At 32.5% G+C, this 57671-nt stretch carries 51 protein-coding genes (2 of these 51 cut by a window edge); 13 read left to right on the top strand and 38 right to left on the bottom strand.

Annotated features, from left to right (window positions below; genetic code table 11):
• From hisC to QLQ95_RS20730, 5 genes are all read right to left on the bottom strand, one after another.
• Positions 1–291, bottom strand: the 5' portion of a protein-coding gene (hisC, locus tag QLQ95_RS20750; protein WP_482501490.1) for a histidinol-phosphate transaminase. Its footprint begins 756 nt before the window's first position; only the first 291 of its 1047 coding nucleotides appear in the window; its start codon is at positions 289–291; its stop codon lies off the left edge, out of view.
• Between the two features lie 98 nt (positions 292–389).
• Entirely contained in the window at positions 390–1670 is a 1281-nt protein-coding gene (hisD, locus tag QLQ95_RS20745) for a histidinol dehydrogenase (RefSeq protein ID WP_482501489.1), read from the bottom strand.
• A 106-nt stretch (positions 1671–1776) separates the two neighbouring features.
• On the bottom strand, positions 1777–2634 hold the full coding sequence (hisG, locus tag QLQ95_RS20740; protein WP_095929293.1) for an ATP phosphoribosyltransferase: 858 nt from the start codon (positions 2632–2634) through the stop codon (positions 1777–1779).
• 311 nt (positions 2635–2945) lie between these two features.
• Entirely contained in the window at positions 2946–4346 is a 1401-nt protein-coding gene (locus QLQ95_RS20735) for a sensor histidine kinase (RefSeq protein WP_482501487.1), read from the bottom strand.
• Between the two features lie 4 nt (positions 4347–4350).
• A complete protein-coding gene (locus QLQ95_RS20730) occupies positions 4351–5013 on the bottom strand; it encodes a response regulator transcription factor (protein ID WP_320493576.1) in 663 nt (220 codons plus the stop codon).
• Between the two features lie 200 nt (positions 5014–5213).
• Here QLQ95_RS20730 and QLQ95_RS20725 point away from each other — a divergent pair, with 200 nt between their 5' ends.
• Positions 5214–7349 (top strand): LTA synthase family protein, encoded by a 2136-nt coding sequence (locus QLQ95_RS20725; protein WP_482501485.1) that lies wholly within the window; start codon positions 5214–5216, stop codon positions 7347–7349.
• 84 nt (positions 7350–7433) lie between these two features.
• Here the strand turns inward: QLQ95_RS20725 and QLQ95_RS20720 are convergent, their stop codons facing one another.
• Positions 7434–8432 carry a zinc dependent phospholipase C family protein gene (locus tag QLQ95_RS20720; RefSeq protein WP_428239100.1) on the bottom strand — a complete coding sequence of 333 codons (999 nt, stop codon included), beginning with the start codon at positions 8430–8432 and terminating at the stop codon, positions 7434–7436.
• Positions 8433–8606: 174 nt separating this feature from the next.
• Between QLQ95_RS20720 and QLQ95_RS20715 the strand changes: the two genes are divergently transcribed.
• Positions 8607–9557, top strand: coding sequence for a hypothetical protein (locus QLQ95_RS20715; protein ID WP_428239101.1), 951 nt, complete (start codon positions 8607–8609; stop codon positions 9555–9557).
• Positions 9558–9714: 157 nt separating this feature from the next.
• On the opposite strand, the gene QLQ95_RS20710 is transcribed toward QLQ95_RS20715, so the two are convergent.
• The 22 genes from QLQ95_RS20710 to QLQ95_RS20605 all read right to left on the bottom strand — a co-directional run bounded on the left by QLQ95_RS20710 (position 9715) and on the right by QLQ95_RS20605 (position 36769).
• Positions 9715–10680 carry a YeiH family protein gene (locus QLQ95_RS20710; protein ID WP_428239102.1) on the bottom strand — a complete coding sequence of 322 codons (966 nt, stop codon included), beginning with the start codon at positions 10678–10680 and terminating at the stop codon, positions 9715–9717.
• Positions 10681–10755: 75 nt separating this feature from the next.
• Positions 10756–11652 (bottom strand): LysR family transcriptional regulator, encoded by an 897-nt coding sequence (locus QLQ95_RS20705; RefSeq protein ID WP_095929287.1) that lies wholly within the window; start codon positions 11650–11652, stop codon positions 10756–10758.
• Positions 11653–11676: 24 nt separating this feature from the next.
• A complete protein-coding gene (locus QLQ95_RS20700; protein ID WP_095929286.1) occupies positions 11677–12018 on the bottom strand; it encodes a hypothetical protein in 342 nt (113 codons plus the stop codon).
• A gap of 11 nt (positions 12019–12029) precedes the next feature.
• Complete coding sequence (locus QLQ95_RS20695) at positions 12030–14057, bottom strand: hypothetical protein (RefSeq protein WP_482501482.1); 2028 nt, start codon at positions 14055–14057, stop codon at positions 12030–12032.
• A gap of 79 nt (positions 14058–14136) precedes the next feature.
• Positions 14137–14883: a 3-oxoacyl-[acyl-carrier-protein] reductase gene (gene fabG / locus QLQ95_RS20690; RefSeq protein ID WP_482501481.1), complete on the bottom strand. Its 747-nt coding sequence runs from the start codon at positions 14881–14883 to the stop codon at positions 14137–14139.
• Positions 14884–15128: 245 nt separating this feature from the next.
• A complete protein-coding gene (locus tag QLQ95_RS20685) occupies positions 15129–15317 on the bottom strand; it encodes a hypothetical protein (protein WP_141248133.1) in 189 nt (62 codons plus the stop codon).
• A 555-nt stretch (positions 15318–15872) separates the two neighbouring features.
• A complete protein-coding gene (locus tag QLQ95_RS20680) occupies positions 15873–17213 on the bottom strand; it encodes a DUF4302 domain-containing protein (RefSeq protein WP_320493582.1) in 1341 nt (446 codons plus the stop codon).
• Positions 17214–17229: 16 nt separating this feature from the next.
• A complete protein-coding gene (locus QLQ95_RS20675) occupies positions 17230–18087 on the bottom strand; it encodes a substrate import-associated zinc metallohydrolase lipoprotein (protein ID WP_482501478.1) in 858 nt (285 codons plus the stop codon).
• Between the two features lie 17 nt (positions 18088–18104).
• Positions 18105–19580, bottom strand: coding sequence for a RagB/SusD family nutrient uptake outer membrane protein (locus tag QLQ95_RS20670; protein WP_482501476.1), 1476 nt, complete (start codon positions 19578–19580; stop codon positions 18105–18107).
• 11 nt (positions 19581–19591) lie between these two features.
• Positions 19592–23317, bottom strand: coding sequence for a SusC/RagA family TonB-linked outer membrane protein (locus QLQ95_RS20665; protein ID WP_482501474.1), 3726 nt, complete (start codon positions 23315–23317; stop codon positions 19592–19594).
• 230 nt (positions 23318–23547) lie between these two features.
• Positions 23548–24663 (bottom strand): FecR family protein, encoded by a 1116-nt coding sequence (locus QLQ95_RS20660; RefSeq protein ID WP_095929279.1) that lies wholly within the window; start codon positions 24661–24663, stop codon positions 23548–23550.
• Positions 24664–24753: 90 nt separating this feature from the next.
• On the bottom strand, positions 24754–25359 hold the full coding sequence (locus QLQ95_RS20655; RefSeq protein ID WP_482501472.1) for an RNA polymerase sigma factor: 606 nt from the start codon (positions 25357–25359) through the stop codon (positions 24754–24756).
• Positions 25360–25795: 436 nt separating this feature from the next.
• Positions 25796–28456: a DUF7619 domain-containing protein gene (locus QLQ95_RS20650; protein WP_482501470.1), complete on the bottom strand. Its 2661-nt coding sequence runs from the start codon at positions 28454–28456 to the stop codon at positions 25796–25798.
• Positions 28457–28575: 119 nt separating this feature from the next.
• Positions 28576–29004, bottom strand: coding sequence for a hypothetical protein (locus tag QLQ95_RS20645; RefSeq protein ID WP_482501468.1), 429 nt, complete (start codon positions 29002–29004; stop codon positions 28576–28578).
• Between the two features lie 144 nt (positions 29005–29148).
• Entirely contained in the window at positions 29149–30021 is an 873-nt protein-coding gene (gene sucD, locus QLQ95_RS20640) for a succinate--CoA ligase subunit alpha (protein ID WP_057118027.1), read from the bottom strand.
• Positions 30022–30107: 86 nt separating this feature from the next.
• On the bottom strand, positions 30108–30470 hold the full coding sequence (locus QLQ95_RS20635) for a nuclear transport factor 2 family protein (protein WP_095929276.1): 363 nt from the start codon (positions 30468–30470) through the stop codon (positions 30108–30110).
• Between the two features lie 2 nt (positions 30471–30472).
• Positions 30473–31402 (bottom strand): UDP-3-O-(3-hydroxymyristoyl)glucosamine N-acyltransferase, encoded by a 930-nt coding sequence (locus tag QLQ95_RS20630; RefSeq protein WP_095929275.1) that lies wholly within the window; start codon positions 31400–31402, stop codon positions 30473–30475.
• 121 nt (positions 31403–31523) lie between these two features.
• Entirely contained in the window at positions 31524–32090 is a 567-nt protein-coding gene (gene efp, locus QLQ95_RS20625) for an elongation factor P (RefSeq protein ID WP_095929274.1), read from the bottom strand.
• A 125-nt stretch (positions 32091–32215) separates the two neighbouring features.
• The gene (gene lpxA, locus QLQ95_RS20620; protein WP_091497682.1) at positions 32216–33001 is read right to left on the bottom strand and encodes an acyl-ACP--UDP-N-acetylglucosamine O-acyltransferase; all 786 of its coding nucleotides are present in this window, start codon (positions 32999–33001) and stop codon (positions 32216–32218) included.
• 74 nt (positions 33002–33075) lie between these two features.
• On the bottom strand, positions 33076–34464 hold the full coding sequence (locus QLQ95_RS20615) for a bifunctional UDP-3-O-[3-hydroxymyristoyl] N-acetylglucosamine deacetylase/3-hydroxyacyl-ACP dehydratase (RefSeq protein WP_095929337.1): 1389 nt from the start codon (positions 34462–34464) through the stop codon (positions 33076–33078).
• On the bottom strand, positions 34457–35500 hold the full coding sequence (gene lpxD / locus QLQ95_RS20610) for a UDP-3-O-(3-hydroxymyristoyl)glucosamine N-acyltransferase (protein WP_482501465.1): 1044 nt from the start codon (positions 35498–35500) through the stop codon (positions 34457–34459). The genes QLQ95_RS20615 and lpxD overlap by 8 nt, the downstream gene beginning before the upstream one ends.
• A 39-nt stretch (positions 35501–35539) precedes the next feature.
• Positions 35540–36769: an HD domain-containing protein gene (locus QLQ95_RS20605; protein WP_095929272.1), complete on the bottom strand. Its 1230-nt coding sequence runs from the start codon at positions 36767–36769 to the stop codon at positions 35540–35542.
• 223 nt (positions 36770–36992) lie between these two features.
• Here QLQ95_RS20605 and porX point away from each other — a divergent pair, with 223 nt between their 5' ends.
• The 4 genes from porX (at position 36993) to QLQ95_RS20585 (ending at position 40753) form a co-directional block, all read left to right on the top strand.
• Positions 36993–38546 (top strand): T9SS response regulator signal transducer PorX, encoded by a 1554-nt coding sequence (gene porX / locus QLQ95_RS20600; protein ID WP_095929271.1) that lies wholly within the window; start codon positions 36993–36995, stop codon positions 38544–38546.
• 104 nt (positions 38547–38650) lie between these two features.
• Positions 38651–39058, top strand: coding sequence for a tRNA (adenosine(37)-N6)-threonylcarbamoyltransferase complex ATPase subunit type 1 TsaE (gene tsaE, locus QLQ95_RS20595; RefSeq protein ID WP_095929270.1), 408 nt, complete (start codon positions 38651–38653; stop codon positions 39056–39058).
• 84 nt (positions 39059–39142) lie between these two features.
• Entirely contained in the window at positions 39143–40342 is a 1200-nt protein-coding gene (locus QLQ95_RS20590) for an alanine dehydrogenase (RefSeq protein WP_095929269.1), read from the top strand.
• 36 nt (positions 40343–40378) lie between these two features.
• Positions 40379–40753, top strand: a complete 375-nt coding sequence (locus QLQ95_RS20585) for a DUF4258 domain-containing protein (RefSeq protein WP_095929268.1) — start codon at positions 40379–40381, stop codon at positions 40751–40753.
• Between the two features lie 143 nt (positions 40754–40896).
• Here QLQ95_RS20585 and QLQ95_RS20580 read toward each other — a convergent pair whose 3' ends face one another.
• Positions 40897–41562 carry a uracil-DNA glycosylase gene (locus QLQ95_RS20580; RefSeq protein ID WP_095929267.1) on the bottom strand — a complete coding sequence of 222 codons (666 nt, stop codon included), beginning with the start codon at positions 41560–41562 and terminating at the stop codon, positions 40897–40899.
• A gap of 163 nt (positions 41563–41725) precedes the next feature.
• Between QLQ95_RS20580 and QLQ95_RS20575 the strand changes: the two genes are divergently transcribed.
• Positions 41726–43891, top strand: coding sequence for an endonuclease MutS2 (locus tag QLQ95_RS20575; RefSeq protein WP_095929266.1), 2166 nt, complete (start codon positions 41726–41728; stop codon positions 43889–43891).
• Positions 43892–44174: 283 nt separating this feature from the next.
• Complete coding sequence (locus tag QLQ95_RS20570; RefSeq protein ID WP_095929265.1) at positions 44175–44588, top strand: thiol-disulfide oxidoreductase DCC family protein; 414 nt, start codon at positions 44175–44177, stop codon at positions 44586–44588.
• Between the two features lie 142 nt (positions 44589–44730).
• On the opposite strand, the gene ettA is transcribed toward QLQ95_RS20570, so the two are convergent.
• From ettA to holA, 3 genes are all read right to left on the bottom strand, one after another.
• The gene (ettA, locus tag QLQ95_RS20565; RefSeq protein WP_095929264.1) at positions 44731–46422 is read right to left on the bottom strand and encodes an energy-dependent translational throttle protein EttA; all 1692 of its coding nucleotides are present in this window, start codon (positions 46420–46422) and stop codon (positions 44731–44733) included.
• A gap of 49 nt (positions 46423–46471) precedes the next feature.
• Complete coding sequence (locus QLQ95_RS20560) at positions 46472–46654, bottom strand: CAL67264 family membrane protein (protein ID WP_095929263.1); 183 nt, start codon at positions 46652–46654, stop codon at positions 46472–46474.
• Positions 46655–46718: 64 nt separating this feature from the next.
• A complete protein-coding gene (gene holA / locus QLQ95_RS20555) occupies positions 46719–47723 on the bottom strand; it encodes a DNA polymerase III subunit delta (protein ID WP_095929262.1) in 1005 nt (334 codons plus the stop codon).
• Between the two features lie 93 nt (positions 47724–47816).
• On the opposite strand from holA, the gene QLQ95_RS20550 reads away from it, so the two are divergent.
• From QLQ95_RS20550 to QLQ95_RS20540, 3 genes are read left to right on the top strand one after another with little or no spacing between them, the layout of a single operon-like run.
• Entirely contained in the window at positions 47817–48269 is a 453-nt protein-coding gene (locus QLQ95_RS20550) for a type I restriction enzyme HsdR N-terminal domain-containing protein (protein ID WP_095929261.1), read from the top strand.
• Between the two features lie 23 nt (positions 48270–48292).
• A complete protein-coding gene (locus QLQ95_RS20545) occupies positions 48293–49312 on the top strand; it encodes a glycosyltransferase family 2 protein (RefSeq protein ID WP_095929260.1) in 1020 nt (339 codons plus the stop codon).
• 32 nt (positions 49313–49344) lie between these two features.
• The gene (locus QLQ95_RS20540) at positions 49345–50178 is read left to right on the top strand and encodes an OmpA/MotB family protein (protein WP_095929259.1); all 834 of its coding nucleotides are present in this window, start codon (positions 49345–49347) and stop codon (positions 50176–50178) included.
• Between the two features lie 187 nt (positions 50179–50365).
• On the opposite strand, the gene QLQ95_RS20535 is transcribed toward QLQ95_RS20540, so the two are convergent.
• Together QLQ95_RS20535 and QLQ95_RS20530 are read right to left on the bottom strand one after the other, a co-directional pair.
• Complete coding sequence (locus QLQ95_RS20535; RefSeq protein WP_095929258.1) at positions 50366–50986, bottom strand: L-threonylcarbamoyladenylate synthase; 621 nt, start codon at positions 50984–50986, stop codon at positions 50366–50368.
• 102 nt (positions 50987–51088) lie between these two features.
• On the bottom strand, positions 51089–53425 hold the full coding sequence (locus QLQ95_RS20530; RefSeq protein WP_095929257.1) for an ATP-dependent helicase: 2337 nt from the start codon (positions 53423–53425) through the stop codon (positions 51089–51091).
• Positions 53426–53707: 282 nt separating this feature from the next.
• Between QLQ95_RS20530 and QLQ95_RS20525 the strand changes: the two genes are divergently transcribed.
• On the top strand, positions 53708–53995 hold the full coding sequence (locus QLQ95_RS20525) for a type II toxin-antitoxin system RelE/ParE family toxin (RefSeq protein WP_095929256.1): 288 nt from the start codon (positions 53708–53710) through the stop codon (positions 53993–53995).
• On the opposite strand, the gene QLQ95_RS20520 is transcribed toward QLQ95_RS20525, so the two are convergent.
• Both QLQ95_RS20520 and QLQ95_RS20515 read right to left on the bottom strand, forming a co-directional pair.
• Positions 53972–54271, bottom strand: coding sequence for a hypothetical protein (locus tag QLQ95_RS20520; protein WP_095929255.1), 300 nt, complete (start codon positions 54269–54271; stop codon positions 53972–53974). The two genes, QLQ95_RS20525 and QLQ95_RS20520, sit on opposite strands and share 24 nt — an antisense overlap.
• A gap of 134 nt (positions 54272–54405) precedes the next feature.
• Positions 54406–55173 carry a sulfite exporter TauE/SafE family protein gene (locus tag QLQ95_RS20515; RefSeq protein ID WP_428237135.1) on the bottom strand — a complete coding sequence of 256 codons (768 nt, stop codon included), beginning with the start codon at positions 55171–55173 and terminating at the stop codon, positions 54406–54408.
• A gap of 124 nt (positions 55174–55297) precedes the next feature.
• Here QLQ95_RS20515 and QLQ95_RS20510 point away from each other — a divergent pair, with 124 nt between their 5' ends.
• Positions 55298–55822 (top strand): DUF7935 family protein, encoded by a 525-nt coding sequence (locus QLQ95_RS20510; protein ID WP_095929253.1) that lies wholly within the window; start codon positions 55298–55300, stop codon positions 55820–55822.
• A 67-nt stretch (positions 55823–55889) separates the two neighbouring features.
• Here the strand turns inward: QLQ95_RS20510 and QLQ95_RS20505 are convergent, their stop codons facing one another.
• Together QLQ95_RS20505 and QLQ95_RS20500 are read right to left on the bottom strand one after the other, a co-directional pair.
• Positions 55890–56798 (bottom strand): patatin-like phospholipase family protein, encoded by a 909-nt coding sequence (locus QLQ95_RS20505; RefSeq protein WP_095929252.1) that lies wholly within the window; start codon positions 56796–56798, stop codon positions 55890–55892.
• Positions 56799–56907: 109 nt separating this feature from the next.
• On the bottom strand, positions 56908–57671 hold the end of the coding sequence (locus tag QLQ95_RS20500; RefSeq protein WP_482501459.1) for a M1 family aminopeptidase. 1300 nt of this gene lie beyond the right edge of the window; 764 of the gene's 2064 nt are visible here — the last part of the coding sequence; the start codon falls outside the window, past its right edge — the gene reads right to left on this strand; it ends in the stop codon at positions 56908–56910.

The raw sequence follows: 57671 nt of genomic DNA, 5'->3' as shown, positions 1-57671 counted from the left end.
GTCTTTACTAGGTTCACAGAAAGCTCTAAAAAGCAAGTCTAAAACTTCGTCACTCCCATTTCCTAATAAAATCTGATTTTGCTTTACCAAATTATTTTTAGCTAAAATAGCCTTAACCGAATTCTGCTGCGGATCTGGATAGCGGTTTACTCCATTTTGAAACGGATTCTCGTTAGCATCCAAGAAAATCATTTCGGCTGTATCAAAATCTTCAAACTCATCTCTCGCAGACGAATATGGTTTCAAGGATTTTACGTTTTCACGTGTAATTGTATTTATATCGAATTTCATTTTTATTTATTTTTTAGAATATAGAATAAAGACGATAGACTCTCCTCTGATTTGCAGTTTTTTTTACTCTTTGTTCTATATTCTATACTCTTTTCTCTTTATAAACTCTTCAATCTTAATGTTACAGCATTTTTATGCGCTTGTAAACCTTCAGCTTCAGCCATAGTTTCGATGGCGCTTCCTATATTCAGAATTCCTTCTTTAGTAATTTTCTGAAAAGTCATCGATTTCATAAAACTGTCTAGATTTACACCGCTGTAATTCTTTGCATAACCATTTGTTGGCAAAGTATGATTCGTTCCTGAAGCGTAATCTCCGGCACTTTCAGGCGTGTAATTTCCAATAAAAACAGAACCTGCATTTACGATTCCGTTACAGTAGAAATCATCATATTCAGAACAGATTATAAAGTGCTCTGGCCCATATTCATTGATTAAATCTAAAGCAATCTGATCGTTATCGACATAAATCAATTTCGAATTTTCGATCGCTTTCTCTGCAATTGCTTTTCTGGGAAGTGCTTCTAACTGAGATTGTACTTCTTTTTCCACTTCTCCAATTAGTTTTTTTGAAGTCGAAACTAGAATCACTTGGCTATCTGTTCCGTGTTCTGCTTGAGATAATAAATCTGAAGCCACAAAAGCTGGAACCGCTGTATCATCAGCCACAATTAATAATTCTGAAGGCCCTGCAGGCATGTCAATTGCAACTCCAAATTGCGTTGCCAATTGTTTTGCTACCGTTACAAATTGATTTCCTGGTCCGAAAATTTTATATACTTTCGGAATGGACTGTGTTCCAAAAGTCATTCCTGCAATTGCCTGAATTCCTCCAACTTTTAGAATTTTAGTTACGCCACATAAATTCGCCGCATATAAAATTGCTGGATTAATTTTGCCTCTTTTATCTGGTGGCGAACACAATACAATTTCTTTACAACCCGCAATTTCAGCAGGAACCGCCAACATTAAAACAGTAGAAAACAAAGGCGCTGTCCCTCCAGGAATGTATAAACCAATTTTTTGAATTGGTCTTTTCTCTTGCCAGCAATTTACTCCTTCAATTGTTTCCACTTCGACTCTTTCTGTTTTCTGAGCGTTGTGGAATTTATAAATATTTTCTTTTGCTAATTCAATAGCTTCTTTTAATTCATTAGGAATCAAACTAATCGCCTCAGTTATTTCTTCTTCTGAAACTTCATAATTGTCTTGTGAAATTCCATCAAAAATCGAAGTATATTTTGCTACAGCTTCATCTCCTTTTCTTTGTACTTCTTTGAAGATTTCTTTTACTGTAACTTCAATATCATCAACGGTTTGAGTTGGCCTTTTTAATATTTCTGACCAGATCTCTGGTTTTGGATTATCTATTTTATTCATTATTTTTTTCGCTTTAAGCTTTAAGCTATACGCTATAAGCTAATTAACTTTGTGTATTTTTTTCCGGCCTTAAGCTTAAGGCTTACTGCCTAAAGCGGGCAAAGCCCTACAGAACCATTTTCTCAATTGGGCAAACTAGAATTCCTTCTGCTCCTACTTCTTTTAGCTGGTCAATTACATCCCAGAAAGTATCTTTGTCGATTACAGAGTGAACACTACTCCAACCTTCTTGAGCCAGAGGAAGAACCGTTAAACTTCTCAAAACGGGAAGGATTTTTCCAACCGCTTCGATTTTATCGTTTGGAACGTTCATTAGGATATATTTCGAATTTCTAGCTCTTAGAACCGCTTGAATTCTGAATTTTAAAGTATCAATGTGTTTTTGAATTTCTGGAGAAACTTTTGGAGAAACTGCCAAAACCGCTTCGCTTTTTAAGATTACTTCAACTTCTTTTAAGTTGTTTTTAAAAAGTGTGCTTCCGCTTGAAACGATATCTACAATTGCATCTGCAAGTCCAATATTTGGCGCAATTTCCACTGAACCAGAAATTTGGTGAATATCTACCTTTATACCAAATTTACTGAAATATTCGTTAACCGTGTTTGGATAAGAAGTTGCAATACGAAGATTGGCTAAATCTTGAACCGAATTGTATTCGAAAGTTTTAGGAACCGCTACCGAAACTTTGCATTTTGAGAAACCTAGTTTCTGAACGACTTCGATTCCTTTTCCTTTTTCTACCAAAAGATTGTCGCCAACGATTGCTAAATCTACTACTCCATCAATTAAATACTGTGGAATGTCTGAATTTCGAAGATATAAAACTTCAAGAGGAAAGTTTGAAGCTTCTGCTTTTAACTGATCGATTCCGTTGTTGATTGAAATACCGCAGTCTTTTAGAATTTGAATGCTGTCTTCGTTTAAACGACCCGATTTTTGAATTGCAATTTTTAAAGTACTCATTTTTTTAGTTGTTTGTTGGATTAATAGTTTGAGTACAAAGAGAGTTAGAATTAAAAAACCCGTTTGATGTACTCAAACGGGTTTTAAATATGATGATTTACATGCATACCATTAACACATCGCTTGAGAGCAATAATGTAAATGATGATGATGTAATTGAATTGAAATCATGATTAGTTTTGTTTTTTACTTCTTTGATTCGGTTGCAAATATACTACATAAAATAATTAAAAAGCAATTTTTAATTTAACTTAACGATAGTTTATTGTTAAAAATCGTTTTCAACTGCATTTTACTTGATGAATTTAAAATTATTTTAACGAATTATTATATTCTTCAAAAACCAATAATACCTTGGTTCCTTTCCCAATTTCGCTTTCAATTTTAAATTTAATCTGAAGCAGATCTGTCATTCGTTTTACGATGAACAAACCAAGTCCTGTTCCTTTTATTTCAGAATGGTTTAAGGAATCTGATCTAAAAAAAGGATTCAGAATAGACTCTAAATCTTTTTTCGCAATTCCAATTCCTTGATCTGAAATACTGCACAAAATTTTATGATTTTCTCTTGACAATGAAATGCGAACTTCACTATTAGGTTTAGAATATTTTACAGCATTTGAAATGATATTTCGAAGAATCGTCACAACTAAATAATTATCAGAATAAATATAAAATTCTTCTTGAGCATCCAAAATCACATTTATTTGCCCGGACTTTATTTTCTCTGTATTTAAGGTAAGTACATCCAAAACAACTGCATTCAGATAAACATTTTCTTTTAGAATATTCTGTTTTTGATTCTCAAAACGAGCCATCATAAGCAACTGATCTACAAGCGAATTTAAATGATCAACTTCATTAATACAGTAGTTAATTTTTTCTTCGTATTCCTTGCTGTCACGAGGTTTACGAATAAGTACTTCAAGTGTTCCTTTAATTACAGTTAAAGGCGTTCTCAATTCGTGTGAGGCATCAGATGTGAACTGTTTTTCGCGTTCAATCGCATCTTCAATTCGATTCAATAAATTATTAATGGTCTTTGAAAGTGTAAACAATTCATCCCTGGTTTTTGGCAACGGTATTCTTGCTTTCAGATTGTCTTTAGTAATAATTTTCGAAGTTTGAATAATATTATTTATTGGTTTAATACTTCGTCCTGCATAAAATCTTGCTAGAAAGAATAAAATAAAAAGGATGATTGGAAAAGCAATTAGTAAAGTATCCATTAGATTGTCCAACACTTTTGAAGAATCAGAAAGCGACATTGCAATAATCAAATAACCAACTTTTTTAGATTGCACATGAAGCGGCACTTGTATCTGGCGAATTGTACTCCCTAGTAATTTCGTATCAAAAGGATGAAAATGCTCTTTCTTATTATGAAAAACGAGTTTCTCATTTTTTAAATTAGGCGATTTTTCGATAATTTTTTTGTTCAAATCCAAAAACTGAACAAAAATAGGATTTACATCTACAGAATTATGTTCTCTTTCCTCCCATTCTTCGGCATCCATAAAAATTACAGCGCCTTTTTCTATTCTTAGTTCTTTAAAATGGTCCTGAACTTCTATATTTAAATTCTCGTCGATATGATTGTAAACGGTGAGTTTTACAATAAAATATATAGCCGAAAAGACTGCTAAAACCAGCAATCCGGTTCCTACAATATAATTTAATGCAATTCTATTTCTAAAGGATAATGAAGTCATTTTATTAATCATTGGCGATATATCCAATGCCACGGATAGTTTTTATATAATCTTCTTCAATTTTAAGATTGAGTTTTTTTCTAATTGCATTCATAAAAACATCAATAACCCCCGTGTCGTATTCAAAGTTGATTTCCCAGACATCTCTTAAAATCTGATTTCTTGTGCAGACTTTTCCTTTATGCTGAATTAAATAGGCCAACAATTCAAACTCTCGCTGTGTTAGCGAAATTTCTTCCTCACCTTTTAGAACAATATGTCTCGCCAAATCCATCGTAATGTTTCCGAGTGTCAAGGTTTCAGCTTGCTGTTTATTTCTAAAGTGAACTTTAATTCGCTCAACCAATTCCTCGAAGCTAAATGGCTTTTTGATATAATCGTTTGCTCCAGCTTTTAATCCTTCTATAGTTTCCTGAACCGTATCTTTTGCAGTCAAAAAAATGATTGGCGTAGTCTGATCTTTGATTCTGATTGCCTTACAAAGATCTAAACCATTGATTTTTGGCAGCATCCAATCTAAAAGAATCAAGTCAAATTTTTGTTCCTGAACCAATTCAAAACCTTTAGAACCATCGGCTGCGGTCGTAATTTGATAACCTTCTTCTTGCAAACCTTGTTTTAGAAATTGGACAATTCCTACTTCGTCTTCAACTATTAAAATATGCATTTATCGTATCTGATTAAAATTTGAATTTCATTTTTTCAATTCAAAGATAGAAAATTTAGAACTGGGAAATAATTGAATATCCCAATAAATAAAGAAAATCAGCATCTTAAGCAAACTTTAAGTTAACGTTAAGTAAGGTAAAAGTGGAACTTAATCTGGCATTAATCATTCGAAAGTAATTTTGTAAAAAAATAAAACATATGGATTTTTATAAAAAACTTTCACCTTTTTACAATCTTACAGTATTCTATTTTATTGTGAGTTTCATACTTAGAATAGTTTTACTGTTTCATCCAATTACACAAAGTTCGTTTACTTTTGCCGAAAGCTTGAAAATCTTTTCATTAGGTTTAGTGTCAGACTTTTTTGTTTTTATTTTAGCTTCAGGTTTCTTGTGGCTGTATCTTATTTTTATTTCAAATTCTAAATACAACAAACCTTACGGATATATTATACTTGGAGGTTTTGTGGCGCTTTTAATTTATATCGCTTCCGGAAAAAGCATTTTTGATGAATACGGTGGCGCTTTGCCTAGAATCATTTTGATTTTTGTTTCGATAAAAACACTTCTTTTTGCGCTTTTTCTTTTCTTGCCCCAACAGAGAGATAAGATCCGATTTTGGCTTTTTGCTTTTGTAATTTTTCTTTACGTTTTACTGATTTTACAAAACGCAATAAGTGAGTTTTTCTTTTGGAATGAATTTGGTGTTAAATATAATTTCATCGCTGTCAATTACTTGATTTACACCAATGAAGTAATTGGAAACATTATGCAGTCTTATCCTGTAATTCCTATTTTCTCTGCATTATTTATTATCACTGGAATTATTACGTTTTTTATCATAAAAAAATCAAGAAACTATATTGACAAGATTCCTAGCTTCAATGAAAAATTAAAAATTACAGCCATTTACGGCGTTTTATTTGTTTTTTCTTTATTGGCGATTCCTAGCTTAACTAAAACAGAAAACTCTAAAAACATATTTGTTAATGAGCTGCAATCGAATGGTATTTATAAGTTCTATTTGGCTTTTCAGAACAACAAATTAGATTATTTTAAATTCTACAAAACAATTCCAAACGAAAAAGCTTTTGCAATTCTAAAGCAAGAAATGCCCACTATTTCAGGGAAAAATACTTTACATGAAATAAAAGAGGATTCGCTCGAACAACGTAAAAATGTAGTTTTAATTACGATTGAAAGTTTAAGTGCCGATTTCATGAAAATGTATGGGAACGAACAAAATATTACACCTTTTCTAGATAGTCTTGCTCAAAAAAGCTTGTTGTTTACAAATGTATATGCAGCTGGAAACAGAACTGTACGCGGTCTAGAAGCCGTAACTTTATGTCTTCCTCCAACGGCTGGAGAAAGCGTTGTAAAAAGAGAGGATAATAAAAACAAATTTTCGACTGGATCTGTCTTTCTTCAAAAAGGTTACAATGTAAAATTCATGTACGGTGGAGATGCATTTTTTGATAATATGCAGGATTTCTATACTGGAAATGGTTACCAAATTATTGACAAATCTAGTTTTGCCGAAAACGAAGTGACTTTTTCTAACGTTTGGGGAGTTTGTGATGAAGATATGTATAGCAAAGCGATTAAAGTGATGAATACTGAAGCGAAGCAGAATAAGCCTTTTTTCAATCATATTATGACAGTAAGCAATCATAGGCCTTTTACTTATCCTAATAATAAAATTGACATTCCTGGAAATATCAAATCGCGTGATGGCGGTGTAAAATATACCGATTATGCTTTAAGCCAATTCTTTAAGCAAGCTCAAAAACAGTCTTGGTTTAAAAATACAGTTTTTGTTATTGTGGCCGATCATTGTGCTTCGAGCGCAGGAAAAACAGAACTTCCGTTAGATAAATACCGAATTCCAGCTTTTATATATACCCCAGATATGAAGCCTGAAAAATGCACTAAATTAATGTCTCAAATAGATGTGATGCCAACATTGTTTGGATTGCTGAATTTTGATTATCAAAGTAAATTCTTTGGATGTGATGTTTTCCAACCAGATTATCAGCCAAGAGCTTTTATAGCTACTTATCAGGACTTGGGTTTAATCAAAGACAATGTTTTAACGATACTTTCTCCAAAGCAGGAGACAAAACAATTTCAATTAAAGCTTAATAGTCAAGCAGGTATTTCTCCCGAATTTCAAATTCGTTATGATGAAATACCATTGAAAACTGAAAACAAGAATCTAATCAACGAAACTATTTCTTATTATCAATCCGCTTCTTATGTACTAAAAGAGAAAGAATATCAGTTTAAAGATTTAGCTAGCAAGAATAAAAAATTATACGCAAAAGTTCGTTAACATAAGCAATTAAAAAAGCCTCAGATCATAAGGAATCTGAGGCTTTTTAAATTCTATTTCAATTATGAAACTTGAAATAAAAACTTAATCATTTTGATTTTTCATTCCAAACAAATCTCCTTTTTGGAACATTTTCAAATCATCCTGTAAAAATTGATAGTTTCTTTGAGTCACAGCTGGCGCATCTAAATCGCTCAAATCTGGTTTTCCAGCATTAATCCAAGCCGTATACCAGAAACTTGCAGTTGCTGCGATGGCTTTCTTCATTTGGCTTTCAACCATTCCGTTCAATTGTTCGTGCAGTTTTTTAGCATAGTCATCAGAGAAAACAGCTGTATTGTATTTAGTTTTCAGTACATTTCCTTCAGCATCCATTTTAAACACTTTGTCTTGCGGAGTTGCGACTCTTAATTTTTTGTCGATATCCAATAAAGGCTGTGCTAAACTGTGCGTATCGTTGATCAAGGCCCAAATTGCTTTGTGAACATCTGGATAATATTGCGCCTCAGGAACATTTAATTTGTAATTTTTAACAAACAACTCTGGCAATCTGCTTTCCCAAAGTGAATGAATTCCTTTTTGGTCTGTCAATTGTCCGTCGTGATTTGCAGAAGTATGCAATGGCATGTGTGCATCACCAACATAATGACCTAAATCTGCCGCTAGGAACAAGATTTCAGCTTTATTTTTTTCTTTAAAAGCTTTAGTCAATTTTGTCATCATTTCTTCCAAATACCATGGCAAGATTCCGTTATCCGATAAGAATTTAGCATCGTATTTTTGTTTCGCTTCTTCTAATGTTTTTGGATAAGTGTCAGCAGGACCAAAGTTTTCCATATCAAAATAGTGTCTCTGACCTTCTTCTTTATAATTTAAAGCATACTTACGGATATCTGGAACCGAAGCTTCTTGTGTAATAAAATCAATGTGATTGTAGAAAAATATTTGTAATTGTTTTGGTAAAGCCATTACAGCAGCTTTGTTAATACGCTCATGGCCAACATTTCCCCATGACAGCATAATAAAGCCAATAATTAATGCACCGAAAGCGATTAATTTTGGTCTCATTTGGATTTTTTTCATTTGTTTTTTTATTAGAGGGAGCAAATTTAGCTTTAATTAAAGAATACGCAAAAAATACTATCAATAAGATTCTACAATTTTATTTTTTTGAGATTTTAAGCTTTAAAAGCAGTATAAGCATATATTAACACTAATTTTCTTTATACATTTGCTTTACTAACAAAATTTAATTTTATGCGCCAGATTACCTTAAATTTATTTCTATTAATTTCTACTTTTTGCTTTGCACAAGAAACTGATTTACAGCTAAAAAATATTAGCGACACCCTATTAAACCCAAAAAGAATCCTTAAAGTTTCTGATCCTTTAAACGGTGAAAAAACAATGCAAAAACTGTTTCCTGGCAATTTATATCATCTTTCTGATAAAAACACTTTTATAAGCTGGAAATGCAAATCTTGTAAACCTTCTCCTTTTCTTGATGTAAATGGCGTAGAAGGTGATCAGATGTTTCCTTATACAGAAGGCGTTGCCACAAGACTTATCGCTAATATTGACTATAGCGATTCAAAAGGAAATCAGTTTAAAATTTTAGCTTTTAACCATTCTGTTCATGACGAAGACGGACTTCAAACAGGGCGTTTTTCTGGCGGATTGTTAGGCGTGGCTAAGTTTGCAAAGAATGATAATGTTTGGGAAATGAGATCTTTTCAACCTGCAGTAGCTGCGTTTGGGGCTTTTGCGCGATGTCCTACTCCTAAATTAGTTGAAATTGGAGAAGATCAATATGCTTTTACTTTGATTCATGCAAACGGTGGTGCTGGCGGCGCTTACGAAGGCTATCTTTATCTCATTGCTGGTTTTGGCGGAAAATATCAGCCTATTCTGGAAGTCAATAATTATCAGTTGACTAACTCTTCTTTTATCGCTTGGAGCGGATCTTATAAAGTAGTCAATGACAATTCTAAAAAACATTTTAGAGATATTATTATTACCACAAAAGGAACTTATAATATAAAAGCAAGAGGTGAAGATGAATTTGACGTTGAATTTCCTGAAGAAATTGCAACAATGGCCAGAACCAAAAAAGCATTTGATTTTGAGATTGAAAGACGCTATTCATTCAAAGGAAAATTTTACAAAATGATGGACAAACCAATTGTAAAATTCTCCAATGTAAAATAATAGTTTGAAAACAACTTTGAGTATAGTTTTACCGCAAAGAACGCAAAGTTTATTTTATTCCTATTTTTTCAAGAAGTGAAAAGTTCGCAAAGCTAGATGCATAAAAACTTTGTGTGCCTTAGCGCAAAACCTTGCGCTCTTTGCGGTTAAAAAAATATTAGTTCAAATAAAGAATTGATACTAAAGCTAAAACAGCAATAAAAATCCAAAGAAAAACACCTTGAAGCAATGGCTTTACTCCTACCGCTTTTAAAGTGGCAAAGTTTAAAGTTGCTCCAATTAGGAACAAGGTTATGGTTAGACCAATTTTTGCAATGCCTACAAGATGTCCTGTAAAAATGGCTGTTGACGGAACATACGTATTCACTAGCATTGCTATAACAAACAAACCGATAAAATAAGGAATTTTAATTCTTGAATTCTTGCTTTTAAAAAGAAAAGCGGTCAAGATTGAAATTGGAATAATCCATAAAGCTCTGGCTAATTTTACTGTCGTAGCAACTTGTAATGCTTCTGCGCCGTATTTATTGGCAGCACCAACTACAGAACTTGTATCGTGAATGGCAATGGCACACCAAAGACCAAAATCTTTTTGTGACAAATCTAATTGATGCCCAATAAACGGAAAAACGAATAAAGCAATTGAATTTAGTATAAAAATAACTCCCAAGGCAATTGAAGTCTGATTTTCGTTTGATTTGATAACTGGCGAAATAGCTGCGATTGCACTTCCTCCGCAAATTGCTGTTCCGCAAGAAATTAAATGAGACGTTTTTTTCTCTGTTTTAAGCCATTTACCTAACAATAATCCAAAAAGTAAAGTACTGAAGATTGAAAAAACCGTTAGAACAAATCCTTCTTTACCAGCTGAAACAGCGCTATGGGCATTCATCCCGAATCCTAAACCAACAACGGAAAACTGCAACAAAAATGTAATGGCTTTGTGATTGAATTCTACAAATGGATTCCCGAAAAGATTCACAATTAAAACGCCAAATAGAAGAGCTATTGGCGGAGAAATAATCGAAAATAAACATAATAGAATTACGGCAAGAAAAAGGACTTGCTGTAAGGACTGATTAATTTCAAATAATTGTGTTGTTGTTTGTTCTTTTGTTTTCAAAATAAATGGTTATTGATATTATGTAGCAAAGTTCCGCCGTTTATATTGAAAACGCCAATCGTAAATTGCAATTGGCTATAACTTCAAGTTATAATGAGATGCTAAATTTTGAATAAACAGTTCTGATAATGAATCTGATTTTCCTTGTAAGGTAGCCACATAAAAATATCTTTCTATTGACAGCTTCTCTACATCCAAAACAATCAATTCTTTATTTTTCAGCTCTTTGCTCACAGCATGAATAGACATAAAAGCAAAACAATCTGAGTTTAGCAAATAGGACTTTATGCTTTCTGTACTTCCTAACTGCATTTCTATCTGTAAATCGGTTAGTTTTAAATTTACTTTTTTCAATGCAAATTCTATAACTTCAAGTGTTCCAGATCCGCGTTCGCGAGTTAGAAATTTCATTGATTTCAAATCGTTTACCGAAATTTCATTTTGTTTTACAAAAGGATTATGACTGTTGCAAACCAAAACCAATTCGTCTTTTAAAAACGGAATGTATTTTATAGATTGATTTTTAGATTGTCCTTCTACAATTCCGATTTCAATTTCTTTATTGATTAAGGCATTTTCGATTTGTTCTGTATTTCCATTCAGCAAATTGACTTTTATATCTTTTTGCTTTTGATGAAAACGCGCCAAAACTGGTGAAATAATATATTGTGAAATGGTTGTACTAGCTCCTAGCCTAAGCAAACCTTGACGTTCTTTATTAAAAGAACTCATTTCAAAGTCTATTTCGCGATAGATATCAAAAATACTTTTAGTATATTTTAGAAGGATTTTTCCAGCTGGAGTTAAAGCGATTTTAGAACCGTTTCGTTCAAAAAGTTTGGTTTTATAGGTTTCCTCTAATTCTTGGATATGTTTAGAAACTGCTGGCTGAGTAATATACAGTTCTGTTGCCGCTTTAGTAAAATTAAGGCGGAGCGCAACGGTGTAGAAAACTTTTAGCCTGAAATCCATTTCAAAAAAATTAAAGATAAATAATTATTGCCAATCTATTGGAAATGTTCCAGATTCGTTTAATAATAAAACTAAATTATATTTACCTATTTTTTTATCTTTTCTATAAATATAAACTTTTTTTGAAAATGCTTTTTTAACTAAACTATCGTCTTTTTGAATATCGATCTTATAAGAATTAAAATTAGCAAAATTGAATTTCTTTTCCACACCATCCACAGTAATGTTACCTTTTGCATTTTCATTAATTTTAGTGATCACAAATTGATAGTCATTTCTATTTTCTTTTCTAGCGTTTATGTAAATCCAAAAAAAAATAGCACAAAAAAACAGACTAAAGAAAATGAAAACTTTTTTAAAAGACATAACACTTCATTTTAAAGCAACCCATTATACTTTCTAACAAACCATTCAATTGTTAGTAAAGTAGCAATCAAAATCAATAACCAAACCCAGTCAATAATTGGCGTTTTACTTGAGATATTTTTTTCAATTGATTTGTATTCTTTGTTTTCTAAAAGTGTATTAATCAATTGATCGGCTTGATCTTCGAAGAAAGCTTTTCCTCCTGTTTGCTGAGCCAATTGCTGTAATTTAACCACATCCGGATTTACGAATTGCTTTTCGATATCAAAATCTAAAATTTCAAAATGACTTGCGTATGAAGTATTCGAGTTTAATTCTTTTACTGTAAAGTTATATTTTCCTGCTGGAAGTCCTTCTAAATTAGCCGAGAAAGAATTGCTTCCCTTCAGTAAATCGTAGTTTTTAGTTTGTTTCGTCGCAGCATTTACAACAGTAATGGTAAGTTTGGCTTTTTCATCAAACTCATAATTTTTATTGAAATATTGAGCGTTAATAATGATTTCTTCGCCAGAATTATAAAAACTTTCGTGAGATACTACTAATGATTTCTTTGAAGTCGATGATGCTAAATATTGAATAATCTTATCCATAAAAACATCATATTTCTCAAATGACTGATTATCGACATGACTTTGCAAACGCCATTTCCAGCTATTTTCTCCTAAAAGAAAAGCGGTTCTTTTTCCTTGATTTTCGGCGAAAGCCAATAAAGGTGCATTGGTAGAAACGTTTCTAATTTTTGAAGAAAGCAATACAGACACATTTCCGTTAGTGCTTATATTTCCAAACGGATTTTGCAAAGGCGGGAAATTTTCAAAACCAATATTATCTATTGCAAACAGGTTGAAGGCTGATTGGAATTCACATAAAAAATCTTCTCGCTGATTACTCATTTTAAAAATTAGATTGTTCTGCTGCTGATTTAGAAAATTGAAATCGGTATTGTTTCCTGTTATAATAAAAGTATTTGTCCCTTTTAATTTATTGTTGTCAAATATCGCTTTAAAAGCTGCTGTTGGCTGATATAAAACCAAAACAGAAATACCTTCTAAATCATTAATCTGATTTGGTTTAGCTAAAATCACTTTACGCTGTGCATTAACTTCAATAGAGCGCTTTAAAGCCGCAATATCTGGATGATTTATAGCAGAAACAATTGCAACAGTTGATTTTTGATCTATTATTTCTACTGCAAAATTTTTGACGTTATTATAACTGTTTTTTTCTTTTGCAGATGATTGAATATTGGCTTTATAAATCTGCAATCCTACTTTGTCTGCTGGAAGAAGCAAGTTTAGCGAAACTGTTTTCTTTGATGGCGAGAAAGCTAGTTTTTCTTTTGCTACAACTGTGCTTCCTTGCGTAATGGTAAATTCTGCATTTGTGGTTTTATCTCCTCCATATTGCAGAAAAACTTCAACTGGAAATTTATTTTTGTGAAAAGCGTATTTATTTACGTTTAACTGATTGATTTTTAAATCAAAAAAAGTGGTTGTATCTCCCACAACCAAAGGATAAACTTTATTGACAGGATCAAAACGATATACATAATCGTTTCCTGTAGTTTGATTTCCGTCAGTAATAATGACTGTTGGGAAAATCAGATTTTTGTGGATGCTTTTTAGATTTTTGGCCACTTCGTCTAAATTGGTCTGATTTCCTTTGAAATCAAATTGGTCTGAAGTTTTAAAATCATTATCAAACTGATAGGTTTGAACATCGAATTTTTCTTTTAAAGCTGGATTCGAAACCACTTTTTGATATAATTCAACCGCTTTCTGGTCTGATTTTAAAGCGGCAATAGAACTCGAATTATCAACCACAACTGCCAGAGGCGTTTTGGTAATTTCAAGAGAGTTTTTTGAAATAATCGGATTTATCAATAAAACCAACAATCCGAAAATGGCTAGAAAACGCAAAAAAGCCAAAAGTATAATCACATTGGATTTACTTTTGGCTTTGAAAAAATATTGAAAATACGACAAACCACCAGCAATTACTAAAGAAAGCAATAATAAAAGAATCGTGTTTGTAGTCATAATTTATTCAGTAATTGGAAGATTAATAATTCAAAGATTTCAAAACCTTTGAACCTTTGCAACTTAGCACCTCAGTGCCTTAGGTTAGCATTCCTCCGCAAACATTAAGAACTTGTCCTGTAATGTAAGCACTCATATCTGAAGCTAAGAAAAGACAAGCGTTTGCAACGTCTTCTGTAGTTCCTCCGCGTTTCAACGGAATACCTTCTCTCCATCCTTTTACTACATCTTCGCTTAATTTTGCAGTCATTTCAGTTTCGATAAAACCTGGTGCGATTGCATTGCAACGAATATTACGAGAACCTAACTCAAGAGCTACAGATTTAGTAAATCCGATTGCACCTGCTTTAGAAGCTGCATAATTTGTTTGACCTGCGTTTCCAGAAACTCCAACAACAGAACTAATATTAATGATAGATCCTGCTCTTTGTTTCAAGAAAGTTTTCTGAATCGCTTTTGTCATATTAAAAACCGATTTCAAATTCACATCAATTACTTGGTCAAAATCTGCCTCAGACATACGCATTAACAAATTGTCTTTTGTAATTCCGGCGTTGTTGATTAAGATGTCAACAGTTCCAAAATCTGCTAAAACAGCATCAACAAAAGTCTGCGCTTCGTTAAAATCTGCTGCATTAGATTGGTATCCTTTAGCTTTTACTCCTAAAGCATTTAATTCTGCTTCTAAAGCTTCTGCAGATGCTGCAGATGAGCTGTATGTAAAAGCAACATTTGCTCCATGTTTAGCAAAAACTTCAGCAATTCCTTTTCCAATTCCACGGCTTGCACCAGTAATAATTACAACTTTTCCTTCTAGTAATTTCATATTCAAAATTAATGTTAATATTTCTTTACAGCTTGCGCCATTACTTATTTGCATTTTCTGCTAAAAAAGAAAATTCCATAAGTTTTACCTACGCTATAAATGACTTGTCAAATATATAATATTTCCCTTTTTAAAAAAAATAGCATTAGTGTAATTTATAAATAAGAGCTTTTCTTTAGCATAAAACAAAAAACCGTTTCAATTTGAAACGGTTTTATTACTTAAAAGTTTACCTAGTAATATAATTAAGGCAAATCAAATTCTGGAGCTGGAATAATCTCAACTGGCTGATCAATACATGGATGAATGTATTGCCCCATTACGGCTCCATCTCCTGTTTGACAATCCCAAGTTAACTCTCCAGCTTTAATACTTCTTTGCTCTTCGCGGTTCAAAATCTCAACTCCTTGAAAATTTAAAATTGATTTTAACATAATTATTTGTTCTTTGGTTTTTTGGTAAACTCAATCCGTTATTGTCTGTTGAGTTTTCAGACATGAAAAATTAATTTCAGCTTTAAATATAAGAAAAAAAGTATAATAAATTTACATAAAGAAAGATTAAACTTAAAAAACAAAAAACAGCTCATAAAAATGAGCTGTTTCCCCCAAAATAAAAAAACAAAACTAAAAATCTTAGAATATGATTTTGCCACATTTTTAAAGATACACTTGTACCAATACTATTTTGTATCCCTAAAAGTCATTGACAGTCTTTAATTGACAGTCTTTATTCGTCTTTATCTTCATTAATCTTATTCATGACTACACACGCAATCGCTACTACTATGGACAGATATAAATAAGGTCTTAAGTATGGATAATAATATTGATTTACAATAAGCAACCCTATTAGCCAAAAGAATATTGCTATAGTTGCAGGTGTAATTATTTTTTTAATCATAATATCTATAAATTAAGAAGTTATATACTTGATTCAGAAATTATGCTGGATAAGAGCAGCTCATTTTTTTGAGCTGCTCTTTAAAATTAATTAAGTTTCCAAGTTGTCATTCTAAACGGACTTGACGCGCTTGTAAATGTATAAACAGGATCTGAGTAGAATAATCTGAAACTTTCTGCTTTTACATAAATTCCTTGCGGATCCATGAAGTATTTATCAATACTTGCCAAGAATGCTGGTGTCGCTAAGGTAGTATTTCCGTTCCATGATTTATGTTTCAAAATCATTTTCTTACCTGCTGCGTCTTCTTCGATAGTAACATGATGCTGTAAAGGAGATCTTCCGACAAAAGTGTAATAGATAAAAGTTCCGATAGCATGATTGCTATAGATTTCAATAGATGCGATACTTTGTCCTGACGGCAACAATGCGTTTACTTTTTCTAGTTCAGCGTAAAATAATGATGAGTTTGCTGGTGAATCGATTGTGTAATCGTCTACAAAGAATCCAAACCAAGCTAATGGCTTACCTGGAAGCAATAGTTTATAATCGTCTGTAAGAACTAGCGGTTTATCGGTATACTTTATAACTGCAGATACGCCACCTGTTCCTGTTGCAGTAAAACTTCCATCAGTATCGTTATAAACAAAATTTGATAATTTTTGTCCACCTACTTCAACTGCAGGACTTACTACAATTCCTGTTGGAGAATATCCTATTCCCATGTTATAGCTTACAGAGTAACCATTTTCAATAGAATTTGAGTTTGCAAAACGCGTTACTGCTGTAAATGAAAAATCAAATTTATGCGTAGTCGTACCATCATTTGTTTCCAATAGTCTAAAAAGTGGTCTTTCTTCTCCTCCAATAACATTCTTTTCCATCAGAAGATTTTTAGGCAATTCTGTCCAATCTTCTGCAGTTGCTTTTACAAAACGTAATTCTTGATTGCTTCTGTTGGTTCTAAAAATGATTTCTCCATTTTCTTGTCCATAGTACAAAAATTGAAAATCTCCTAAATAACCTTTTGCTCTCAATGCCGGAATGGGATAATTGTCTGAATCTGATAAAAGATGAATTCTATTTTTTGTCGTAAAAGTTAAACTCACCGTGCTTCCTACTTGAATCGCGTATTCACTTTTATAAGTAGCTGTATCAGTATCGAAATCTGATGCCATTTGCACAGTTCCATCGTCAGCAAATCTAAATAAATGAGTATATCCTCCTAAAACTGTATTATCTGTAAAATAAACCGCTTTCCACCCGTATTGAGATGAAAGCAGTGCTTCGCTTAACTCTGTTTTTTGCTTATTTAATCGAGCGGTAGGCGTATCATTAAAAAGTTGTTCTGCATCTGTATTATTATTACAGGCGATCAATTGCAGTATTAAAACAGCTGCAAATAAGTACTTATATAGTTGTTTCATTTTCATAATGCTTGTTTTAATTTATTACAGATGTTGTATTCTTTTCTGCTTCATCTCTTAAAGCATAAAAATCCATGTTGAATGCTTCTTTAAAATACTTAACCACAATAGCTTCTTTTGATTTTAAAGCCTGAAGAGCAAAAGGATTTTCAATACCATCCAAAAATGCCGCGTATTCTGCTTTTGTATAAATTAGAATCATCGCTGCCGTTTCTGCAAAATCTTCGTTAATATTTGATCTTGCATAACTTGTAATAAATCCAAGCTCATTTGATTCTTCAATTTCAAAATTGTACCAATCTGCGGTATAACCTCCCGGTGTAAGCGTTTTCCAAGTTTTTTCGTCAAAAGGTTTGTTCTGATTTAAAATATGAATGTATTCGTGCTGAATTGTATGTATAAACTGCGCTACGTTTTCGCGATCCGATTTATCGATATAATCTGTTTCAAACAAAGTAACTCTCTGCCCTCCTTCAGCCAAACCTAAAGTTTTGGTTCCAACACTATTTAAATTAACTCCTCCAACCAAAACAATTTCTCTTGGCGCAATTTTCTTTACAAAATCTAGACCTCCAATTGCGGCATAACTTTTTAGCCAAATTGTTTCAACTATTTCAAGAGCAGGTTTTACTTTATCAACTTCAGGTGGGAATAAATAACGACTGTTGTCTACCGTGTTTTGGTTCCATTTATACTGAACATTAATGTTGTATGAATTTAAATAAGTAGCGTCAATCCAATTATCTAAACTTGTTTTCTCTGGTTGTGTAAAATCTAATTGGCTTTCTCCAGGCAAGTCATCGCTTCCACATGAAAATAAAGTTATCGAAACTAGAGCTAAAACCGCAATTTTATTATATTTTAATAATTTCATAATTTTCATTTTTAAGATTACCTAGGATTTAGTTCGATACCAGTACTTGAAGCATGCAACGGAATTTGCAATGCTCTTCTGTTATCGTCTTTTACTAAAATATTAGCTGGTTTATTTGATGTCTCGTGTCTAACTACTAGGTTAAAACGTTTAATATCAAACCATCTAAGTCCTTCGTGTATAAAATCTCTTCTTCTTGTTTCTGCAATTGCTTTTATATAAGAGGTCTGCACTGGAGTCATTGTATAGAATGGCGTATATTCGTCTGCAATTACAGGGAATTTAGCCACTACTCTAGCCTCAGTCAATTTATCTGTTGTCGGATTGTATGTTGGAGTTCTTGTTGCTAAGAAATATTCTAATTCTCCTGTAGCCGTAGCAATATCTCCCTTCATAACATGCGCTTCGATTCTATTTAAGAAAAACTCATCGTTACTTAATAATACTTCAGCAACATAAGGATCTCCAATTCCAGCTGTTACGTTAGAATATTTAAAGTATTCATAAAACTTAGGCAAGAACAATGTGATACTTCCGTTTGAAGAATAAAAATTATAATAGTACGCTTTTCCGAAAAGATTTGTGCTTGTTCCAAAGATTTCTGGACGGCGTAAACCTGATAAATTAAAACGATTTAAATGGTATACTCTACTTACGATCGTATTTGCAGAAACGATCAAAAGATTGGTTCCAACATCACTCGCTCCGTATTTTAACTGCTGATCTTCTACACTTAAAGGTTCGTAAACTGAAAAATCTCTTATTGCTGAGGGTCTAGAACCTAAGTCATTAGACAATTCAATTACTTTATCCCAATTTCCTTTTACTAAATAAAATCTGCTGGCAAAAGCTTTTGAAGCCGCTACATTAAAGTGAAATTTTGGTTCTTTATAATCGTTTGTCACGTACTTTAAACCTTCTTCAATATCTTTTTCAAGAAAAGCATATACTTCAGCAAGTGTATTTCTCTTATATTTTGTTATCAATTCCGTTTCTGGTTTTGTTACATACGGAACCCCTAAATCTGTATCTGCAGTTGCTGGATTGTAACGTTTTGACCATAGTGAAACCAACATAAAATGAGAATAAGCTCTCGCCATCAAAGCTTCACCTTTTTGCGGATTTAAGCTTGCCGGACTTCCCAACTCTTCTATTGCTTCCAGTGCTTTGTTTGCGTGTGCAATTGCTCTATAACAAGCATCCCAGTAATACGCTTGCGTATCAATATCAGTAGCTTCTGTATTAATTTCCCAATTGTAGTTTTGCTCGTTTCTTACTAATGTTGTAGCTAATCCACTATCAAAAACATTATCAGACATAGTTTCAGCAATCTCGAAATAACTCATTTGAGGATAAGCTTCTACTAATAATTCTTTTATTTTTTCTGGCGTATCAATTTCGGTTCTATTATCTGGTTTCTCCGACAAGAAATCATCGCAGCTAGTAATACAAATAAGTATTAATAGGGATAATGCTATTTTTAAGTTTTTCATGATTTTGACTATTATAATGAAAGGTTTAAAGTAAATGTGTATTGAGTTGTTACAGGAAAAGCAACTCCTCCAGAATTACGAAACTCAGGATCTTGTCCATTTAATCTTTTATCAGAATAAACTAACCAAGGATTTACCGCTGAGCCTTTTAATGTAAAAGTGCTCACACCGATTTTCTTTTTAAAATCAGCAGGAAATTCCCAGCTTAATGATATATTTTTTAATCTGACAAAATCTCCATCTGCAATACGAACATCAGAATAATTATACGTATTATAAGCTCTTGCCAAGGTACGGTCTCCGCCATAATTAGCATTTAAACGTCTGTCTGCAATAACTGGAACATTGGTATAATTTTCATCACCAGGATTAATCCAACGGTTTGTAAAGTCTTTTGTAAACACTGTTAAATCATCGTAAGTACTATCGTATACAGGATTTAAACGAACTTTATTTCCTCCTGAACCTACAAAGAATATGTACAGAGACAAGTTTTTGTATGTAAATGTATTGGCAAAACCAAATGATTTATTAGGCTCGATTGATCCTTCATATTTCAAATATTTAGTAACATTTAAATTATCCTGAAAATTAGCATCTGTAATGTTATTCTCTGCTCCGTCTTGCAATATAAACGTAGGAAGACCTTGGTTGTTCAAACCTGTAAATTGGTAAGAGTACAATGAATTTCTTGGATGTCCAACCGTATTTCCTCCGTTTGAATCAACTAAATCGAATGCCGTTGGCGTGTTCTGCAATTTTGTAATCTCTTGATGATAAACAGAAAAATTAAGGTTTGTAGACCATTTAAAATCTTTACCATTAATGTTTTTAGTTGTAATACCAACCTCCAAACCTTTAGTCTCCATATCGGCATTGTTACCTTGTCTAATTCTTTGTCCGCCAATACCAGAAGTAATTACATAATCTACAAGATCAAAAGCTTTACGACGGTAAACGTCTGTTGTAAGCTGCACTCTGTTATTAAACATTCCAAGATCAAGTCCGATATTTGTTTCAAACTGTTTTTCCCAAGTCAAATTTCCGTTTTGAAGCTCTTCAATTCTAATTCCTGATTCTCTATCATCAAGTCCGAAACGATCTGTAATGGCACTTTTGTAAATCGCCAAAGAGTTTGTTGCTGGTCCTGCTGTAGCTGTTAAACCATACGAAGCTCTTACTGCTAAAGTATTTACTGATTGTACATCTTTCATGAAGCTTTCTTCAGCCACATTCCATTTCCCACTAAAAGTGTAAGTTGGCAGCCATCTTGACGAATCGCTATCTCCTTGTCTATTAGACCCATCATAACGTCCTGTAACAGAAGCTGTATAACGTCTATCATAAGTATAACCTACCTTACCAAAGAAACCTACTGTTCTTTCTTTTTCTTCATTAAAACCGTAGTATGAATCTCCAGCATTAATTATTTTTTCGATAATTCTCGGATCTGTAAAAGCAGTTAAACCACGATCGTATTGCAAACCCGCAGCTGTAAATTGATCACTAGTTCTGTCGACAACTCTCATTTCAGTTCCAAACAGACCTTCTACTTCGTGCTTGTCGCTAAATATATTTCTGTAACTAACACTATTTCTTAAATTGTAAGACGTCATGTCGTTTGTAAACTTTCTTAAGAATCCTCCATTTGGCAAGACTGATTCTTTTGGAGCTGTTAAATCGTTTGGATCTTGGTATAAAAAGATATTTTGATCTCTAACCAATGTGTTTACCCCATCTTCTCCAATTGCTGTTCCTGCTCTGTATGCACCAACAACGTTTGAACCTTCTAAAATTTTATGCTCACGGCTTGTATTAGCATAACGAGCTGAACCTGTTAAATTATAAGTTAAATGCGGATTAATTTTATAATCTAAATCCAATTGAAAACGAATGTCTTTTACCTCAATTTCCATGAAATTGTTAGCCAATTCGTTTACGATGTTCATTTTTGCCCAGTTATTTCGGTAGTATTCCAAATTTCCATTATCGTCATACGGACGTAAAGTTCTACTTGTATTCAACACATAATTAAAAGGGTTGATATCAAAATCACGGGTTACTTTACCAAAAACAACATCTTTTTCACTTTCATAACTTCCTGGAGCACCTTGATCTCTAATAGAAGCCAATGTAGATAAGGTTATATTTAATTTATCGTTTACATAAAAAGTACCTTTAATGTTACTAGAAATCTGTTTTACATCATCAGCAATAGTCCATCCTGGATCTGTATAGTAGCCCAATGAAGCATAAAATGTATTGTTTTTGCCTCCACCAGAAAAACTCAAAGAGTGATTTTGCGTAATAGATGGTCTAAACAAAACGCTGAACCAATCTGTATTGGCTTGTTCGTATTTCTTCAAAAAATTATTACGGCTAACAGGATCATTATTAACTAAATAATTTCCAGTTTCAGGGTTGTAAGTATTTATAGCTCTTCCTAAAATATTGTAAGCGCCTCCATATCTTCCATTTACAGTAGTTGGCAAATCCAAATATCCTTTAGCTTCCATCTCTTTAAAAATACTCATAGATTCCTGAGAATTTAGAATATCAAATTGACTATAATTTGGAACTGTTCTTACAGTCTGTTCCAATCCGTAGCTAATTTTTAACGGAGAATCTCTACGTCCTTGTTTTGTTGTTACAACAACAACTCCATTTAACGATCTTGAACCATAAATTGACGTAGCCGATGCATCTTTAAGAATTTCAATACTTTGAATATCGTTTGCACTTAAGCCTGCTACAGATGAACTTAATAATGTCTCTGAATTTCCAGATGCCAAATCAGCAAAAGACATATTGATAATATCTTCTTGGACAACACCATCAATAACCCATAATGGCTTTGTATCCCCAAAAATTGAAGAAGATCCACGAACGGTAATTTTAGGAGCTGTACCAAAAGTTCCTGTAACATTCTGTACGGTAACCCCAGCCGCTTTACCTTCGATCATTCGGCTTACGTCAACTACACCATCTATTTTTAATTCAGTGCCCGAAATTTTACTAATAGCACCAGTAAACGTTCTTTTTGAAGTTTTTTCGTATCCAGTAGTAACCACAACCTCTTTTAGGTTCTGACCAGCTTCGGTTAAAACAACTGTTGGAGAAGTATTGTCAATACCAATTTCTTTTGTCTCCATACCTACATAAGAAATAAGCAAACGGTCTACATTTGCAGGCATTTCGATCGTAAAATTTCCATCAAAATCTGTTAAGACAGCTGTTTTTGTGCCTTTTGCCATTACAGTAGCGCCAGGTAGCGGATTTCCTGATTGGTCTGTAACTTTTCCTTTAATAATGGGTCCAAAAGTCAAAATCTCAAACAAAGAATCATGATTGTTTCCATAAGAAAAAGTATTAATCGTATTCTTTTGAAGGACAATCTGATTGCTTACTTCTGAAAAAGTAATATTAAAAGGAACCAATATTCTGCTAAGTACACTCGACAGAGTTTCTTGGTTTGCTTCTATACTAACCTTCTCTCCTAGTTGAGGAAGTCTTGAGTTATAGGAAAATTTTACATGAGCAGACTTTTCGATTTTTGATAAAGCATTGTCTAAAGTTAGATTATCAACTGTAATAGTAACTTTAGTATCTAATTTTTTCTGCCCATTTACATTATTTGCGAGAGTAACACTTGAAAACACAAGCGCTAACACAAACTGAAACAGCGTTATTTTCATGATTTGGTGAAGTAATCGTTGCTTGACAACAGGTTTTTTCATAATTTTGGTTTGTTTTGATTAATACTATTCGCGTGTATTTTAAGAAACATCATAAATTACCCTTTACAGAGAGTGATTTATTCAGATTTAAGTGTCGATAATGTTACAGCATTCTCGGCACTTTTTTTATGCATTCATTTTTTACATAGGCAATTACAAATTATTTTTTAGTTTTTGAATTAGTTAAAATTTTGGATGTTTTTCTTTTTATTTTAATTGAATTAAGAATTCTAGTTACAGCCAGAAGTCGTAATTACAATCTGATTTCCATTCATTTCATAATTGGTATCATTACCGATGCTTTTGCAGATTATTTTCAGCTTTTCGGCCAACGGCTGATCGCTTAATGAAGTGGTTAATCGGCAGTCTTTCAATTTGTCGTGAGGAAAATCAATATCTACTAAATAAGCTTGCTCTATAGTTTCAAGTATTTGTGCCACAGGAATATCTGTAAACTCAAAGCTTAATTGCTCGATATTTCGCACACTGCTCACTAAAATCGGATCTTGCGTAATATTGGTTATTTTATTAAAAACCAATTCTTTACGAGCAAATCGAAGTGCCTGATTTGGAAGTAGCACAATTTCTTTGTTTTCGTTACTTCGAACTAAATCATTCGATTTTACCTTTACTTTACCGGTGCGAACAAGAACTTCAACATTTTGCTGATCTGGATAAGCTTTTATTCTAAAGCTCGTTCCCACAACTCGAGTTACAATTTCGTTAGCATAAACAAAAAAAGGCTTTTTAGGATTTTTACTAATTTCAAAGAAACCTTCGCCGGATAAATACACCTTTCTTTCGTTTCCGGTAAAGATTTTAGGGTAACTTAATTTACTATTAGGCTGTAATAAGACCGAACTTCCGTCAGATAAAGTAATGGTCTGAGACTTTTCAGTATTATTAGTTTGTTCTACCAAACCTTCATCATTTTCCTGAACCAGTTCGTTGTAAGTAACTACATTATCATTTGCAGTCCATTCAGTTCTAAAAAACCATACAGAAAAAACACCTACCAAAATAGCAGCTGCAACACCGCTAATCCAGTATCTCTGTACTTTTAATTTTTTGATTTTTGAAGTTTGCTGAGAAAGTTCTTCTCTTTGTTCAATCTTACGCCAAGTTTCCTTCAAGGCTTCATGAACTTCATTTGAAGATAAGTTAGATTCTGGAACTCGCATTGCCAACAGTACAAGCCTTGCATCTTCAACAAGTTTGGCTCTTTGAAGATTTTCGAGAGTCCATTCTTCCCAGCCTTGTTCATCAATCTTGGACAAAATCCATAATTGAAAAGATTCATCAGCTAAGAAGTCTTCTATTTCGGTATAATTGTTACGTTTTTGCATCTCACTATTAGGGTTACAAAAACATAGAGGACAGTTTTTTTATTATATACTCATCTATTTAAGATTTTTTTTTGATTTTCTCTTAATTTTTTAAAAAACCCCTGAAGATATAAGGATTAAAAGCGGAATACTGCCTTTCCATTCTTTTCGAAGACTTAACAAACCACGATGCAAAAGATTGCTGACCGATTGATAATTTACATCTAACAAATCGGCTATTTGATCTACACTTAGACCTTGGTGATAACGCAAATACAGTGCTTCTTTTTGACGGCCCGGAAGATCGTTCAATAATTTATTTAAATACAAAACGCGCTCGGCTGTAACTTCATCTTCAACCAAACGGTTTTCTATAGAAAAGTCAAAAAGAAATTCTAAAACATCAGTCGTCGTTGTTTTCCTAAATACATGATCTCTTTCATGCAAACGCGCAATTCTCTTTCTAACACTAGAAAGTAAATAAGCTTTAACAATAACATTATCTTGAAGAGAGTCGCGATAAAGCCAGATATCAGCAAAAACATCTTGAATACAATCTTGCACTTTCTCTTCATACGGACAAAGTGAATTGCCGTAACTGATTAAGTCTCTATAATATTTCTCAAAAAGTAAAGAGAATGATTTCTCATTACCATTTTTCAAATTATTCCATAGAATAAAATCGTCTAAAACTTTGTTCTTTAAAATTTGGCTCATACAAAAAAGCTTTGGGGCGTAAAATCAAATTATTTAAAATGCATTTCTTTAAATAACAGATGACTTACAGGGATTAAATTGTATATTAAATTTTGATTTTTTTCTAGAATTAAAACTAACCTATAAAACGTTTAATTAACAAAAATTAAACAAGTATTTTGCATGCCAACTCATTCTAAGACCTACAAAACGAATCAAATTTTAACATTATTTTTTGTTTTTGTTTGATAAATATAGAAAAGCAAACAATCAAAACCCAATTTATTACAAAAAATAATAAACTTTTTCTAAAATCATCAGAATTTACCTTTTCTTTTTGATTAAACTTAAATTTACTATAATTTAAATTTTAATTAACTAAATCAAGCTCTGGCAAATTTTTAGCAAAAAAAAAGTCTCACACAGTAAGACTTTATAAAAAACCAAAATTTAAGTTTTAAATTTTAATAAATTTAGTCGTTGACTTTCCATTCATGGTTTTGATTTGAAGAACATACTGCCCAGATTGAAATTTCGAAACATCAATTTTTGAAATATTATGAGCATTCGGAATTACTTGAATTAATTGCCCTAATACATTGTAAACATAGATTGACTGTATTTCAATAGAATCTTTCGAGTCTATTTGTAGATAATTGCGAACTGGATTTGGGTAAATATTAAAAGAAGATGAAAGTTCAAAATCTTGTCTTCCCAAAGTTTTAAATGTTGAGGTTTCTTTATTTGTTAGAACCGGAAAATTATAATCAAAATAGATATTAGCTTCGTTTTCAAAAGAATCGCCCACATTTAAAGTTGGCAGAGTTTTAATTTTAAAAGCAATATAACCATCATTATTTGCATCATCAAAAGGAAGGTCTATTTTTTCGAAAATAAACTCGACTTTATTTCCATCAGAAATTTTGGTTGTATACGAATGACTTGCACTAGTAGGAACTAACGTCGAAACATCAAATTTCGAAGTATCAATTATATCCTTAATTACTACATTTTCAGCTTTGTAAGTTCCCGTATTTTCAAAACGAATTAGATAATGAACATATTCACCAATAAGTTCAGGTTTAATGACTTTTCCTTCTAAACAAGTTTTATCATTTGGATCATAAGAACCTACGACTGTTTCATTATACAAAAAAGTGTTATCTATAGGAAGTTCATCAGTTTCTGGAGAAATTATTGAAGCTGTATATGACAGAATATCTCCATTATTAATCGCAGGAGTTTCAATTGGAGAGTTGATCTTTAGATTTAAAACAATTTCTCTCGATTCAAATGGCTTCAAATTAGTAAAGTTCCATGAAATTTTATTTGATGTTGTGATTGAAACTGAAGGATTTGAATTTATTAAATCAATGACTGAATTATCAAAACCCAAATTGACAGTTCCGGATTGAGCAACATTTCCTTTATTTTTATAAATAATTTTATACTTTGCGATAAAACCAGGCCTTGACGGCCATAATGGTAATATCGTTACTTCTAAATCATAATGAACACCTACTGCCTCAATACAAAAATCTTGCACCTTCGGACTAGAAACTGTTGGGAAATCTGCCTTAATTTCTGTTGGCGAAATAGTAAAATAACTTGGATTTTCAAAAACTGGTATCACTTTATAATTTCCAGCTGGAACTTTTACGTGATATTTTCCAGTTTCATTACTGATAAAATTTCCAGATTTTACCCCATTATCAATTTTGAACTTTAAAAAAGAAGCTGGAATATCCAGAGCATCACAACCATTACTATTCAAATCATTCCGATTTGTTCCCTGAATTGAAAAACTCTCACCTCCGGGAGCAAATGTGCAATATGAATTCACATTATAATCTGTCACACCATCTTCCTTGAGGATGTTTTCAATATTTGTTATTTGATCATCATCAGCACAGATGTGGATTAATTTTGGATTTTGTGTAATTGTTACTTCGTTTTCTAAACTTCCGTTTTTTAAGTTTATGGTTTCTAAAAATGGATTCTGAGAAATAGCGATTCTCTTTAAAAAAGGTGAATGACCGAAATCCATTGATTTCATTAAAGTATTTGAAATCCAAGCCCTTTCCAAACTTACTAAATCATTAAAATTTAGAACTGAAATATTACAAAAATCAATATCTAGTGCTTCCAATTTTGTTAATTTTGATAAATCTAAACCGGTCAATTTATTATTAGAACATCGAAGATATACCAAATCTACAGCTTCCTTTAAATCTATTTTTTCAATATCATTTTCACCAAAATCTAATCTTCGTAATTTTTTTAAGCCACTCAAATCTAATCTAGTAGTTTCTGTTCCATAACAAATCAATACTAAAAGATTTGGAAATTTCGTCACATCGTAATTTGTAATTTTAGTGTTATGATAGGCTAAGGATTCCAACGATGAAAACGCTGTTATATCCAAACTTGTCATCGGATTATCTCCACAAGATAGGCTTCGAAGGTTTGTAAATCTAGCAATATCGAGATTAGAAATATTATTTTGTGAAAAACCTAACTCCAAAAACTGTTTAGAATCTTGACCTGATAAATCTAAACTAGTCAATGAATTAAAATCGCAAAGCAAAATACTTAAATTCTTCAAAGGTTTAACATCAAGGCTAGTCAATTGATTGTCTTGACAATTTAATTCAATAAGCTCAGTCAAATTTGATAAATCCAAATGTTTCAGCAAATTACTCGAACAATTTAATCCGCGTAAATTTAAACTTCCATTATAATTTATATTTTCAATTTTATTTATATTGCAGTTTGCAAACAAAAGATTAGGCATATCGCTAATATCTAAGTCTGAAATATTATTGATATAACAATTTAAATCTAGCAAATTATTAAAACTTTTAATTCCTACCAGAGATGCTATATCAGACTCAGAAACTGTCAAATAGTAAACATTAGATGCTTCAGACTGATCAATTTCACCATCACCATTCAAATCAATCTTAATATTTTTTTGATTTTTATCTTTAGCAATAGCATTTATGACATCGGCTTCTAGCAATTTTGCTTTAAAATTGGCATCTGGAATATTAATTATTTGCGCATTTAAAGAAGAAAAAAGACACAAAGCCAGCAATAGCAAGTAGTTCTTTATCATAGATTTAGTTTATTTTTGGTGTTTAAATATATAAAACCGAAAACTAAAAACCTATAGCTTAATAAAAAAAACCTTACTAATTAGTAAGGTTTTTTAATAATATTGAAATTGAAAGAAACTTAAAAAGCTACATTCCATCTTGGCAATTTACCATTTGCCTCTAAGAAATTTTGCAAAACTTGCCCTTCTACAGCAGTTGGAATCGATTTTACATCTCCAGCAAAAGTTTCGTACCAAACTACTTCTAATGCTTCAATGTTCTCTAGTTTCATTTGTGCTGGCCAAGAATATTTTCTTCCAGTTTTAGCAAATTGGTGTCCGTTTACGATTTTGTCGTAAAGTCCGCCATTTTTGCTTTTTAAAGTTCCGTCATTCTGAACAGTTCCTGTAGAACCAACCATGATCAATTCTTTTTCATCACCTTCAACAGCATAAACAACAAAGATTCCTGCACTACCTTCTGGCGCGTCGCAAGCTTCTTCTAAACTATCATTTACAGTAAAAACAAAACTGTTTGTTGACTTAAATTTTTCTAATTCTTTGTACATATTTCTTATTTAAGCTTCTAAGATACTGAGGTTCTAAGATGCTAAGTTTTTTTTTCATTTACGCCTCAGCCTTTAAAATGTAAAAAAGTCTCAACAGGATATTGAGACTTTTTTTTTGGAATTTTTTATTTTGAAACTTGAAAATTATCCAAGTACTTCTTTTACTTTTTTACCAATTTCAGCTGGTGAATCAACAACGTGAATTCCGTTGTCTCTCATAATTTGTTTTTTAGCTGCAGCTGTATCATCAGAACCTCCAACGATTGCACCTGCGTGCCCCATTGTTCTACCAGCAGGAGCAGTTTCTCCAGCGATAAATCCAATAACTGGTTTACGGTTACCATCAGCTTTTACCCATCTTGCAGCATCAGCTTCAAGTTGACCACCGATCTCTCCAATCATGATGATAGCTTCAGTTTCTGGATCGTTCATTAATAATTCAACAGCCTCTTTAGTTGTAGTTCCAATAATTGGATCTCCACCAATACCAATTGCTGTAGTGATTCCTAAACCTTGTTTTACAACTTGGTCAGCAGCTTCGTAAGTTAAAGTTCCTGATTTAGAAACGATACCAACTGTTCCTTTTTTGAAAACGAAACCTGGCATAATACCAACTTTAGCTTCACCTGGAGTAATTACACCTGGACAGTTTGGACCAATTAATCTTGAATTTCTTTCTTTAACATAATTATTTGCTTTAATCATATCTGCTACAGGAATTCCTTCTGTAATAGCAATAATTACTTTAATTCCAGCATCAGCAGCTTCCATAATTGCATCAGCAGCAAAAGCTGGCGGAACAAAAATGATAGAAGTATCAGCACCAGCTTGATCAACAGCATCTTTTACCGTATTAAAAACTGGACGATCTAAATGGCTAGTACCACCTTTTCCTGGAGTAACACCTCCAACAACATTAGTACCGTACTCAATCATTTGAGAAGCATGGAAAGTACCTTCGCTTCCTGTAAATCCCTGAACAATTATTTTGGAATCTTTATTAACTAAAACACTCATGATATATATTTTATGTAGTTTTTAAATTTGTGTTGCAAAAATAAGGTTTTGTAATGTATTTTGCCTCTTTTATTGTCAAAAAAATATTAAGAAAATTGACTCATTTGATAACCTCTATAAAGTTTATCATCTTTTATCTGCCAAATGGTTGCAAAATGCGCTAAAAGCATTTCTTCTCTCGGATTCTCGATTGTTTTTACAAAATGAGAGTAACGTACTGATACTAAATCATCTTCGGTAATAATATGGCTAATTCTAACTTTAGAGCGCACATAGGCACGGCTAAGTTCATTGGCCATTTCAACTATCGAATCATAATCCATTTGAATAAAACCTTTACTGCTGTTCCATTCAAGAATAACATCAGGATGCAGATAAGTTTTTAAAATTTCGCTATCAATTAAGGCATCTGACTTGTAAAATTTCTGAACAAATTCTTTAATAGACATAATTACTTCAATTTATTTAAAATTTCAGGAATCTTCTTAATATTGGCTAATTGTTTCAATTTTTCTCTAGACTCTTCAATTGGAGTGCCAAAATACGATTTTCCACCTTCAACTGACTTAGTTACACCTGTCTGCCCCATTACAACAGCTTTCGCACCAATTGTAATACCGCTAGTCGTTCCTACTTGTCCCCATAAGGTTACTTCATCTTCAATAATCACACAGCCTGCAATACCAGTCTGTGAAGCAATTAAACATTTCTTACCAATTACGGTATCATGTCCAACATGCACTTGATTGTCTAGTTTTGAACCAGCTCCAATTGTTGTATCTCCAGTAACACCTTTATCGATTGTACACAGAGCTCCAATACCAACATTATCTTCGATAACAACTCTTCCGCCAGAAATTAACTGATCAAAGCCTTCTGGACGTTTCTTATAGTAAAAAGCATCGGCTCCTAAAATAGTTCCCGCATGTATGATTACATTATCTCCAATTACAGTATGATCGTAAATAGAAACATTAGAATGTATTAGACAGTTTTTACCAATTTTCACATGGTTACCAACAAATGAATTTGGTTGAATTATAGTTCCCTCTCCTATTTCTGCAGATGCTGCAATAGCAACATTAGCAAACTGAAAGGGCTTAAAATGTCTGGTAAGAATATTAAAATCTCTAAAAGGGTCGTCTGAGATTAAAAGCGCTTTACCTTCTGGGCATTCTACTTCTTTGTTTATCAAAACAATGGTCGCAGCCGATTGTAAAGCTTTATCATAGTATTTTGGATGGTCCACAAAAACAATATCTCCAGGCTCTACAACGTGTATCTCGTTCATGCCTAAAACTTGAAAGTCTTTGTCTCCAATAAATTTGCAGTTAAGCAAATTGGCAATTTCTTGTAAAGAATGACTCTTTGGAAATTTCATATAGTATAATTAGAAAACTTGTAAATTAGAAAATGAGTCAATTAGAATGTGAATATACAAAATTATGTCGATTCACAGATTACCTAATTGACTCATTGTCAAATTATCTTAATTAAAGTAACTATTCTTTAACACGCTCCATGTAAGAACCTGAAGCTGTATCAATTTTAATTTTATCGCCTTCGTTAATAAACAAAGGAACATTTATGTTTGCTCCAGTTTCTACCGTAGCATTTTTTGTAGCATTTGTAGCAGTATTTCCTTTTACTCCTGGCTCAGCATAAGTAACTTCAAGAATTACAGATGCAGGCATATCTACTGATAATGGCAAATCTGTTTCTGTGTTAATTTGCACCATAACGTTTGTTCCTTCTTTCAACAAATCTGGAGCATCCAAAATGTTTTTGTTTAAAGAAATCTGCTCAAACGTTTCAGCATTCATAAAGTGAAATTCATCACCTTCTGGGTATAAATATTGAAATGTATGCGTTTCAACACGAATAACGTCAATTTTGTGACCTGCTGAGAAAGTATTGTCTAATACTTTACCAGAAGTTAAACTTTTCAATTTTGTTCTTACGAAAGCTGGACCTTTTCCAGGTTTTACGTGAAGAAATTCAATGATTTTATAGATATCGTGATTAAATTTAATGCACAATCCGTTTCTAATATCTGATGTAGATGCCATTTGTTTTTTTATTTTAGATTTTAGAATGTAGATTTTAGATTCTAGACAAAGAATCAATCTTCATTTTTTTTGTTATTTATTATCTGTCGTTTAGAAATCTAAAATCAGAAATCTAAACTCTAAAATTAATAGTTCCCTGAGTAACCTTTCATAATTCCTCGAGAAGAATTTCTAATAAAATCTAGAATTTCATCTCTTTCTGGAGTCGCTTCCATTTCAGCCTCAATAATACTTAAAGCTTGAGTGGTATTGTAATTCTTTTGGTATAAAATTCTGTAGATTTCCTGAATTTCTCTAATTTTTTCAGTAGTAAAACCTCTTCTTCTTAAACCAACAGAATTGATTCCCACATAAGACAACGGCTCTTTTGCCGCTTTTGTAAACGGAGGAACGTCTTTTCTAACTAATGATCCACCAGAAATCATGGCATGATCTCCAATATGGATAAACTGGTGAATTGCCGCTAAACCTCCAATAACAGCATGATTACCAACCACTACGTGTCCAGCTAATGCAACACCATTTACAATAATTGCATTATTTCCGATCTCACAATCGTGCGCTATGTGAGCATAAGCCATTACTAAACAATTATTACCAATTACAGTCTGACCAGAAGCAATTGTTCCTCTATTTATAGTTACACATTCTCTAATTGTACAATTATCACCGATAATAGCAAGAGAATCTTCACCTCCAAATTTTAAATCTTGTGGCACTGCAGAAATTACAGCTCCTGGAAAAATGTTACAGTTTTTTCCAATTCGAGCACCTTCCATAATGGTCACGTTTGAACCAATCCAAGTACCATCACCAATAACAACATTATTGTGAATTGTTGTAAATGGCTCTATTACAACGTTTTTAGCGATTTTCGCGCCTGGATGAACATATGCTAATGGTTGATTCATCTGTATGTTTTATATTTTTAATTAAAATATTCTAATTTGAAGCAACAAACCTAAACAATAAATTTGATAATTTATTATTGTTTTCTTGCTATTTGTGCCATTAATTCTGCCTCAGTAACTAATTTACCATTTGCGTAAGCGTTAGCCTGCATATGGCAAATTCCTCTTCTGATAGGAGAAATTAACTCACATTTAAAAATTAAAGTATCGCCTGGCAACACTTTATGCTTAAATTTAACATTGTCAATTTTCATGAAATATGTTAAGTAATTTTCAGGATCTGGAACAGTGCTTAATACTAAAATCCCACCTGTTTGTGCCATTGCTTCTACAATTAATACACCTGGCATAACTGGAGCTTCTGGGAAGTGACCAACGAAGAAATTCTCATTCATAGTAACATTTTTCAATCCTACTACGTGACGATCAGACATTTCAATAATTCTGTCGATCAACAAGAATGGTGGTCTGTGAGGTAGCATAGACATGATTTTATGAATATCCATCAATGGTTCTTGATGCAAATCATAAGTAGGAACATGATTTCTCTGCTCTATTTTGATAATTTTTGCTAATTTCTTTGCAAATTGAGTGTTTACAAAATGTCCTGGTTTATTAGCAATAATTTTTCCTTGAATACGAACTCCAATAAGAGACAAATCTCCAATTACATCAAGAAGTTTATGTCTTGCTGCTTCGTTTGGATAGTGTAAAGTCAAATTATCTAAAACGCCATTTGGTTTAACAGAAATCTCTTCTTTACCAAATGCTTTCTTTAAATTCTCCATTGTAGACTCAGAGATTTCTTTATCTACGTATACAATTGCATTGTTTAAATCTCCACCTTTAATAAGTCCGTGCTCTAACAAAGACTCTAATTCGTGCAAGAAGCTAAAAGTTCTAGAGCTTGCAATTTCAGATTTAAAATCTGTTAAACTTTTAAGAGTAGCATTTTGAGTACCTAAAACTTTCGTACCAAAATCTACCATAGTAGTAACCTGATATTCGTCGCTTGGCATAACAAGAATTTCGCTTCCTGTTGCTTCGTCTGTAAAAGAGATAACTTCTTTTACTACGTAAACATTACGTTGTGCGTCTTGTTCTTCGATTCCAGCTTTTTCAATAGCTTCAACAAAATATTTTGATGAACCATCCATAATTGGAAGTTCAGAGGCATTCAATTCAATAATAATATTATCCAAATCACAGCCAACCACTGCAGCCAAAACATGTTCTGGTGTTTGAATTTTTACACCAAGTTTCTCAAGATTTGTTCCTCTTTGAGTATTAACAACATAATTAGCATCAGCTTCAATTACTGGTTGACCTTGCAAATCTACTCTTACAAAAGTGAAACCATTATTAACGGGTGCAGGTTTAAAAGTCATTGTAACTTCTTTTCCAGTGTGTAAACCAACTCCTGTTAGCGAAATTTCATTTTTGATGGTCTTCTGTTTAACCATTATTTCCATTTTTTGGGTTTATTATTTGTTTCTTTAATTCTTCAACTTCAGCCACAATTTTAGGCAGATTCTTAAAATGAACGTACGATTTATTAAAATCTGTATATCCAAGAGACGGAGTTCCTTGTAGAACTTCATCATCTTTAATGTTTCTGGCTACACCCGATTGTGCTTGAAGCCTTACATTATTTCCTATTGTTAAATGACCTGCAATACCTACCTGCCCTCCAATCATACAATTCTCTCCAATTTTTGTAGAACCAGCAACACCACTTTGAGCGGCTATCACGGTATTTTTTCCAATTTCTACATTGTGAGCAATCATAATCTGATTGTCTAACTTAACTCCTTTTCTAATTATTGTAGAACCTAGAGTTGCTCTGTCTATTGTCGTGTTAGCGCCAATATCTACATTATCTTCAATAATAACGTTTCCAATTTGAGGCACTTTACTGTATTCACCGTTTTCATTTGGAGCAAAACCAAAACCATCAGCACCAATTATAACGCCAGAATGAATCGTGCAATTGTTTCCAATTACAGTTTCCGAATAGATTTTTGCACCAGCAAAAATGAATACGTTGTCACCAATAGTAACATTGTCACCAATAAAACTATTTGGATATATTTTCACATTATCACCTAAAACTACATTTTGTCCAATATAACCAAAACTTCCTAAATACAGATTTTCTCCATATTTGGTTCCCTCAGACATAAATGACTGTGGTTCGATTCCTGTTTTGTTTAATTTTACCTGATTATAAAAATGTAAAAGTTTAGAAAATGCCGCATAAGCATCTTCCACTTTAATTAGTGTAGTTGTAATTTCCTGTTCCGGAATAAAGCTATTATTAACAATTGTTACCGTCGCTTTTGTAGTGTATATGTAATTGTTATACTTTGGGTTAGCCAAAAAAGTAAGCGATCCTTCGTCTCCTTCTTCGATTTTAGAAAGCTTAGAAACTTCTGCATTGGGATTCCCAACAACTTCTCCTTCTAAAATTCCTGCTATTTGTTCTGCTGTAAATTTCATCGCGACAAAAATATAAAAAATAGGTTTTAAATGTTAATTTTATATAAGTTGTTTTGGAAAACAGATATAATATTTTGTCACCAATTTAGATAACGATTTCAAATTCAGCTGGTCAGAAGCTTCAACAACATCTTCAATTGTTTTATCTTTTTTCAAAATACGAATAGGTTCTGCTTCTTTACTGTATGCTTGGTTTTTTATTTTCCCTCTAAAAATAAAATATCCAGCATCTACTGCCGAAATTTGATGTGCTTCTGCAAACTCTTCTTTTAAAGACTGAGATTCTTCCATCGGAATTTTTTCTGCACTAAGCTTAATTTTCAACAAATCCCTGTTAATTATCATTTTGCTTAAAGTAGAAAGTATAAAATCATTATGTCTCTGCCAAGCTTTCAGCGCACTAATAATATCAAAATCATCTAATTGCGAAAACAAATCCAATTTCTCAGCATCAAAATCTTCTAGTGTAATTTTATTTTGCATGAAATACATCAAAGGCTCACTGCAAGGCAATTTAACTCCTTTCAAAGTCAGTTCTTTTGCTCTTTTCAGCACCTTCATTAAAATTAATTCGGCTACTAAACTGGTTTTGTGCAAATAAGCTTGCCAATACATTAATCTTCTAGAAAGTAAGAATTTCTCGACGGAATAAATTCCTTTTTCTTCAATTACCAAAACATCGTTTTCAACATTCATCATCTGAATCAATCGTTCAGAATTTACATTTCCTTCAGCTACACCTGTATAAAAACTATCTCGCTTTAAGTAATCCATTCGATCCATATCCAACTGACTTGAAATCAATTGCAACATGAATTTCCTATGATATTCTCCCTTAAAAACCTGAATTGCCAAACTTAATCTTCCATCAAACTCCTCATTCAACTGATTCATAAACAATAACGAAATAGCTTCGTGATGCACATCTTCTACAATACTTTTTTCCATAGCATGTGAAAATGGCCCGTGCCCAATATCGTGAAGCAAAATTGCTATTAAAAGCGCATTTTCTTCTTCTTCAGAAATCACAACATCCTTAAAACGAAGCGTATCAATTGCTTTCTTCATCAAATGCATACATCCTAATGCGTGATGAAAACGAGTATGATTTGCTCCCGGATACACCAAATACGATAATCCCATCTGAGAAATACGACGCAGACGCTGAAAGTAAGGGTGTTGAATTAAGTCGTAAACTAGTTCGTTCGGAATCGTAATGAAACCATATATAGGGTCGTTGAATATTTTTAATTTATTGATCTGAGTCACAGTCCAGTTATTTTTTTGGTCAACAAATATAAGTAAATAAGTATAAAGAGTTTGGTGTTTTTTATTTAAAAATCACACTTTAAATTACCATGATTATCAATAAAATACATTTAAAAATGTTAAAATTCAAAATAAAATCATGCTTCAACTTTGGTAATTTTATACTATTTTTAATACTTTTTAAGTTCTATAACTTTAAATTGCAGTAAAATTAAATTGATTTATGGATAAGATAAAAATACTTTGGGTCGACGATGAAATCGATCTTTTAAAGCCTCACATATTATTTCTCGAAAAAAAGAATTACGAAGTTACTACTTGCAATAACGGATTAGACGCGATTGCCTTGTTTGAAGAAGATAATTTTGATATTGTTTTTCTAGACGAAAACATGCCTGGAATGAGCGGATTGGAAACGCTTTCTGAAATGAAAGAAAAAAAATCAGCCATTCCGATGATTATGATCACCAAGAGTGAGGAAGAATATATAATGGAAGAAGCCATTGGTTCTAAAATTGCTGATTATTTGATTAAACCAGTAAATCCGAATCAGATTCTATTGAGTTTGAAGAAAAATTTGGATGATTCGAGATTAATTACAGAAAAAACAACTTTAGACTATCAGAAGGAATTCAGAAAAATTTCAATGGAGTTGGCAATGGTTAATTCTTATGAAGACTGGATTGAATTGTATAAAAAATTGCTTTTTTGGGAATTAAAACTAGAAGACATCAACGATACAGCGATGATCGAAATTTTAGAATCTCAAAAAGTAGAAGCCAATTCGCAATTCGGAAAATTCATTGAACGAAACTATGAAGATTGGTTTGCTCCAAAAGCAGATAAACCGATACAGTCCAACACCTTATTTAAAGAACTTGTTGTTCCTGAACTTAAAAAGAAAGACAAGCCGATTCTATTTGTGGTAATAGACAATCTAAGATACGATCAATGGAAATCTTTCGAATCTGTCATTTCAAATTATTACAAATTAGAAAAAGAAGTACCATACTACTCTATTCTTCCAACAGCTACGCAATATGCGCGAAATTCAATTTTCTCAGGTTTAATGCCTTTAGAAATGGAAAAACAGTTTCCTGAATATTGGAAAAATGATGTTGAAGATGGTGGAAAAAACCTTTACGAAGCAGAATTTTTATCGGCTCAATTAAAACGTTTGGGTTTAAACATTAAAGAAGATTATTTTAAAATCACCAATTATGCTGGCGGAAAAAAGTTAGCAGAAAACTTTAAAGCTTTAAAAGGAAATGATTTAGTAACGGTGGTTTACAATTTTGTGGATATGCTTTCGCACGCTAAAACCGAAATGGAAGTAGTAAAAGAATTAGCATCAGACGACAAAGCATATCGTTCTTTAACTCTAAGCTGGTTTAAAAATTCTCCATTACTTGAAATTATTCAGCAGGCACAGCTTTTAGGCTTCAAATTAATTTTAACCACAGATCACGGAACAATTAATGTAAAAAATCCGTCGAAAGTTGTGGGAGATAAAAATACAAGTCTAAATTTGCGTTATAAAACAGGACGTAGTTTAACCTACGAACAAAAAGATGTTTATGTTGTAAAAGAACCTAAAACCATTGGTTTACCTGCCATAAACATGAGTAGTTCTTTTATTTTTGCCAAAAATGATTTCTTTTTGGCATACGTTAACAACTATAATCATTATGTGAGTTATTACAAAAACACGTATCAGCATGGCGGAATTTCTTTAGAAGAAATGATTATTCCGTTCTTGGTATTTAATCCGAAATAAAAGTTTATCGCCACGAATTTCACAAATTGACACTAATTTTAATTGAAAAGAAAGAATTAATTCGTGAAAATTCGTGAAATTCGTGGCAAAAATCAACACATACAATGAACATCGTTTTTTCATTAGATCAAATTCAAGAAGTTGCAGAGCAGATTATCGCTTCAAATCCTAAAAAAATCATTCTTTTTAATGGCGAAATGGGAGTTGGAAAAACAACTTTAATCAAACAGTTATGCAAAAGTTTAGGTGTTAAAGACGCCACAAGCAGTCCTACTTTTTCTCTTGTAAATGAATATCAAACTTCTAATAACCAAACCGTTTATCATTTTGATTTCTACAGATTAAACAAAGAAACCGAAGCGCTAGATATGGGAGTTGATGATTATTTATACTCTGGAAATTGGTGTTTTATTGAATGGTCTGAAAAAATTGCGAGTCTCCTTCCTGAAGACACTTCAACAATAACAATTGAGTTATTAGCAGATGGAAAAAGGGAATTAAAATTAGCTTAATATTGATCCTTACTATTAGCACAATTTTTACACTAATTTTAAAACTTTTTACGTAATTTGTACCTTTAATTTTTTGCATTATCCATGTCAATCACATTAACTCCATTTACAAAACAACAATTAATACCGCAAGAAGAAAAACTTGAGGTAGGTCGTTTTAAAAGAGAACTTTTTATAGGAATTCCTAAAGAGACAAGTTATCAGGAACGCCGTATCTGCCTTACGCCAGATGCAGTCACTTCCTTAACTTATGAAGGTCATCGCGTTATGATCGAATCTGGAGCGGGAGAAAGTTCGAGTTATACAGATAAAGAATATGCAGATGCTGGTGCAGAAATCACAAAAGACACTAAAAGAGTTTTTGGCTGTCCTTTTCTATTAAAGGTAGAACCGCCAACTTTAGCAGAAATTGAAATGATTAATCCTGAAACAGTTATCATTTCTGCTATTCAGCTTAAAACTAAAAAGAAAGAATACTTCGAAGCGCTAGCGCAAAAAAAGATTACAGCTTTAGCTTTTGAATATATTAAAGATGAAGATGGCTCTTATCCTGCAGTAAAATCTTTAAGCGAAATTGCAGGAACAGCTTCAATCCTTATTGCAGCTGAGCTAATGATTACTAACGAATTTGGAAAAGGCCTTTTGTTTGGAAACATTACAGGCGTTCCTCCTACTGAAGTTGTTATTTTAGGAGCAGGAACAGTTGGCGAATTTGCCGCAAAAACTGCTATTGGACTTGGTGCAAACGTAAAAGTTTTTGATAATTCTATTACAAAACTACGTCGTCTTCAAAACAATTTAAATCAAAGAATTTTCACTTCGACTATTCAGCAAAAAGGCTTATTAAAAGCCTTAAGACGTTGTGATGTAGCTATTGGCGCCATGCGCGGAAAAGAAAGATGTCCGATTGTGGTGAATGAAACAATGGTTGAACACATGAAAAAAGGAGCTGTAATTGTTGATGTCAGCATCGATACTGGCGGTTGCTTTGAAACCTCAGAAGTTACAACTCACGAAAAACCTACATTTATAAAAAGTAACGTTTTACATTATTGTGTACCTAATATACCTTCACGTTATTCCAAAACGGCCTCATTATCAATAAGTAATATCCTAACCCCTTATCTGCATCAGATAGCTGAAGATGGTGGTATCGAAAGTGCAATTCGTTGCAACAAAGGTCTTAAAAACGGAATTTATCTGTATCATGGAATTTTAACCAATAAAGCAATTGGCGATTGGTTTGATTTACCTGATAACGATATTAATTTACTTGTATTCTAAAGGAACTTTAGTGTACCTTTGCAAAAAAATTATTTCATGAAGTTCGCATACCGTTTTGCATATTATCTGATTGGTCTCGTAATGGGATGTTTTATCGTATCAGGATTTTTTATTGGAAAAGATACTCGTTGTAATTATTTCCCAAATGCTCGAGTGTTAAATAATCTTAGAACAAAACCTTTTCAATATTCCCCAAAAGCCGTTCAGACTTTAAGTGAAAAATGGGTTGACACTGCAGATGTCAAAAATACATTAACTTATGGAGATGTAGATTTTGATCAAAGCAACGTTCCGTTCAATAAAGGAAAACTTTATATCATTGAAGGAAAAACAGTAAAAAATCAAGAGATTATTCTAAAAGTCGTGAATTACGAAAACAAAGCTGTTTTAGAAGAAATCGTAAAAAAATAACATAAAATCAAATCTTTTGTTTCTCGCAGATTCAAAAGATTTTTTTTTATAAAAGTATTTCTCGCAAAGTCACAAAGACACAAAGTTTTCACCTTTGCCCCTTTGTCACTCTGAAACTTTGTTACTTTGTTACTTTAAAAAAATCACCATTCAATCTCTTTCAATCCTTTTGATTTCAGAAAAGCATTTGTCTTACTGAAATGTTTGTTTCCGAACCAAAATCCCCTATTTGCACTTAATGGCGAAGGATGTCCCGATTTTAAAATATGATGTTTTGAAGCATCAATCAAAGCAGCTTTCTTTTGAGCGAAACCTCCCCAAAGCAAGAAAACAACATTTTCTTTTTCAGCAGAAATTTGCTTAATAACTGCATCTGTAAATTTTTCCCATCCTTTTCCCTGATGACTTCCTGCTTCAGATTGCCTTACCGTTAAAGTTGCATTTAACAGAAAAACACCTTGATCTGCCCAGCGTTCCAAATTACCTGTGTTAGGCATTGGTATATTGAAATCATCTTGAATTTCTTTGAATATATTTTGAAGTGATGGCGGAAAAGGAATTCCGTCATTTACAGAAAAACACAATCCATTGGCTTGATTTGGTCCATGATAAGGATCTTGTCCAATAATAACCACTTTTACTTCATCAAAATGACAATGATCAAAAGCTGAAAAAATCTGATTTCCTTTTGGATAACAAACTTTTGTTGCGTATTCAGATTTTACAAATTCGATTAAATCGTTGAAATATGGTTTTTCGAATTCTTCATTCAAAACTGGTTTCCAAGAAGAATGCATTTTTACGTCCATAATTTTTTTTATGCGAATTTCAGAAATAATTACTTAAAATCATATTTACTAAAAAGAAAAATATCAAAAATAGAAAGTCAAAAATTAAAATGACAATAAAGAAAAAAACTCATAATTCATTATTGTTTTCGTACTTTTGCCTCTACTTTCATAAAGAAATTAAATGATCAGTATTACAGAAAAAACATTACAAGACTTACAATTTCCAACTGTTTTGGAAACCATCTCAGATGGTTGCAACACCGATATTGGAAAAGAAAAGGCTTTACAAATAAAACCATTTAGAGACAAAGAAGAATTAATGCAATCGCTGATGCAAACATCAGAGTACGTATCTTCTTTTCAAAATAATAACGCAATTCCAAATCACGGATTTGACGCTATCACGCACGAAATTAAATTCTTAGCAATTGAGGATAGCTTTCTTGAAGTAGGAAGTTTTAGAAAAATCGCAAATCTTTCCGCAACAACAAATGTCTTACTGAATTTCTTGAAAAAATTCGATGACTATTATCCCAATTTAAATGCTAGAGCCTCAAGAGTAGAATTAACCAAAGACATTATTACTGCAATTGATGCAATTGTAGATAAATATGGCGAAATAAAAGACAATGCTTCTCCTGCTTTGGCTGGGATTAGACAAAACATGAACTTAGTTCGCGGAAAAGTGAATCAAAGTTTTGGTGTCGCTTTAACGCAGTACAACGGCTTGGGTTATCTAGACGATATTAAAGAAAGTTTTGTACAAAACCGTAGAGTTTTAGCGGTTTTAGCTATGTATCGTCGTAAAGTAAAAGGTTCAATTTTAGGGAGTTCCAAAACTGGAAGCATTGCTTATATCGAACCTGAAGCTACTTTGAAATATTCTCGCGAATTAGCAAACTTAGAATACGAAGAGAAAGAAGAAATTACAAGAATTTTAAAAAATCTATCAAATGTAATTCGTCCGTATCTTTCTTTATTAATTGAATATCAAGACTTTTTGAGCGACATTGATGTAGTTGCAGGAAAGGCAAAATATGCAAATCGAATAAACGGAATCTTACCAACAATTACAGAAGAAAGAAGATTATTCTTTAGAGAAGCGTATCATCCAATTTTATATCTTAACAATAAGCAGAAAAAAGAAGTTACGCATCCGCAGACCATTGAGTTAAAACAAGAAAATAGAATTATTGTAATTTCGGGACCAAATGCTGGAGGAAAAACCATTTCCTTAAAAACAGTTGGTTTATTGCAATTAATGCTCCAATCTGGAATCTTGATTCCGGTTCACGAAAGAAGCGAAACTTTCTTATTTGATAGAATTTTAACCGATATCGGAGACAATCAATCTATTGAAAATCACCTAAGTACTTATAGCTACCGATTAAAAAACATGAATTACTTTTTAAAGAAATGTAATAGCAAAACCATGTTTTTAATTGATGAATTTGGTACAGGTTCTGATCCTGAATTGGGTGGTGCTCTGGCTGAAATTTTCCTGGAAGAATTTTATCATCGTGAAGCGTTCGGAATTATCACAACACATTATTCCAATTTAAAAATTTTGGCAAACGAGCTACCATATGCTACAAATGCCAATATGATGTTTGACGAAAAATCTCTTGAACCAATGTACAAATTAGCTTTGGGTCAGGCAGGAAGTTCGTTTACATTTGAAGTTGCTCAAAAAAATGGAATTCCGTTTGGATTGATTAATCGTGCAAAAAAGAAAATTGAAGTCGGAAAAGTTCGTTTTGATAAAACAATTGCTACTCTACAGAAAGAGCGTTCGAAGTTGGAAAAAACTTCTTTGAATCTGAAAGAAGAAGAAACTCGTGCTCGAGAAGAAAGCAAAAAGATGGAAAACATCAATACGAGAATCCAACAAAAATTGGAAAGCTATCAGGAATTATATGACAGCAATCAAAAGATAATTTACATCGGACAAAAAATTGATGATATTGCTGAGAAGTATTTCAATAACAAAAACAAAAAAGAACTGATCGGTGAATTTTTGAAAATTGTTGAGATTGAAAATTCTAAACGTAAAAAAGCAACTCCGAAAGAAGTAAAAGCAAAAGTTGAAAAACAAAAAGAAATTATTGCTGAAGTACAGGTTAAAGTTGAGGAAATTCGAAAAGAGAAAAAAGAGAAGAAACTTAAACCCGTTATTGAAAAACCAAAACCAATTTTGAAAGTTGGTGATAGAGTAAGAATGCTTGACGGAAGATCTGTTGGAAGTATTGATTTAATCGAAAAAAATAAAGCAACAGTTAATTACGGAATTTTTACTTCGAAAGTAAGTTTAGATGAATTGGAATTGGTTGAAGCGGTCAAAAAGTAAAAATTTCAGTCTCGGTCGCAGTTTTCAGTCTTTAAAAACGGCTAAAAAACTGCAAAACCAAAATAAAACGATTTAAGAAACGTTTTTATAAAATACGATAAAATAGATGCTTTATTTTTTAAAATTCATCTTAAAGGATTTATTAAAGCCGTTTTTGATTTATAAAATTTATTAAAAACGACAATTCAATAAGCAGAATTAATAAGTACTAATTTAATTAATCCAAGTTCATTTTTATGTATATCAAAACGTGAAATGTAAAATTTGAAATAAACACAATAAAATGGAAAGCCTTCCAGAAAATAAAAAAATAGTTCTTTTTGACGGAGTTTGCAATCTGTGCAGTTCTGCTGTGCAATACATTATAAACCATGACAAAAAAGACATTTTTAGATTTGTTGCCTTGCAATCAGAATTGGGTATTTCCATTTGCAAACATCTCGGAATCAGTTTTTCTAAAATGGATAGTATTATTTTGTACGATCCAAAAACAGCGTATTTTTATAAGTCTTCGGCAGCAATTGAAATAGCTAAAAATTTTGGAGGTTTATGGAAGCTCATTTCAATTTTTAGAATTGTTCCCATTTTTATTAGCGACAGAATTTACGATTATGTTGCAAAAAATAGATACAATTGGTACGGCAAGAAAGAAAGCTGTATGATTCCGACTCCAGAGTTGAAATCTAAGTTTCTTTAAGAAATTCCAAAATTCTGAAATCCCAAGTTCCAATAGCAAAACTAACAACATACTTTATCTAAAACATATTCAATTCAAAATAAAAATCCCAAACTCCGGTAAATTTGGAATTTGGGATTTTTTATTTGAAATTTATCAGAAACTATCTGATCAATTTTCTGTATTTCAAACGTTTTGGAGTTAAATCACCACCAAGACGTTTCTTTTTGTTTTCTTCATAATCAGAGAAACTTCCTTCGAAGAAATAAACTTCAGAATCTCCTTCGAAAGCTAAAATGTGTGTACAAATTCTATCCAAGAACCATCTGTCGTGAGAAATAATTACAGCACAACCTGCAAAATTTTCTAAACCTTCTTCAAGAGCTCGAAGTGTATTTACGTCAAGGTCATTTGTTGGCTCATCCAGTAAAAGTACGTTTCCTTCTTCTTTCAAAGTCATTGCCAAGTGTAAACGGTTACGTTCTCCACCAGAAAGCATTGAAACTTTTTTGTTTTGCTCGCCACCACCAAAGTTAAAACGTGATAAATAAGCTCTTGAGTTCACTTGCTTTCCTCCCATCATAATCAATTCCTGACCATCAGCAAAGTTTTCCCAAATAGATTTGTTTGGATCAATATTAGAGTGCGACTGATCTACGTAAGCAATTTTTACAGTTTCACCAACAGAAAATTCACCACTATCCGTAGCTTGTTCTCCCATAATCATTTTGAAAATAGTCGATTTACCAGCACCGTTTGGTCCGATAATCCCAACAATACCAGCTTGTGGCAAAGTAAAGTTCAAATTATCATACAATAATTTTTCACCAAAAGCTTTAGCAACGTTTTTAGCTTCAATAACATTTGTACCTAAACGTGGACCGTTCGGGATATAAATTTCTAGATTTTCATCTAGTTGTTTTTGATCTTCATTTAATAATTTGTCGTAATTCTGTAAACGTGCTTTTTGTTTAGTCTGACGACCTTTAGCTCCTTGACGAACCCACTCCAACTCACGTTCTAAAGTTTTTCTACGTTTAGAAGCCACTTTTTCTTCTTGAGCCATACGGTTTGATTTTTGATCCAACCAAGAAGAATAATTTCCTTTCCATGGAATACCTTCTCCTCTATCTAACTCTAGAATCCATCCGGCAACATTATCCAAGAAATAACGGTCGTGCGTTACAGCAATTACAGTTCCTGAATATTGCGCTAAATGCTGCTCCAACCACAGAACTGACTCAGCATCAAGGTGGTTGGTTGGCTCATCTAATAACAATACATCTGGCTGTTGCAATAACAAACGGCATAAAGCTACACGACGACGCTCTCCTCCTGAAAGGTTTTTGATTGGTGTATCTCCTTCTGGAGTACGCAACGCATCCATTGCGATTTCTAATTTGGTATCGATTTCCCAAGCACCAAGAGCATCAATTTTGTCTTGTAATGCCGCTTGACGGTCCATCAATTTATCCATTTTATCCTGATCTTCGTAGTATTCTGGAAGACCAAATAAGTCATTGATTTGGTTGTACTCCTCTAAAACTGCCATTGTTTCTGCAGCTCCTTCACGTACAATTTCGATAACTGTCTTAGAATCATCAAGAATTGGTTCTTGCTCTAAATATCCTACTGTATATCCAGGTTGAAAAACTACATCTCCTTGGTAGTTTTTGTCAACTCCAGCAATAATCTTTAAAAGAGAAGATTTTCCAGAACCATTAAGTCCCAAAATACCAATCTTAGCACCATAAAAGAAACTAAGATAAATATTCTTAAGAACCGGTTTGTCTGCTCCCTGATAGGTTTTGCTCAATTTCTGCATTGAGAAAATTACTTTCTTATCGTCTGACATTTTTTATTTTTTTATTATAATTATTTACTTTTTTTTAAATCTCAAAATTCTAAACTCTGCCTTTCAAAGCATTGAATACCCAAGCATTAGCAAAAAATCCAACTCCAACAGCAGCAAATCCCCATCCTGAAACATCACTATATCTAAAGATTCCAAGAGCTATAAGCAACAACCCCATAAGTACCATTATCAAAGTTGCCCATCCTAAAATGGTGTTTTTATTCATTCCCATAATTGTGCAATTATTTTTAAGTAGTAAAATTTTTAGAAACGCAAATATCGTGAATTTTAATGGCTTAATTAAATATTTTATAGAGCATTTCTTTTAGCAAATCCGATTGTGGCAAAGCGTTGGCTCCCACACCTTTACTTTTAACATCAATATCACGTAAGGCTCCAACAATTTGACTCACCTTTCTCATTGGATAATTTTTTACTGCCAAATCATATTCTTTTAAGAAATACGGATTAACTCCAAGTGCCGAAGCGACATTTTTAGGGTTTTTATCTTTTAATCCGTGGTATTTTAAAAGCTGGACAAAGAATCCAAATACCAATCCAGTAGTCATAACTAAAGGATATTCTTTAGGGTTATGAGCAAAATTCTCTGCTATCTTATAAGCTTTCAATTGATTGCGTTCTCCGATTGCTTTTCTAAGTTCAAATACATTATAATCTTTACTAAAACCAATATTCTCTTCAATATGCTCTGCAGTAATCATCGTGCCTTGCGGTAAAATAATCTGTAGTTTTTCTAGCTCATTGTTGATTTTACTCAAATCTGTACCTAAAAATTCTACAAGCATGGCATTGGCTTTCGGATCAATTGTATATTTTTTCCCAGCCAAAACGCGTTTAATCCAGTCTCCTACTTGATTTTCGTATAATTTTTTACTTTCGTAAACAACACCTTTTTGTCCTAATAGCTTAGTAACTTTTTTACGTTTATCTAGTGTCTTATATTTATAGCAAAAAACTAAAACAGTTGTTTGCATTGGATTTTCTACATAAGACTCTATTTTATCAATTGTTCTGGATAAATCCTGCGCTTCTTTTACGATAACAACCTGACGTTCAGCCATCATAGGATAGCGCTTGGCCGTTGAAACAATATCATCAATTGATACATCTCTTCCGTATAAAACTGTCTGATTAAAACCTTTTTCTTCTTCAGCTAATACATTCTGTTCAATATATTCAGACAATTTATCTATATAATAAGGTTCTTCACCCATTAAAAAATAAATCGGTTTAATATCTCCGGCTTTAATTTCATTAACAATTTTTACTACTTCGTCCATTCAATCTTTTGTTTCAAGTTTCAGGTTTCAAATTCTGTTTCAAAACTTGAAACTTTAAATTTGAAACCTGAAACTATTTTATATTTTTGCTTTATGCTTAAACTTAATTTCCCAGCTTATACTTTCCGATTCAAAAATAGCGAAAATAAAGTGTCAATTTTTGATGAAATCAGGAAAAAATTTATAATTCTTACGCCAGAAGAATGGGTTCGCCAACACGTAGTTCATTTTTTAATGCATGAAAAAAAATATCCCAAATCACTTATTAATGTCGAGAAAGTTTTAACTGTCAACGGATTACGAAAACGATACGACGTTGTTGTATTTAACCCAGATGGTTCTATACACATACTAGTAGAGTGCAAGGCGCCAGAAGTTAGAATCTCTCAGGCAACTTTTGATCAAATTGCACGTTACAATATGACAATGCAGGCACGGTTTTTGAATGTTACGAACGGACTGAACCATTTTTATTGTCAAATGGATTTTGAAAACGAGAAATATGAGTTTTTAAAAAATCTGCCTGACTATAAAGAAAACCACTAACAAATAATAAAGACTAAGTACTTTTGGATAAAATAGCAGTTGTCATTTTAAATTGGAACGGAGTAAAATTGCTGGAGCAGTTTTTACCCTCTGTTATTCAGTTTTCAGAAGGAGCAGCAATTTACGTTGCTGACAATGATTCTACGGACAATTCTGTTGCGTATGTTACAGAACATTTCCCAACCGTAAAAATTGTAAAAAATTCAAGCAATTATGGTTTTGCAAAAGGTTATAATGACGCCTTAAAACATATTGATGCTGAAATATATGCATTAGTAAATTCAGATATTGAAGTCACAGAAAATTGGCTTCAACCCATTCTAGACATTTTCGAAAAAGAAAATCAAACTGCTATTATTCAGCCAAAAATTCTTGACTTTAAAAACAAGGAATATTTTGAATATGCAGGTGCTGCTGGTGGTTTTATCGATAAATACGGATTTCCTTTTTGCAGAGGAAGAATATTCGATACAATTGAAAAAGACAATGGGCAATACAATGATAATATAGAATTGTTCTGGGCTTCAGGCGCTTGTTTTTTTATTAGAAAGAACGTTTTTCATGAACTGGGAGGTTTTGATGAAAGCTTCTTCGCACATCAAGAAGAAATTGATTTATGCTGGCGAGCTTCAAATGAAGGGCATATTATAAAATACAATTACCAATCTGTTGTTTATCATGTTGGCGGCGCAACTTTACAACAAGGAAATCCTAAAAAAACGTATTTAAATTTTAGAAATTCATTACTAATGTTGGTTAAAAATCTGCCTTCAAAAGGATTATTTTTTGTGATTTTTTTCCGCATGGTATTAGATGGTATTGCCGGTATCCGTTTTCTTACACAAGGTAAATTCGGGCACACTTTTGCTATTTTAAAAGCCCATTTTTCATTTTATTGCTTATCTTTAAAATATCTTAAAAAACGAAAAGATTTTCAAATACAGCAATACTATTCGGTGAAAAGCATCGTTTTCCTTTATTATATCAAGAAATTGACCTTATTTAAAGAAATCTTTAACAGTATTCAAAATATTAAAAACTAAATTTGTAATCAAGTCTAATTAAAATTAAATTTATGAGAAAAATAGTTATCGCACTATCAGTATTAATGGCCCTAACATCTTGTGTTTCTAAAAAGAAATATGCAGAGTTAGAAGCTAAAAACAAAGAGACTCAAGATTTGTTAAACTCTTGTACTGTAAAATTAAACACGTGCTTAGAAGAAAAAGCTGGATTGGCTGCTACAGCTGAAAGCTACAAACAACATAATCAAGATTTAATCAACAGCTCTAAAGATTTAACTATCTTAACTACTAAAGGTGCTGAAAACCTTGAAAAATCTCTTGAAAGTTTAAAAGAAAAAGATTTGAAAATCTCTAGACTTCAAGATGCTTTAACTAAAAAAGACAGTGTTACTTTAGCATTAGTTACAAGCTTGAAAGGTGCAGTTGGAATCAATGATCCAGACATCGAAATCAATGTTGAAAAAGGAGTTGTATTTATCTCTATCGCTGATAAATTATTATTCAAAAGCGGAAGCTATGACGTAAGTGACAAAGCTAAATCTGTTTTAGCAAAAGTTGCTAAAGTTGTAAACGATAAACCAGATTTCGAATGTATGGTTGAAGGACACACTGATGACGTTCCTTACAAAAGCAACGGAATTATCTTAGACAACTGGGATTTGAGTGTTAAACGTTCTACTTCAATCGTTCGTGTATTAACAAACGATCTTGGTGTTAACCCAGCTAAATTAATTGCTGCAGGTAGAAGTTCTTATGTACCATTAGTTGCAAACGATTCTGCTGAAAACAAAGCTCGTAACAGAAGAACTCGTATTGTTGTTATGCCAAAAATCGATCAATTCTATGATATGATTGAAAAAGAAATGAAGAAACAACAAAAATAATTAGAGTTTCACATACTTTATAATACAGAAAAAGCAGGTCTAATGACCTGCTTTTATGTATCCTTAATTTTTTTAATAACCAATTAAATATAAATCAAGAATAGCATTATTTTTAAGTAACTAACTAAATTTTAACATAATAAAGTTACTCATAATTTCTCTACTTTTATACTTTTAGTGTATTTTTTTACAAAATATCAATATCTCCCTTACCTTCCCTTACGATAACTGGCTCATGTTCAGAAAGATCAATAATTGTAGAACCTACATTATCTCCATAGCCTCCATCGATTACAAGATCTACAATATTCTGCCATTTTTCAAAAATTAATTCTGGATCAGTAGTATATTCTATTACATCATCTTCATCTCGAATAGAAGTTGAAACAACCGGATTTCCTAACTGGCGAACAATCTCTAATATGATATTATTATCAGGTACACGAATACCAACTGTAGTTTTCTTTTTAAACTCTTTTGGCAAACTATTATTTCCAGGTAAAATAAAAGTATATGGTCCCGGCAAGGCTCTCTTTAAAATCTTAAACGTTGACGTATTAATCTGCCTTACATAATCTGATAAATTACTCAAATCGTGGCAAATAAATGAAAAGTTCGCCTTCTCTAATTTTACGCCTTTTATTCTAGCAATTTTTTCCAACGCTCTCGAATTGGTAATATCACAACCTAAACCATAAACAGTATCAGTTGGATAAATTACCAAACCGCCATTCTGAAGCACTTTTACCACTTTTGCAATAGCAGCTTCACTAGGTTTATCTGGGTATATTTTAATAAATTCGGCCATTTTGTTTTTTGTTAGTTTTTGTTTCAGATATAAAGTTTCAAGTTATGCAGTTATTCTCAAAGTCAAGCAACCTGAAACTTGAAACCTGAAACAAAAATATTATTATCCTACGACATCTAATTTAGCAAATCTTAACAACAATTTCTTAATTCCTCCTACTTCAAATTTAATTTCTGCTTTTCTATCTGGCCCAACACCTTCTAGATTCATCACTTCTCCTTTTCCAAAACGTTCGTGCATTACCACATTTCCAACAGTTAGTTTACTGTCAAATAAATTCGAATTTCCGTTACTTGGCGCATTTCCAGAAACCGGTTTTAGTTTTCTAATATTCAAATCAGGCTTTGGATTGTTGTCTGTAATATGTTTTGGCGGAGTTCCTCCTACCGGTTTTGCCAATCGCAATTTTGATTTATCTACATCTCCAAAAATATCGCCATCAATTGGAGACTTATAACGATAATTTGTTTCGGCTGGAGTCAAATATTCCAAAAACTGACCGTCAATTTCTTCAATAAAACGAGAAGGTTCACTATCCGTTAGTTTCCCCCAACGGTAACGAGACTGGGCATAAGTCAAATACGCTTGATGTTCTGCACGGGTTAACGCTACATAGAACAATCGGCGCTCTTCTTCCAATTCACTTCTTGTACTCATACTCATAGCACTTGGAAACAAATCTTCTTCCATACCCACCACAAATACATGCGGAAACTCCAGCCCTTTTGCTAAGTGAATTGTCATCAAAGCAACACGATCATCATCGTTTGTATCTTTATCCAAATCGGTTGCCAAAGCTACATCTTCCATAAACTCAGAAAGCGCACCTCTTGCTCCATCAATTTCTCTTTGTCCTTCTGTAAAATCCTTAATACCGTTTAAAAGTTCTTCGATATTCTGAATTTTGGCCATTCCTTCAGGAGTAGCATCTTTCTTCAATTCCTGAACCAATCCGGTTTTCTTTGCAACGTGATCTGTAATATAAAAAGCATCTTGATTCTGATCGATAACCTGAAAACTCTGGATCATAGTAACAAAATCTTTCAATTTGTTCTTTGTACCAGCATTCAATTTCAAATCGATTTTATCAATATTTACCATTACTTCCCAAATCGAACGTTTGTAATGATTAGCCGCAATAGTTAATTTTTCAACTGTCGTATCTCCAATTCCACGTGCTGGATAATTGATTACACGAACCAAAGCTTCTTCGTCTTTCGGATTTAGAACCAGACGCAAATAACATAAAACGTCCTTAATCTCTTTACGTTGATAGAAAGACAAACCGCCATAAATTCTATACGGAATATCACGTTTTCTCAAAGCATCCTCCATGGCACGCGACTGAGCGTTGGTACGATACAAAATTGCAAAAGCACCATTATGCAATTGATTTTGCATTTTCTGTTCGAAAATCGTACTTGCAACAAAACGACCTTCTTCTGCATCAGTCAAACTTCTATGAACCTTAATTTTTGGTCCAAATTCGTTTGCTGTCCAAACCACTTTATCTAGTTTGGTTTTATTGTGTTCCATCACGGTATTTGCCGCTTCTACAATATTTCTTGTTGAACGGTAATTCTGCTCTAAACGGAACATAATTACGCCTTCGTAATCTTTCTGGAAATTCAGAATGTTATTGATATTCGCACCACGGAAAGCATAAATACTCTGCGCATCATCTCCAACCACACAGATATTCTGAAATCTATCCGATAAAGCTCTAACAATCAAATATTGAGAGTGATTCGTATCTTGGTACTCATCAACCAAAATATAACGGAAACGATCTTGGTATTTAGCTAAAACCTCAGGAAAACGAGTCAATAATTCGTTGGTTTTCAACAACAAATCATCGAAATCCATTGCACCAGCCTTAAAACAGCGATCAACATATTGCTGATAAATCTCTCCTAATCTTGGTCTTTTAGCCATTGCATCGGCCTCAACCAATTCTGGATTGTTAAAATAAGCTTTAACCGTAATTAAACTATTTTTATAATTAGATATACGTCCTAAAACTTGTTTTGGTTTGTAAACATCACGATCCAGCTGCATTTCTTTTATAATAGAAGAAATCAATCTAGCCGAATCTTGAGAATCATAAATGGTAAAATTTGAAGGATACCCCAAGTGATCTGATTCGGCACGCAGAATACGAGCAAAAATAGAGTGGAAAGTTCCCATCCAAAGGTTCTTTGCTTCGCTCGCTCCCACAATATCCGAGATCCTGTGTTTCATCTCGCGGGCTGCTTTATTGGTAAAAGTAAGCGACAAAATATTGAAGGCATCAATACCTTGAGCCATCAAATACGCAATTCTAATTGTTAAAACACGTGTTTTTCCCGAACCTGCACCAGCAATAATAATCATTGGCCCGTCTTTCTTTAAAACAGGCGCTCTCTGCGCTTCGTTGAGCTGGTCAATATATTTCTGCATGTAATTTTCTCCTTTTATGCAAAAATAAGAATTAAAAAAGAAAGTTCCTAAGATGCTTTTGGAAGGTTCTAAGTTCCTAAGATTCTAAGATGCTAAGTTTTTTTTTGAAGCCAAACAAATGGCATTTTATTAGACATGGTTTCCCGCTTTCGGCTTTATCTCTCCGCTCCGCTACGAGGATACCGCCTCAATCGGGGCTAAAATCCAAGCAATTGTTGTTGATTTTTTTTGAAAGAAAATTCTTTAAAATTATTTTTATATTTGCAACTTATGTAAAAGCAAATGAAAGTAAAATTAACAGAAAATGCCGAAAAGACATTTTCGCAAATTATTAGTAACTATAGTGATCAAAAAGCTGCTAAGTTTTCAAATCAAACCATCTCCACAATAGAAGTAATTATTCAGAATAATTTCATAGGTTCTAAATATAAAAAAACTTCTTATAGAAAATTTCCAATATCAAATCAAGTATTTTTATTCTATTTAATAGAAGAAAAAACAATTTATATTGCTCTATTCTGGGACAATAAAAGAAATCCCTTGGAATTAGATATTATACTTAGCTCTTAATTTTTGTTTAAAATCTTCAAAATCTACTGTTCTTCCAGCTTTTATATCTTCTTGACTTTTTTGTAATTCCTGCATTAAAATTTCTTCGGGAAATAGTAAAGAAGTAATTAGCTTTACTTCTTGATGTGTAAAACTATTAGATTTCAATTTTCTATAATAAGTTGCGTGTTTTAATCCTAGTTTTTGAATAAAAAACTCTGTTTTGTAATAAGATTTATCTATTAGTTCGGGCAACGAATTAATGTAATTCTCATAATTTTCAACTATTTCTATCATTTTTCGTAAATTAAATTCTCAAAATATGATACAAAAATAGTCAATTTATAGTTACAAAAAACAACTTTAACTATAAGTTCAAAAAATAGAAAACTAAGCATCTTAGAACCTTAGCAACTCAGAATCTTAGAATCTTACTTAAAAAACACATCATAAGCAAATCGAATCAAAGTACCCACAACAACTATCAAAAAGAAAATTCTAATAAATCCGTTTCCTTTGTTGATGGCTAGTTTTGCTCCAAGCCACCCTCCCAATCCATTGCTAATTGCCATCGGAATTGCAATTGTCCAAATGATTTTTCCTTTAATCATAAATAGGCAAATCGAACCGAAATTGGTTGCTAAATTTACCATTTTAGCATTCGCAGAAGCGTGAAGAAAATCGAATCCTAAAAGAGCAATAAAGGCTACAACAAAGAAACTTCCAGTTCCAGGTCCGATAAATCCGTCGTAAAAGCCAACAATTACACTAATAACAACAGCATAAAATATTTGGGTAGCCATCGAATGGTCTTTAGCAACATGCTGTCCGAAATTTTTCTTGGCGTAGGTATATACAAATAACAACGATAAAACCACCAACAAAAGCGGTTTCATAAAATCATTGCTTACCATGGTCAAAATTGTAGATCCTAAAAATGCCGACGGAACCGCCAAACACATCATAATAATTAACAGTTTCCACTGAATCACGACTTTCTTTAAATATTGAAAAGCGGCAAAAGCAGTTCCGCTAAATGCTGGAATTTTCAAGGTTCCAACTACAGTCGAAACAGGAAGATTTGGTAATAAAATTAATCCCATTGGTGTTTGGATTAATCCACCGCCGCCTACAATTGCATCAATAAATCCCGCAGCAAAAGCCGCCAAACAAAGAAAAAGTATTAAGTATGAATCCATTAAAAATATATTTTGGTCTCAATAAAAAACAAGTTGCAAAAGTACATCTTCCTTTTTGTTTATTACCATAAATTTAAAGTTGATTTTTGATCAAAAAGTATATTTTTGCTTAAAAATTATTCAAATGGATTTCAACAAAATAATAGAACTTGCGAGTTATACTTTACCAGCCTTAGTTACAGGAGTTGTAGCTTATCGTTTTTTTGAGTTACATATTAAAAACAATGACAGAAAACGTGCTTTTTTATTAAACAAACAAGCACACAAAGAATCGTTGCCACTACGTTTACAGGCTTACGAGCGTATGACTTTATTTTTGGAGCGTATCAACTTGACCAAATTATTAATCAGAGTTTCTCCTATTTCTCAAAATAAACATGATTACGAAAATTATGTAATTGACCAAATTGAACAAGAATTCGAGCACAATTTAACACAGCAGATTTATATGTCAGAAGACTGCTGGACAATCATTATAACTGCAAAAAATGCAACAATCCAAATGATTCGTAAAGCCGCCATGAGCGATAAAGTTGAAAATGCTGATAAACTTCGTGAAGTAATCTTAAATGATTTATTAGAAAAACAATCTCCAAGTAATGCCGCTTTAAGTTTCATTAAAAGTGAAGTTGCAGAACTTTGGTATTAAAAATATTTAGGATTTTAGATTTTAGAAGGTAGATTAAGTTCTTCAATCTAAAATCTAAAATCTAAAATTAAATGAAAATCTTATTGTCACTCATTACTTCAGATTTATTCTGAGCGTACTCATAACCTTGTTCCCACCATTCTTTCATTACCTCTTTATTAAAAATCAAGGCATTATCGGTTAATTTTATGGGAGTGTAATATAAATTTAGTTTTACATTCTTATTGTTTGCCATAAGTTTTCCTATAGCAATATCATGTTTTTCAACCTGATCTAAGGCAATTCGGAACAAATCGATCATTAATGAAAACGGATTCTTCCCGATTACTGTTTTAGTCGTATTAACCTCCGTTTCAAGCACAATTACGTCTATTTCTGTAGCTCCTCTGTTAATTGCTTCACGTATTGGAACTAAGCTTGAAAATCCGCCATCACCATATTCGCAGTTGTTTTTTTCAACCAAACTCATAAAAGGAACATAATTGCTCGATATCCAAGACCACTCGCAAAATTCTTCGTACGTACAGTCTTTTACAGATTTATATTCAGATTCGTTTTTAGTAAAATTGGTTACAGTAACGATAACGTCGGTTTTTAGTTTTTTGAGTTTATTAAAATCTGAAAGAGAAAAATTATTCTGAATATACTTTTTCAACCCTTTACTTTCTCCAAAAGTTCGTTTTCCTTTAAAAAACTGACGTAATACATTAAAGTGATTAATTGTCACAATGTCTACTCCATCTTTGGATTTCACCACAAATGGGCAAATATTGAAGATGCTTGACATGGTAACATTGGTATATACAGAATGTATTTTTTTGATATGACCGAGAGCTAAATGCGGAATCAATAAACTTCCGGTAGAAGTTCCTATAAATAAATCGTATTCATGTTTCTTTTCTTCTATTAGATACTGGGCAACACCGCCGGCAAATGCGCCTTTACTGCCACCACCTGAAATAACCAATGCTCTCATAAATTGTAATATAGGTTTTGTTTTTGGATTTTATTTAAGCTGAAAGAATATAGAATATAGAAAAAAGACTTCTACTCAATCTATTTTTCTATTTTCTATTCTCTATTCTCTAAAGCTCTTTCAACAAACGATTCAACTGGAATTGCTCATCGGGTGTCAAATTAGGTAAAATTCTATTAAATGAAGCACGCATTTCAGGATTTTTTAGCAGAAGTCTAATTGTGTCTCTTCCAAATTTTGAAAACTGCCACATATGGTGTGTAGTGGCGCTAACTAAATTACTCAAAACCTGATCGTTAATAATTTTGAAGGCTATTAACTTTTCTAAAGCATTTTGTCGTGTTGTAGCTTCATATTTGGTAGACGAAAACGCAATCAACTCATTTACTAAAGAATCTGGATCATTACTATAGTTTGGTGTTGACAAAGCAAGAGAAAGCCACAACGTTCTTAGATTATAATCATTAAAACCAATCCAATTTTTAGATTTATCCAAATATCCTGTTCTATGATTGGGGAAATTTCTCCACAACCAATACAGTGCTGCTTCTTGTGTCTGATAGGATTTATCATCTAAAAGTGTTTCATAATTTGCTCTAAAATCTTCTGGAACTTTGGTTAAAGATCCAGCAAGATTTTGACGGACTTTAATATTATTGGTTTGCATTGCTAAAAGCAAAAGCGACTTTTTGTCTTCGTATTTTTCATTTTCCAACTGATCAACAACCGCTTCTTTTACAGATTGGTAAACATCTGATTCTAAAACGTTTTTCAAGATATCTGTTTTCTCTCCTAATGGCGTTTTTTTCAATTTATCGATTTCCAATCTTTTTTGGATTGCTTCGTTTTTACTTAATAAAGCATTTGCAGTCG

This window comes from Flavobacterium sp. B330r, from assembly GCF_056824325.1.
This window is presented reverse-complemented; position numbering and strand designations above follow the sequence as displayed.

Bases quoted from the DNA above. Each gene is read 5' to 3' on its own strand.
- hisD (WP_482501489.1), bottom strand. From the start codon at position 1,670: ATGAATAAAATAGATAATCCAAAACCAGAGATCTGGTCAGAAATATTA.
- hisG (WP_095929293.1), bottom strand. From the start codon at position 2,634: ATGAGTACTTTAAAAATTGCAATTCAAAAATCGGGTCGTTTAAACGAA.
- QLQ95_RS20735 (WP_482501487.1), bottom strand. From the start codon at position 4,346: ATGACTTCATTATCCTTTAGAAATAGAATTGCATTAAATTATATTGTA.
- QLQ95_RS20730 (WP_320493576.1), bottom strand. From the start codon at position 5,013: ATGCATATTTTAATAGTTGAAGACGAAGTAGGAATTGTCCAATTTCTA.
- QLQ95_RS20725 (WP_482501485.1), top strand. From the start codon at position 5,214: ATGGATTTTTATAAAAAACTTTCACCTTTTTACAATCTTACAGTATTC.
- QLQ95_RS20720 (WP_428239100.1), bottom strand. From the start codon at position 8,432: ATGAAAAAAATCCAAATGAGACCAAAATTAATCGCTTTCGGTGCATTA.
- QLQ95_RS20715 (WP_428239101.1), top strand. From the start codon at position 8,607: ATGCGCCAGATTACCTTAAATTTATTTCTATTAATTTCTACTTTTTGC.
- QLQ95_RS20705 (WP_095929287.1), bottom strand. From the start codon at position 11,652: ATGGATTTCAGGCTAAAAGTTTTCTACACCGTTGCGCTCCGCCTTAAT.
- QLQ95_RS20700 (WP_095929286.1), bottom strand. From the start codon at position 12,018: ATGTCTTTTAAAAAAGTTTTCATTTTCTTTAGTCTGTTTTTTTGTGCT.
- QLQ95_RS20695 (WP_482501482.1), bottom strand. From the start codon at position 14,057: ATGACTACAAACACGATTCTTTTATTATTGCTTTCTTTAGTAATTGCT.
- fabG (WP_482501481.1), bottom strand. From the start codon at position 14,883: ATGAAATTACTAGAAGGAAAAGTTGTAATTATTACTGGTGCAAGCCGT.
- QLQ95_RS20685 (WP_141248133.1), bottom strand. From the start codon at position 15,317: ATGTTAAAATCAATTTTAAATTTTCAAGGAGTTGAGATTTTGAACCGC.
- QLQ95_RS20680 (WP_320493582.1), bottom strand. From the start codon at position 17,213: ATGAAACAACTATATAAGTACTTATTTGCAGCTGTTTTAATACTGCAA.
- QLQ95_RS20675 (WP_482501478.1), bottom strand. From the start codon at position 18,087: ATGAAATTATTAAAATATAATAAAATTGCGGTTTTAGCTCTAGTTTCG.
- QLQ95_RS20670 (WP_482501476.1), bottom strand. From the start codon at position 19,580: ATGAAAAACTTAAAAATAGCATTATCCCTATTAATACTTATTTGTATT.
- QLQ95_RS20665 (WP_482501474.1), bottom strand. From the start codon at position 23,317: ATGAAAAAACCTGTTGTCAAGCAACGATTACTTCACCAAATCATGAAA.
- QLQ95_RS20660 (WP_095929279.1), bottom strand. From the start codon at position 24,663: ATGCAAAAACGTAACAATTATACCGAAATAGAAGACTTCTTAGCTGAT.
- QLQ95_RS20655 (WP_482501472.1), bottom strand. From the start codon at position 25,359: ATGAGCCAAATTTTAAAGAACAAAGTTTTAGACGATTTTATTCTATGG.
- QLQ95_RS20650 (WP_482501470.1), bottom strand. From the start codon at position 28,456: ATGATAAAGAACTACTTGCTATTGCTGGCTTTGTGTCTTTTTTCTTCT.
- QLQ95_RS20645 (WP_482501468.1), bottom strand. From the start codon at position 29,004: ATGTACAAAGAATTAGAAAAATTTAAGTCAACAAACAGTTTTGTTTTT.
- sucD (WP_057118027.1), bottom strand. From the start codon at position 30,021: ATGAGTGTTTTAGTTAATAAAGATTCCAAAATAATTGTTCAGGGATTT.
- QLQ95_RS20635 (WP_095929276.1), bottom strand. From the start codon at position 30,470: ATGTCTATTAAAGAATTTGTTCAGAAATTTTACAAGTCAGATGCCTTA.
- QLQ95_RS20630 (WP_095929275.1), bottom strand. From the start codon at position 31,402: ATGAAATTTCCAAAGAGTCATTCTTTACAAGAAATTGCCAATTTGCTT.
- efp (WP_095929274.1), bottom strand. From the start codon at position 32,090: ATGGCATCTACATCAGATATTAGAAACGGATTGTGCATTAAATTTAAT.
- lpxA (WP_091497682.1), bottom strand. From the start codon at position 33,001: ATGAATCAACCATTAGCATATGTTCATCCAGGCGCGAAAATCGCTAAA.
- QLQ95_RS20615 (WP_095929337.1), bottom strand. From the start codon at position 34,464: ATGGTTAAACAGAAGACCATCAAAAATGAAATTTCGCTAACAGGAGTT.
- lpxD (WP_482501465.1), bottom strand. From the start codon at position 35,500: ATGAAATTTACAGCAGAACAAATAGCAGGAATTTTAGAAGGAGAAGTT.
- porX (WP_095929271.1), top strand. From the start codon at position 36,993: ATGGATAAGATAAAAATACTTTGGGTCGACGATGAAATCGATCTTTTA.
- tsaE (WP_095929270.1), top strand. From the start codon at position 38,651: ATGAACATCGTTTTTTCATTAGATCAAATTCAAGAAGTTGCAGAGCAG.
- QLQ95_RS20590 (WP_095929269.1), top strand. From the start codon at position 39,143: ATGTCAATCACATTAACTCCATTTACAAAACAACAATTAATACCGCAA.
- QLQ95_RS20585 (WP_095929268.1), top strand. From the start codon at position 40,379: ATGAAGTTCGCATACCGTTTTGCATATTATCTGATTGGTCTCGTAATG.
- QLQ95_RS20580 (WP_095929267.1), bottom strand. From the start codon at position 41,562: ATGGACGTAAAAATGCATTCTTCTTGGAAACCAGTTTTGAATGAAGAA.
- QLQ95_RS20575 (WP_095929266.1), top strand. From the start codon at position 41,726: ATGATCAGTATTACAGAAAAAACATTACAAGACTTACAATTTCCAACT.
- QLQ95_RS20570 (WP_095929265.1), top strand. From the start codon at position 44,175: ATGGAAAGCCTTCCAGAAAATAAAAAAATAGTTCTTTTTGACGGAGTT.
- ettA (WP_095929264.1), bottom strand. From the start codon at position 46,422: ATGTCAGACGATAAGAAAGTAATTTTCTCAATGCAGAAATTGAGCAAA.
- QLQ95_RS20560 (WP_095929263.1), bottom strand. From the start codon at position 46,654: ATGGGAATGAATAAAAACACCATTTTAGGATGGGCAACTTTGATAATG.
- holA (WP_095929262.1), bottom strand. From the start codon at position 47,723: ATGGACGAAGTAGTAAAAATTGTTAATGAAATTAAAGCCGGAGATATT.
- QLQ95_RS20550 (WP_095929261.1), top strand. From the start codon at position 47,817: ATGCTTAAACTTAATTTCCCAGCTTATACTTTCCGATTCAAAAATAGC.
- QLQ95_RS20540 (WP_095929259.1), top strand. From the start codon at position 49,345: ATGAGAAAAATAGTTATCGCACTATCAGTATTAATGGCCCTAACATCT.
- QLQ95_RS20535 (WP_095929258.1), bottom strand. From the start codon at position 50,986: ATGGCCGAATTTATTAAAATATACCCAGATAAACCTAGTGAAGCTGCT.
- QLQ95_RS20530 (WP_095929257.1), bottom strand. From the start codon at position 53,425: ATGCAGAAATATATTGACCAGCTCAACGAAGCGCAGAGAGCGCCTGTT.
- QLQ95_RS20525 (WP_095929256.1), top strand. From the start codon at position 53,708: ATGAAAGTAAAATTAACAGAAAATGCCGAAAAGACATTTTCGCAAATT.
- QLQ95_RS20520 (WP_095929255.1), bottom strand. From the start codon at position 54,271: ATGATAGAAATAGTTGAAAATTATGAGAATTACATTAATTCGTTGCCC.
- QLQ95_RS20515 (WP_428237135.1), bottom strand. From the start codon at position 55,173: ATGGATTCATACTTAATACTTTTTCTTTGTTTGGCGGCTTTTGCTGCG.
- QLQ95_RS20510 (WP_095929253.1), top strand. From the start codon at position 55,298: ATGGATTTCAACAAAATAATAGAACTTGCGAGTTATACTTTACCAGCC.
- QLQ95_RS20505 (WP_095929252.1), bottom strand. From the start codon at position 56,798: ATGAGAGCATTGGTTATTTCAGGTGGTGGCAGTAAAGGCGCATTTGCC.